Genomic DNA, 55860 nt, shown 5'->3' with positions numbered 1-55860 from the left:
CCTTGTACTGCACCAGTGCCTGCTGGATGGCCTCGACGGTGGCGGCATCCAGGTCACCGGATAGTTTGATGCCACGGATCTCGGCGCCGATACGACCGGCCACCGGGTGGATGTCGAGCGCGTGGGCGATGGGTTGAACAGCTAATGCGGCGTTGCTCATTGTGATGACCCTCATGTGCCTGCTGATGGTGGAGATGCTTTCCAGCAACGCTCTATCCATATGCATTTTAGATCTAGCAAATGAATCAATGCTTCGTTGACGGAATAAGAGCTTGCATTTAAAACCTCAGCTTGCTTAGTCGCAAATGCCTTCGACCTATTTTTAAAATGCCGGGAAAGCATATGGATCTTCGCCAACTGCGCTACTTCATCGCCCTCAACGAACACCGCAGTTTCGTGCGTGCCGCAGACGCCATGGGCATCACTCAGCCGGCGTTCAGCCGCAGCATCCAGGGGCTGGAACAGGAGTTTGGCTGCGTGCTGGTGGACCGTGGCCACAAGGACCTGCGCCCTACACCGGAAGGCCAGGTGGTGCTGCAACATGCCCTGAGCCTGGTGCATGGCGCAGCGCTGCTGAGCAGTGAAGTGACGCGCATGACCAAGCTCGACGCCGGCGACCTGCGCTTCGGCTGCGGCCCGGCGCCCGCCGCGAAACTGGTGCCGGATGCGGTGGCGCGATTTATCAACGCCCACCCGAAAATCCGCACGAGTTTCCAGGTGGACAACTGGGAAACCCTCAGCCGCAGCCTGAGCCGTGAAGAGATCGAATTCTTTATCGCCGACATCCGCCAGTTCGAAGCCGACCCGAATTTCCAGACCCGCGCACTGACACCCAAGCGCGGCGTCTTTTTCTGCCGCCCCGGGCACCCGTTGCTGGCCAAGGACAGCCTGTCGACCAACGATATGTTCGACTATCCACTGGCCGCGCCGCTGATCTCCCAGGGCATTCGCAAACTGCTGGCGAACCTGAGTGGGCGCATGGATTTTTCCCCGAGCATCCAGACCGAGCACTTCCCTGCGCTGGTGAAGATAGTGCTGCAATCCAACGCCATCGGCGTGGGCACCGAGGAAGCGTTCGCCGAGGATGTGGCCAGCGGTTCGCTGGTGCTGCTGCACTGGCGCAACCTGCCACAGAACATGGAGACCATGAGTGCGCGTTGCGGGATTGTCAGTCGCACTGGGTCGCGGTTGTCGCCGGCGGCGAAGGCGATGATTGAGGTGTTGGTGGAAGTGGATAGCCAGCAGGTAAGTGTGGCGGTTTGAAGGGCCTCATCGCAGGCAAGCCAGCTCCCACATTTGAGCGGTGAACACATTCAAGTGTGGGAGCTGGCTTGCCTGCGATAGCGATAGCCCAAGCACCGAAAAACTCAGAGCCCCGCCGCCACCAACCCCGGCGCCACCCAATCACTCACCTGAAACGACTTGCGAATCAACTTCTCCTTCGAGGCCAAATTCACCGCGTCCTGCAATTTGCCCAGGAACACCGGGTCCAGGGTCGAGGGGAAAATCTCACTGAGTTTCTGGTCTTTCAAATCATTGGTCAGGATCACCGGCGGGTAGCTGGCCAGCCCGGAAACCAACGCGATGTAGGCTTGCTTGTTGTTGTCATCGGTCAACCACTGCACCGCCTGCTGCTGGGCCTTGAGCAGCTTGGCCACAGCATCTGGGTGTTCGTCGACAAACTTGGCGCTGCCCACCAGCACGGCCTGGATGCTGCCGGCATCACCCAGGTCCTTGGTGGTCAGCGGTATTTCTGCCAAGCCTTTGGCCTGCAACGCCGTGAGAGTGGAACCGCCCCAGGTTGCGTCAATCTGCTTGGCGGCCAGCGCAGCGCTGGCGGCATTGAAGTCCAGGTTGATGACCTTCAAATCCTTTTCACTCAAGCCCTGGCTGGCCAATGCACTGTCGAACGACAACTGGCTGGCCGTGCCGCGGAACACTGCGACACGTTTGCCCTTGAGGTCTTGCAGCGTCTTGATGCCAGAGCCCGGCACCACGCCGAGGTAGTGCTTCACACCACGCGCGGTGGCGCTAAGCAGGCGAGTATCCAAGCCATTGGAGCGGCCGATGATAGCCGCCAGGTCACCCAGATAGGCAAGGTCCACCTGGCCATTGGCGAAGGCTTCATTGATCACAGGGCCCGCGCCCTTGAAGTAATTCCACTGGATCTTGATGCCTTGGTCGGCAAAGGCTTTTTCATAGATTTGCTGTTCACGCAAAACGTCGGTGATGCCGCCGCCACTGTGCTGGCTGCCGGCACTGAGGTCTGGCACAGCAATGCGAATTTCCTTGAGGTCAGCGGCATGCACCAGCCCGGCCAGGGCGGTACCGGCGAACAGGCTGATCAGACGTTTGAAGGGCAGTTTCATAAGCGCAGCTCCTGGTGGGCGACGGTCGCCTGGGGAGCAAAAAATAGGCACAGCATGAACAAAACTTTAAATACTATAAATGCACAATTTAATATCTTTTTGGACTATGCGAGCGAATACACAGGCTCCAGAGCGGTATGCATGAATAGCATCGAAAATATTCTTCGAATGCATTGGATGCGTGGAGAGCTGAGGCTTTAAATGATTTCTCTTATCTCGCAATCATCTTGATTACGTTTTTATAAGATCGAAATCACATAATGCATTTGGCGACACGGAGGTCTTCCATGGCCCGGATTTCACTTTTGAGCCTACCTCTGCCGGCCCCGTCCAACGGCAGAATGCCGCGTTGGCCGCAGTTGGGTCAGCGCCTGTTGCCGTGGCTGCTGCCGCTCACGTTGTTTGCCCTATGGTGGTTGGCCAGTCGCAATCACTGGATGAGCGAACAGATTCTGCCCGCCCCCGCCCTGGTGTGGAGCAGTGCAGTGGAGCTGGCCGGTGGCGAGTTATGGAGCCATCTTGCGATCAGCTTGCAGCGCCTGTTCTGGGGCCTGCTGGCCGGTATCGGCGTGGGCGCAATACTCGGCGCAATCCTGGGTTTCAGCGCCCGCGCCGAGCGTTTGGTATTCCCCACGTTCAGCGCGCTGTCGCAGGTCCCGACCCTGGCGTGGATTCCGCTGTTCATGGTGTTTTTCGGCATTGGCGAAACCTTGAAACTGGTGGTGCTGGTCAAGGCCATTGTGGTGCCCGTAACCCTGCACACCCTGGTGGGCGTGCGCGATGCCCAGCCCAACCTGCGCGAAGCCGCCCGCGTGTTACGCCTGCCCACCCACTTGCTGATCCGCCGCCTGATCCTGCCCGCCGCATTACCGGCGTTCATGGCCGGGGTACGCCTGGCCCTGGCGGCGGGCTGGACGTCGTTGCTGGCCGTGGAGTTGCTGGCCTCCAGCGAAGGCATCGGCTACCTGATGGTGTGGGCGCGCCAGTTGTTCATGCTCGATATTGTCTTTGTGTGCATCGTGGTCATCGGCGTGCTGGGGGTGGTGATGGACCGCGGCATTGGTTGGCTGGATCGCAAGTGGGTGCACTGGCCCCATCCGGCTACAGCGCAGATCCGCCGCGGGCCACGCTATGAAGGCTGGCAACGCTTGCAACCGTGGCTGTTGCCGCTGCTATTGCTGGCGTTGTGGCAAGTGGCGACGCAACAGGGTTGGGTCGACCCGAACATTCTGGTCAGCCCCCAAGCGGTGCTGCAAACCACCGTGGCGGGTGTGCTGGATGGCAGCCTGACCACGGCGTTGGGCAAAAGCCTTGGGCGGGCCGTGGGTGGCTCGCTGCTCGGCGGCAGCCTGGGTTTTGCCATGGGCTTGTGGCTGGGGCTGTCGCGGCGCAGTGAGCGGGTACTCGGCCCGACCCTGGCCGCGCTGCGCCAGATCGCGATTTTCGCCTGGGTGCCGCTGCTCACTGCCTGGTTCGGCCTGGGGGAACTGGCCAAGTGGGTGTTTATCGCCCTCGCGGCGTTCTTCCCGCTGTTTATCGCCACCCAGCGCAGCGTGCTCAACCTGTCGCCGCAACTGCGTGAGGCGGCGCAAGTGCTGCGCCTGAGCCTGTGGCAACGCCTGCGTCGTCTGGTACTGCCGGGGGCCGCGGCGGGGATTTTTGCCGGCCTGCGCCTGAGCCTGATCTACGCCTGGATGGGCACCATCGGCGCGGAATATTTCATGCCCTCGGACGGCGGCATCGGCAGCCTGATGATCGGCGCCCAACAGTTGCTGCGCATGGACCTGATCATGAGCGGTATGCTCCTGGTCGGCCTCACCGGCGCCGCCCTCAACCTGATCGGCCAACGCATCGAAACCCGTGCCACCCGCTGGAGACACGCATGAACGCACCGATTGTCAGCTTCAACCATGTGGGCAAAAGCTTCGATGTCGACGGCTTCGAACTGGAAGCCATCCGCGAATTCAACCTGCAGATTGCCGAAGGTGAATTCGTCGCGATTGTCGGCGCCAGCGGTTGCGGCAAGTCCACCCTGCTGCGTCTGCTGGTGGGGCTCGATACGCAGTTTCGCGGCCAGATCCAGGTCGATGGCAAGGCCGTCAGCGGTATCGGCGGCGAACGCGGCATCGTGTTCCAGGAGCACCGCCTGTTTCCCTGGCTGACCGTGGCGCAGAACATCGGCCTGGGCCTGGTCAACGAGCCGCTGAATGAGGCCGAGCGCAACCGACGCATCAGCGATTTTATCGAGCTGGTGGGCCTGACTGATTTCACCCGCGCCTACCCCCACCAACTCTCCGGCGGCATGGCCCAACGAGTGGCAATTGCCCGTGGCCTGGTGGCCAGCCCACGCATCCTGTTGCTGGACGAACCGTTCGGCGCCCTGGATGCACTGACTCGCCAGCAGATGCAGGACGAACTCCTGGCGATTCGTGCCCGCGCCAGGATCACTACGGTGCTGGTCACCCATGATGTGGAAGAGGCGATTTTCCTCGCCGACCGCGTGGTGGTGATGGAGCCCCGGCCGGGGCGCATCAAGCAGGTGGTGGACATCACCCTGCCCCACCCGCGCCAGCGCAGCAGCTTTGAATTCCACCAACTGCGCGAAGAACTGCTGCATGAATTGATCAGTGATGACCACTACCAGCCGCCGGTGCACGAACAGATCCGCGACCTGCCCCTGGCGTTCATTGCTTGCTGAAAGCGAGTTTGGCGTCCGGCTGCTCCTGGCGCTCAAACCGATTGGCCCGGGCGAAGGTGCCGACATCATTGAAGCGCACGCCCATCTCAGCCATGACCTTATGCGCCACCTTGACGGTCATCTGGCGAATGTAGAACGGCTCCTTCACCACAAAGTGATGGATGCCATGGGTGCTGCCGAAGTTGAAGCAGAACGCCTGCAACGGCCACAGCCACCAGGGGTTCAATACCTGGGTCTGCTGGATCACGTTGCCCGGTTCCACATCGCCGTAGTAGTGCATGTTGGAGCTGACAAAGTGCAGGCAGAACGTGCGCAACACGTTGGGGCCGATGATCACCACCGCAGCGATGTCGATCACCTGCATCATCTGCAAGGTGCCGGCCGACCACATGATCGGCGCGCCCAACAGACTGGCGATGCCGTTGGCGGCATGAAAGCCCAGGAAGACGTACCAGGCGCCCCAATGCAGCAGTGCCAGCGGGGCATACACCAGCACCACGCGCTTGAGGATGCTGAGCTTGTGCGCCCAGGTCTTGGCCCGCAGCATTCGGATCAAGGCCGACATCATGTTGTCGCCCACCATCAGCAAGCGCGCAAGCCCCCAGGGCTCGCCGTTGGTAATGGCGCGCTCTTCCATATCGGCCTCCGTGCCGGAGACCTTGTGATGGTTGAGGTGTAAATGCCGGCGAATCCACGGGTTGATCGTGCTTGGCCGTGCCAGCCACACCAGGCCCATCATCAGGTTGTGGGGCAGGCGCTGCTTGCGAAAGTACATGCTGTGGATCAGGTCGTGCTCCAACTCGTGGGTCAGTGAAGCAAAGAACGCATTGAGCAGCAGGCACGCCCACCAGGCCAGGTGACCGCTGATATAGAGCGCCGCCGAGCCGAGCATGCCCAACAAGGCAAACCCCAGGATGCTCGCGCCCAGAGCGTCCTGATGCAGCAGCCAGGGATGGCGCTGGCGCAATCGGTCGCCCTCGGCCAGCACCACCTCACGGATATGCGCTGAACGTTGTTGTGCGTTCATCTGTTGGGGACTTGCAGAAGTACCGTCCATGCTTCCATCCTCTTGTACATTGATGTGTCCATCCTGCCCTAAGCGATCGGGCAGGATGCTAGCCTCGGACGCCAACCTGTTGACCGCAAGCGCCAATCGCCATGACCGAACCCACTTCCCTCGCCAGTTGGACCCGCGCCCTGCGCAAGCAGCTCGACGCCCTGGGCCTGAACAGCGCCGCGCTGTGCGCCGAGGCCGGGCTCGACCCGCAGCAGATGGACGACCCCAACGCACGCTATCCGTTGTCGGCCACCACGCGCCTCTGGCAACTGGCGGTGCAGGCCAGCGGTGATCCGGCGATTGGCTTGCGGGTGTCGCGGTTCGTCAGCCCCACCACCTTTCACGCCCTCGGTTATGCCTTGGTGGCCAGCGGCAGCTTGCGCGAGGTGTTCGAGCGCATCGTGCGCTATCACCAGGTGGTCAGTGACGCCCTGAGCCTGGAGCTGACCCGCCATGGCGACGCGTACCACTTTCGCCTGCTCCAACCCCAAGGCAGCCCCGCGCCGGCGCCGGAGGCCATCGACGCCTTCGTGGCGATCTATGTGCGCACTTGCCGCAACCGCCTGGGGCGTGACTACGCGCCGTTGGCCGTTTATCTAAGGCGCCCGGAACCCGCCGACCCCACGCCGTGGCATACGGTCTTGCGCTCGCCGGTGTTTTTTGCCGCCGACGAAGACCGCCTGGAGTTCGCTGCTCACGACTTCGACAGCCATCTCGACGACGCCAATCCGGAATTGGCCGAACACAATGAAACCGTGCTCAAGCGCACCCTCGCCCACCTGCAACCACTGACCTGGGAGCGCAAGGTGCGCGCCGTCATCGAGGCGCAATTGCCCGATGGCGAGCCGAGTGCCGAACGCGTTGCCCAGGCCTTGCACCTGAGCTTGCGCAGCTTGCAGCGCCACCTGGCGGATGAAGGCTGTCGGTTTGATGCGCTGCTCAATGAGTGCAGGCAGAACCTGGCGTTGCTGCACCTGAGGGATCCGCAGTGTTCGTTGGCCGAGATCAGCCATTTGCTCGGGTTTGCCGATACCAGCAGTTTCAACCGGGCGTTCAAACGCTGGACAGGGATGACGCCCGGGCAATTTCGGGAGGGGTTGCGGTAGGAGGATTTTTCAGTGGCTGTGATGGCCTCATCGGGGGCAAGCCCCCTCCCACACTGAACTGTGAACGCGGTCAAATGTGGGAGGGGGCTTGCTCCCGATAGCGGTCGCCAGGCAATCAGCGCCCACGATCCCGGCGCAATACTTTCCTCACCCGTGCCACCAACACCTTGGCGTCAAACGGCTTGAGCAGGTAATCATCCTCGTGCAGCTCCAACCCCCGCAATCGGTCCTCAATGCCGCCCGGCGTGGTCAAAAACAAAATCGGCGTTTTGCCGCGTTGGCGAATCGCCTGCTGCAATTTCCAGGCGTTCAAGCCCGGCAGCATCACATCCAGAATCACCAGCTCGTACACAGAGCTTTCCACAAACCGCTGCGCCGCCATGCCGTTGGCCGCAACTTCCACAGAGAAGCCGGCCTCGCTCAGACCCTGGGCCATAAGCTGCGCCAGTTGCGGCTGGTCTTCCACTAACAACACCTGCATGTCTTTCCTCTGGGTTTGATTACAAACCTGTCATCCAATTGTGCGGCTTTTGTCCGCGTCCACTGGCTACCGTGAGCACCTGCCTCCTGGAGCCACAAACATGTATCGCACCGCTTTGTTCTTGAGCCTCGCTGTGACCACCACTGCACAGGCCACGCCACAACTGCCGCGCCACGCCGAGCTGGATTTGCGCACCGCACGCCAACTGGCCGACGCCAGCCTGGCCCATTGCACGGCTGCGCTGACGGTACTTGATCGCGGCGGCAACCTGCTGCTGGGCCTGCGGGCTGACGGTGTCGGCCCGCACAACAGCCTCGCCAGCCAGCGCAAGGCGTACACGGCGCTGTCGAGCAAAACCCCAACCCGGCTATTCGCCGAGCGAGCCCGCACCAACCCCGAGGCTGCCAACCTTAACAGCTTGCCCGAGTTGCTGTTGCTCGGCGGCGGCGTGCCGCTGTTCGCTGATGCTGAACTGGTCGGCGCGCTGGGCATCGCCGGTGCCGGCGGCGCTGCGCAGGACGAAGCCTGCGCCATACAGGCTGCCGAGCAACTGGGCTTGAAAATCACCCCCTGACTTGACCCCTTCCAAAAGGACTTCCCGATGAAAACCCTAAACATGACCCTTGCCGCCCTCAGCCTGAGTAGCCTGTGCAACCTGGCCCTGGCCGCCGGCAACCCGCTGAGCGTACACGTGCTCAACCTGGAAAACGGCCTGCCATCGGCCGGTGTCAGCGTCACCCTGGAACAGCATGTGGGCGATCAGTGGCAATCACTGTCCCAGGGCGTGACCAATCAACAGGGACGCATCGCCGAACTGTTCCCCGCCGACCAGAGCATGAAGCCGGGCGAGTACCGTGTGGTGTTCAAGACCGGCGATTACTACAAGAAGGCCAACCGCGAGACGTTCTTCCCCGAGGTGCCGGTGATTTTCCAGGTCAAGCAGGTCGACCAGCACTACCACATCCCGCTGTTGCTCAGCCCTTACGGCTTCTCCACCTATCGCGGTTCATAGGCCCGCGGCCAGGCGCAGCCCGGCGAGGTCCAGTATCTCGATGGCGCCGTAGCTCAAACCAATGGTGCCCTGTTGCTCCAGCGCCTTGAGCAGACTGTTGATGGTCTGGCGCGACAGGCCCAGCATCGCCGCCAGATCCTCCTGAGGCAGTTGCAACACGCGGCGCGCCTGCTCTATTTCGCCGTAACCCTGGGCGATCATCAGCAACCGATGGGCCAGACGCTTTGAGGCGGGCATCAGGCTTATCTGCTCAATGTTGATCAAAGACAGGCGCAGTTTATGGCTCATCAACAGCGCCATATCGCGCCAGAACACCGGTTGTTGTTCAAGAATCTTGAGTATCGCCGCCTGCGGTATCTGCAACAGCGTGCAGGCTCCCGTGGCGAGGGCATCGTGGGTGCGTGGCAGGTTGTCGAACAGGCAGATCTCGCCGAACCAGTGAGGGGTTTCCACCAGGCTCAACACCGCTTCCTTGCCTTGGGCGCTGACAGCACTGATGCGCACCGCCCCTTCCAGCACCGCATACAGGCCACACGGCGGGTCGCCGCGCTTGAACAGAAACTGCCCTGCTGTCAGCACGCGCAACCGCGCTGCGCCCAGCAGGCTACGCTGAAAGTCTGGCGGCAAGTGGCTGAACCACTGACCGCGAACCAACTGCGCGTGCCATTTGCCTGTGTCCATGGGAACTCCGAAGATTGTCGCCCAATTGACAGTTAGGCACCGACTGACAGGGCATGATCAAACATCCTACAGGAGGAACAACAATGAAAAGCCTCGTCGACCACCTCAGTCAATACGCCGCCTACCACCGCGACCCGCGCAATATTGTCAGTCACTTTGTCGGTATCCCCTTGATCGTGGTCGCCGTGGCCGTGCTGCTGTCACGCCCCGAATGGGCGGTGGGTGGCCTGTGGGTCTCGCCAGCGGTGATCCTGGCGTTGTTCTCGGCGTGGTTCTACCTGCGCCTGGAACTGGCCCTGGGCGCGCTGATGACGGTGTTGATGGGTCTGTCGGTATGGGCTGGGCATGTATTGGCGGCACAGAGCACGATGGTATGGCTGAGCAGTGGCGTGGGTATGTTTGTGGTGGGCTGGGTGATTCAGTTTGTCGGGCATTACTACGAAGGCAAGAAACCCGCGTTTGTGGACGATGTGTCGGGGCTGATCGTGGGGCCGTTGTTTGTGGTGGCGGAGTTGGCGTTTTTGCTGGGGTTGCGGCAGGACCTGCAAAAGCAGATTGAACAACGTTCAGGCCCGGTGGGACGCCGCGATCTCAAGCCAAGTGAAGTCTAAATGTGGGAGGGGCGGTGCGACGATTCGACTTGCCCCCTCCCACATTGGGTTCTGTATTGAGCTTAAGCTTTTTGCCAGACCTTGGGTTTGAAGAACAGGGTCTCGCCACGCGCCAGCCCGGTGAGGCTGTCGTGGTCTTTCACCACCTCGGCCTCGATCAACTCGCTTTGCCCTTCCACCTTCAAGGTCACGCGAGTCGTTGCACCCAACGGACGAATATCGCGTACCTCGGCCGCATGGTGATCTTCCAGTTCATGCCGCGACAACGACACTTCGTGGGGTCGGAACAGCAGGTGCTTGTCTTCGCCCAAATGCAGGCGGTTCGAATCACCCAGGAAGTGATAAACAAAATCGCTTGCCGGGTTTTCGTAAACATCCCCCGGTGAGCCGATCTGCTCGATCACGCCCTTGTTCATCACCACGATGCGGTCGGCGACTTCCATGGCCTCTTCCTGGTCGTGGGTCACGAAGACCGAGGTCAGGTTGATGTCTTCGTGCAGGCGCGCCAGCCAGCGGCGCAGCTCTTTACGCACCTTGGCATCAAGGGCGCCGAAGGGCTCGTCCAGCAGCAACACTTTCGGCTCTACTGCCAGGGCGCGGGCCAGGGCGATACGTTGGCGCTGACCACCGGAGAGTTGTTCCGGGTAGCGGTCGGACAACCAATCGAGTTGCACCATGTTCAGCAGCTCATGGACCTTGGCCGCGATCTGGCTTTCATTCGGGCGCTGGTTTTTTGGTTTCATGCGCAGGCCGAAGGCGACGTTGTCGAACACGGTCATGTGGCGGAACAAGGCGTAGTGCTGGAACACGAAGCCGACATTGCGATCCCGCACATCGTGGCCGGACACGTCTTCGCCGTGGAACACGATGCTGCCGGCATCCGGGGTTTCCAGGCCGGCGATGATGCGCAGCAAGGTGGTCTTGCCGCAGCCGGACGGGCCCAGCAAGGCCACCAGCTCGCCACTCTGGATATCCAGGTTGATGCTGTCCAGGGCCTTGAAGGCGTTGAAGTTTTTGCTGACATTACGGACTTCGATCGACATGACTTATTCCTCACCGGCGCTGTTGCGCAGGCGGTTGATTCGGTTCTCGCTCCACTGCTTGAGCAGCAGGATGAAGAGCGCCAGGATCAGCAACAGGCTGGCCACCGCAAACGCGGCAACATGGTTGTATTCGTTGTAGAGGATCTCGACGTGCAGCGGCAGGGTGTTGGTGACGCCGCGAATGTGCCCGGACACCACCGACACCGCGCCGAACTCGCCCATGGCCCGCGCCGTGCACAGCACCACGCCGTAGATCAGGCCCCATTTGATGTTCGGCACGGTGACATGCCAGAACATCTGCCAGCCATTGGCGCCCAGCAGGCGCGCGGCCTCTTCTTCCTGGGTGCCTTGCTCCTGCATCAGCGGGATCAATTCCCGGGCCACGAACGGCACAGTAACGAAGATGGTCGCCAGCACGATGCCGGGCAAGGCGAACACGATCTGGATGTCATGCTCTTGCAACCATGGGCCGAAGAAGCCCTGGGCGCCGAACATCAGCACGTAGACCAGGCCCGCAATCACCGGTGAAACCGAGAACGGCAGGTCGATCAACGTGACCAGGATGCTTTTGCCACGGAACGAATACTTGCTTACGCACCAGGCCGCGCTGACGCCGAACACCAGGTTGAGCGGCACCGAAATCAACACGGCGATCACCGTGAGTTTCAGCGCCGACAGCGCGTCCGGCTCAAGGATCGCAGTGAAGAACGAACCGAGGCCATTCTTCAGGCCCTGGGACACCACGATCACCAGCGGCAACAGCAGGAACAGGGCGAACACCAGCCAGCCAAGGCCGATCAGGATACGTCGCGACGTCGCGCTGCCACGGCGGGCAGCGTTGGCCGAGGACGCGGCGGAAATAGACGATTGGGACATGTTCCGCGCCTCCTTATGGACGTTCGATGCGCCGCTGCAACAAGTTGATCAGCAGCAGCAAGACAAAGGAAACCACCAGCATCAGCACGCCAATGGAGGTGGCGCCGCGGTAGTCGTATTGGTCCAGCTTGACCATGATCAGCAACGGCAGGATTTCGGTCTTCATCGGCATGTTACCGGCGATGAAGATCACCGAACCGTACTCACCCACGCCACGGGCGAAGGCCAACGCGAACCCGGTCAGCCAGGCAGGCAACAATGCCGGCACGAGGATATGGCGGAACACCTGCAGTGGCTTGGCGCCCAGGCAAGCGGCGGCCTCTTCGACTTCCCGGGGGATGTCGGCGAGTACCGGCTGCACCGTGCGCACCACGAAGGGCAAGGTCACGAAGGTCAGCGCCAGGGTGATGCCCAAGGGGGTATAGGCGATTTTGAAGCCCAGGTCGGTTGCGAACTGGCCGACCAGGCCGTTAGGCGCATACAGCGCGGTCAAGGCAATACCGGCGACGGCAGTGGGTAAGGCGAACGGCAGGTCGATCATCGCATCGATGATCTTGCGGCCAGGGAAGGTGTAGCGCACCAACACCCAGGCCAGCAGCGTGCCGATCACGCCGTTGATCAGCGCGGCGTACAGCGCGGTGCTGAAGCTCAGCTTCAACGCCGCCAGCACGCGAGGTGCGGAGATGATGTTCCAGAACTGATCCCAGGTGAGTTGAGCGGCGTGTACAAACATCGCCGCCAGCGGGATGAGCACGATCAGGCTGAGGTACACGACGGTGTAGCCCAGCGTCAGCCCGAAGCCGGGTATGACGGGGGAAATACGACGCGACATAAGAGTCCTTGGTTAAAGGGTAGAAACCACTGTAGGAGCGCACTTTTTGTGGCAGCTGGCTTTTCTGTGGGAGCCGGGCTTGCCCGCGATGCAGGCACCTCGGTGTATCAGCCACACCACGGTGATGCTATCGCAGGCAAGCCAGCTCCCACACAAGCCCAGTTCCTACAGAAAGTCAGGCCCCTACAGTTACTTTGGCTTACTGCGCCGTGTAGATCTGGTCGAACACGCCACCGTCGTTAAAGAATTTCGGTTGGGCAGTTTTCCAGCCGCCGAAATCTTTGTCGATAGTCACCAGGTCCAGTTTCGGGAACTGCTGGGCGTATTTGGCGGCTACTTTTGCATCGCGTGGGCGGTAGAAGTTTTTCGCCGCAATCTCCTGGCCGGCCGGGCTGTACAGGTGTTTGAGGTATTCGGTGGCGATCTCGGTATTGCCTTTTTTCTCGGCGTTCTTGTCGACCACAGCCACCGGCGGCTCCGCCAGGATCGACAGGGACGGCACGACAATGTCGAACTTGTCGGCGCCGCCGTCTTCTTTCAAGGCCAGGAACGCCTCGTTTTCCCAGGCCAGCAATACGTCACCCTGACCGTTGTTGACGAAGGTAATGGTAGAACCCCGGGCGCCGGTGTCCAGTACCGGGACGTGCTTGAACAGCTCTTTCACGTATTCCTGAGCCTTGGCTTCGCTGCCTCCGGCCTTGAGGCCATAGGCCCAGGCAGCAAGGAAGTTCCAGCGCGCCCCGCCGGAGGTTTTCGGGTTGGGCGTGATCACCGACACGTCTTTCTTGATCAGGTCGCCCCAATCCTTGATGCCTTTAGGGTTGCCCTTGCGCACCAGGAACACGATGGTCGAGGTGTACGGGGTGCTGGCGTCCGGCAGACGCGTCTGCCAGTTTTCCGGCAGGGTCTTGCCCAGCTTGGCGACTTCATCGATGTCACCGGCCAGGGCCAGGGTCACCACGTCGGCGCGCAGGCCGTCGATCACTGCTCGTGCCTGCTTGCCCGAGCCGCCGTGGGACTGCTGGATCTTGACGTTGTCGCCGGGGTGAGACTGCTTCCAGAAGTTGGTGAACTCTGCGTTGTAGTCCTGGTACAGCTCACGGGTCGGGTCGTACGAGACATTGAGCAACTCGTAGTCCTTGGCAACAGCGGAACCGGCAAACACGGCACTGGCCAGCGCGGCCAAGGCATAACGGCGAATCGACGACATAGAAGCTCCTGAAATTCTTGAGTGTTGGCTTTTCTTATAGTTGCGGGTCTATCGCCGTTCTTGCTCAGCTCGGTTTGTTACCCGGGTTCTGCAGACGGAATTTTTCCTTGCGCTCGATCTGTACCACTTGGGCGTTGTGCACAGTGATTTCCACCGCGCCAAAGCGCAGATCGCGCAAGGCGCTCTGGATCTCACGCAAAATGGCTGCTTCGTCCTGGCCGTCGACGCTACGTAGAGATGCGCTCATGGTCTCGCTCCTGAAATGAATAGTGCCTGGCAGTGACGACACTGCTTGCGGCGTGAGGGCGATAGTAGATAAGCGTGGATATTCTTAAAAATACTATTTAAGAATGTTTATATAACCAGAAAGAATTTTCTGATAGGGCGCAGGGTTGCGGGTGGATTTTCTGCTCAGATGCTGAAGTTAAGGCCTGATGTGATCCAAATGTGGGAGCAAGCCCCCTCCCACATTTTGAGCGCATTTCAAGTCTGGATTTGGGGTGCTCGGGTCCAGTCGATAGCGTCGGCCGGCATCGGCCGTCCAAACCAGTATCCCTGGCCCATATCGCACTCCTGATCCAACAGGAACCGCGCCTGTTCCACCTGCTCGATTCCTTCGGCATGTACCTGCATCCCCATGCTTTTGGCCAGGGCGATGACCACACGCACGATCGCGGCGTCGTCTTCGTCCCACGGCAGACCGGCGACGAAGCCTTGGTCGATCTTCAGCTTCTGCACCGGCAGGCGCTTGAGGCGCAACAGCGACGAGTAGCCGGTGCCGAAATCGTCGATGGCCAGGCGCAAGCCCAGTTCGCGCAGACGGTGCAGTTGCTCAAGGGCCACCTCCGGGTCGTCCATCACAGCGCTTTCGGTGACTTCCAGCTCAAGAAACGCCGGGTCCAGGCCCGTGTCGTGCAGCACCTGAGCCACTTGTTCATAGAGTTCACGCCGGGCAAACAGGCGGCTGGAGACGTTGACGGCGATAAAGCCCAACGGCGCGCCGTCCGCCAGCCATTGGCACATCTGCCGGCACGCCTGGTCCATCACCCACGCGTCGATATCGGCAATCAACCCGGTGCGTTCGGCGATGGGGATGAATTCGCCAGGGGGCACCAGGCCGCGCTCCGGATGCTGCCAGCGCACCAGCGCTTCAACGCCCACCAAACGGCTGTCGGGCAGGTTATGCACCGGCTGGTAGTAGACGCGCAGTTCCTGCTGGTCGAGGGCCCGGCGCAGTTCGCTGGCGATCTCCACGCGGTTTTGCGCGTGAGCTGTCAGCTCTTCGGTGTACAGGGCATAGCCCTCGCGGCCGGCGCTCTTGGCCTTGAACAACGCGGAGTCGGCGTTGCGCAGCAATTGCTCGGCGCTCAAGGCATCGCTGGGGAACAGGCTGATGCCGATACTGGCGCTGATAAACAATTGATTACCGTCAAAAACAAACGGGTCTTTCATGGCATTGAGCATGCGCTGCGCCAAGGCAGCGGCCTGGATCACCTGTGGACAACTTTCCGCCAGCACCGCGAACTCGTCGCCGCCCAGCCGCGCGAGTGTGACCCCAGGCCCGAACAGGCCCTTGAGACGGTCAGCCACCAGCTTGAGCAACTGGTCTCCAACATTGTGGCCAAGGCTGTCATTGATGATCTTGAAGTGGTCCAGGTCCATTAACAGCAGGGCACAGCCACGCTTGTGCACTTGCGCCGAGGCCAGGGCCTGCTCGGTACGATCGGTGAATAAAAGGCGGTTGGGCAGGTCGGTGAGCGGGTCGTGATGGGCCAGGTGCGCCAGTTCGTGTTCGGAGTCCTTGATGGCGCTGATGTCCGAGAACACCGCGACGTAATGGCTGATATGGCCCCGCTCATCGCGAATCACACGGATGGTTTGCCACTGTGGATACACCTCGCCGCTTTTGCGGCGGTTCCAGATTTCGCCGCTCCATTCGCCTTCGCGTTTCAGGGTCTGAAACATCTGTTGATAGAAAGCCGACGAATGGCGCCCGGACTTGAACAGGCTGGGTGGTCGGCCCATGACGTCTTCGCGGCGGTAGCCGGTAATCTCCATGAATGCCCGGTTGACGTGCACGATCAGGCCCTGGGCATCGGTGACCAATACACCTTCGCGGGTGCAATCGAACACGGCTGCCGCCTGTTGCAGGCGTACGCGGTTTTCTTGCAGGGGTAGCTGCAGTTGGTGGGCGCGGGCGAAACGTGCGCCCATCAGGTATATGGCCAGCGCACTCAGGGCTGCCCACACGTAGCCGCGAAGTTGCAGCCAATGCGCCAGCGCCCCCGGTTCATCAATAAAGTTGATCAATAATTGGTGGCTGAGTCTGAGCCATACAACGGAAATCAGCAGGTATACCAGCCCCGCACGTAGGGCTCCTCGGTATGAAAACAGCATATGGTCAGTAATCCTTACCAAAAAAACAGAATCGCCCTACGAAGGCTGGGGATTATAGAATAAGAAACATCCAGTCACTCCTATCTGAAAGAGCGGCTGGTTTTCTCTGTAGGCTTAGTGATAATGCGTGAGCTGTTCTTTTCTTTATCTGAGGGCCATACAGCCTATGTGGTACAACGGTTTTCTTGACCTGTCAGCCTGGCAACTGGTGGCAGTCACGCTGTTGATGACCCACGTGACCATTATTGGGGTCACTGTCTATCTGCACCGTTATTCGGCCCATCGCTCCCTTGAGCTCAATGCCGGCCTGAAACACTTCTTCCGCTTCTGGCTGTGGCTGACCACGGCGCAGAACACCCGCGAGTGGACCGCCATCCACCGCAAGCACCACGCCAAATGCGAAACCGTCGATGACCCGCACAGCCCGGTGATCAAGGGCCTGTCCACGGTGCTGCGCAAAGGCGCCGAGCTGTACCGTGCCGAGGCGGAAAACCCCGAGACCCTGCGCATCTACGGCAAGAACTGCCCGGACGACTGGATCGAACGCAAGCTCTACACGCGCTACCCGCTGTTGGGCGTGGCGCTCATGGGCGTGATCGACCTGCTGCTGTTCGGCACCATCGGTATCACCATCTGGGCGATCCAGATGATGTGGATTCCGTTCTGGGCCGCCGGCGTGATCAATGGCCTGGGCCATGCCGTGGGCTATCGCAACTTCGAATGCCGTGACGCCGCCACCAACCTGGTGCCGTGGGGCATCATCGTCGGCGGCGAAGAGCTGCATAACAACCACCACACCTACCCCAACTCGGCCAAGCTGTCGGTGAAGAAGTGGGAGTTCGACCTGGGCTGGGCCTGGATCAAGGTGTTCAGCTTCCTGCGCCTGGCCAAGGTGCAGCGTGTTGCCCCCATCGCCCACCGCGTCGAAGGCAAGGGCAGCCTGGATATGGACACCGCCATGGCGATCCTCAACAACCGCTTCCAGATCATGGCCCAATACCGCAAGTTGGTGATCGGCCCGCTGGTCAAGCAGGAGTTGGAGAAGGTCGATCATTCGGTACGTCACCAGTTCCACCGTGCCAAGCGCCTGTTGTCACGGGAAACCAGCTTGCTGGATGACCGTCACCACTTGCGCATCCAAAGCATGTTGGAGCACAGCCATGCGCTGACCGTGATCTATGAGAAGCGTCTGGCGCTCCAGCAGATCTGGCTCAAGACCAGCACCAATGGCCACGATATGCTGGCCGCGATCAAGGAATGGGTGCACGAAGCCGAGGCCAGTGGCATTCAATCCCTGCGCGACTTTGCCCACCAGTTGAAGACCTACTCGCTGCGCCCTGCGGCGGTCTGACGGTACTGTGGGAGGGCTTGCCCTCCCACACACTGGCTTTTTGGCGCCATTTTCCGGGCACCGTCAATCCATGCCGATCACGGAACTTCACTGCAAATCCCCTCTCTCAAAGAACACTTCGCCATCATGGTGACCCCTTGTAGTGACCGCTGCTCCATCCTGCGGCGCGCCCAGAGAGAGTTGTACCGATGGTTCACGAAAAGCCCTGCCTGCCCGATGTGCCCACTGCCGAGCCGCCGCGTCCGGCCGCGGCGGCGACCCTGTTGGCGCTGATGCATGCCCAGGGCGAAGTGGAGCGGCTGAGTGAGCGCGAGCAATTGCTCAGTTCGCTGTTGGTGAGCGTGAACGCCGTGCTCTGGGCCATCGATTGGGCTACCCGTCGCGTGCTGTATGTGAGCCCAGCCTACGAGCGCATATTCGGCCGTTCGGCCGGCTTGCTGTTGGCCGACCACCGCGAATGGCGCAACAGCGTTCACCCCGAAGACCTCGATTACGCCGAACACAGCCTGGCCCGCGTGCTGGAACAAGGCGCCGTGGAAGACCGCGAGTACCGCATCATCACCGCCGACGGGCAAATCCGCTGGCTGAGTGACAAGTGCTACATCAACCAGCAGGTGGTGCCCGGTGAACCGCTGATTGTGGTTGGCATGGCCGAAGACATCACCGAAAAGAAGCTGCTGGAGCTGGAACTGCAACGTCTGGCCACCACCGACGTGCTGACCCAAAGCAGCAACCGCCGGTATTTTTTCGAATGCGCCAACCAGGCGTTCGACAACGCCTGCGTTCAGGGCACGCCGCTGGCGTTCCTGTTGCTGGACATCGATGACTTCAAGGACGTCAACGACACCTACGGCCACCTGGAGGGCGACCAGGTGCTGCGGCGCATCGCTGAGAGTGGTCGAGGGGTATTGCGCCGTGGCGACCTGTTCGGGCGCATTGGCGGCGAAGAGTTTGCCGCCGTCCTGCCGGGTTGCCCACCGGAGATGGCCCTGCAGGTTGCCGAGCGGTTGGGCAAGGAAATCCAGGCGTTGGTGTTCAGCTACGAAGGGCATGAATTCAATGTGACTGTCAGCCAGGGCCTGGCCGGCCTGCGCGAAGACGACTCCACCCTCGACAGCCTGTTTGCGCGAGCGGATGCGGCGATGTACGAGGCAAAACGCCAAGGCAAGAACCGCGTTATAGCCGGTTAATACCGATCAACTGTGGGAGCTGGCTTGCCTGCGATGGCGTCTTGGCTGACCCACCGCTATCGCAGGCAAGCCAGCTCCCACAATTGATCGGTGTGTGTTTCAGGTTTTGCGCACTCGGGTCAGTTCCGGCAAGCCGACCTTGAGCAGCCGCGCGGTCTTGCTGCCCGCCAGTTCTTCCAGCCCTTCGTGCTCAGTCAGCCGCGCCATTTGCACTGCGAGGTTCACCACCAGGGCTTCGCGCGAATACACCCCGCCTTCAAGTGAATAGATCCCTGCGATCAACTGCCGCAACTCCAGCGGCAAGCGCCAACGCGTGCGCAACGCCGAACCGTAGGCGGCGCCGAAGTTGTCGAGGGATTCGCCGATCGCTTCGTCATCCAGGGCGCCGCCACCCTGACGCCAGTCTTCCAGGCAGCGCAACAAGGCCAGGTCGCCCAACCGATGCAGGATGCAGGCGCTGTAGCAGCGCTGGTGATCCAGTTCCAACATGCGTGCCAGGCGCCGGGCGTACTCGGCGCTGTCCTCGGACAACTGCCAGTGCCGCTCGGCGTAGGCCACCAGGCCGGGGTCACCCAGCACCACGTTGTGCTTGAGCGCAAGGCCCAGGATGAGGTTCATGCTTTGCCCGGGGACCAGCTTGTTCAGGGCCGCGTGCAGCGTCTGCACCGGCGTGCCGTGATACCCGGCACTGTTGGCGGCAGCGATCAGCACAGCGGTGATTTGCGGGTCCATGCGCACCTGATCTTCAAGCTGCTGCAGGTCCACGCCCTCGGGGCCCAGGCTGCGATGCACCGCCGCTTTCACGTCCACGCGCAACGGTGCGCCATCGCAGACCTCTCGGCGCTGCTCCAGGAATGCTGGCAAGGTCATTCCCGGTGCCAGCGCCGGGATCTCGCAATACACGCTTTCGCCTTCGTTAAGCAGCAGGTCTTGCAGGCGCTGGGTCAGGCTCTCCATGTTCAGCGGGCGGGTCAGGTAGGCCGTGGGCGCCAGGGGCAAGGCTTCGCGTACGCTGGCGCTGTCGTTGCGACTGCTCAGCAGAATAAATGGCAATGCGGGGGAGCGGCGCTGCTGGCGCACACTGCGCAGCAGGCTCAGGCCATCGACGCCTGCAAGCTCCCAATCCGCCAGGATCAGGTCATAGCTTTTCTCACGCAACAGCGCAGCAGCGTGGTCACCATCTGCGCACACATCCAGCCGCGCATCACAACGCACATTCAACAACACTTGCTTGAGCAGGTCCCGCGACCAGGGGTCCGCCTCGGCAATCAACACTCGGGGTACAGCAGGTAAATCAACAGCAGTCATCCAGCACGCTCCATCGGCAATGCTTGCACCTTAGACAATGCCGCCGCGTGCGTACAATGAAGCAGGCACAAAAAAACCGCCGAAGCGGTTTTTTTGCTTTTCGTAGGAGCGGGGCGTCTCAGAGTTCAGAGAAACACTCTTCGATAATCGCCAGGCCCTTGTCCAACTGCTCGTCCGGCGAGGTCAGCGGCACCAGTACGCGCAACACGTTGCCGTAAGTACCACAAGACAGCAGGATCAAGCCCTTGTCACGCGCCTTGGCCACCACGGAGGCAACGGCGGCAGCGTTTGGCTTGTGGGTGTCGCCGTCTTCGAACAGCTCGACCGCGATCATCGCGCCCAGGGCACGCACTTCGCCGATCACCGGGTACTTGGCCTGGATGGCCTTGAGGCCCGTCACCAGGCGCTCGCCGACAGCCTTGCAGCGGTCCAGCAGGTGCTCTTCTTCGAACACTTCCATCACCGCAAGGGCTGCCGCACAGGCAATCGGGCTACCGGCATAGGTGCCGCCCAGGCCGCCTGGGGCGATGGCATCCATGTATTCGGCCTTGCCACACACACCGGCCAGCGGGAAGCCGCCAGCGATGGATTTGGCGAAGGTGGTCAGGTCGGCGGCAACGCCCATCTGTTCCATGGCGAAGAAGGTACCGGTACGCCCGGCACCGGTTTGCACTTCGTCGGCAATCAGCAGGATACCGTGCTTGTCGCACAGTTCGCGCAGGCGCTGCATGAAGGCTTTCGGCGCGACGTAGAAACCGCCCTCGCCCTGCACCGGTTCGATGATGATGGCGGCGATATCACGCGGCTCGGCATCGTTCTTGAAGATGCGCTCGATGCTGGCGATCGAGTCATCGACGCTCACGCCGTGCAGTTCGTTCGGGTACAGCGCACGGAACACGCCACCTGGCATCAGGCCCATGCCGGCCGAGTAAGGCACGACCTTACCGGTCAGGCCGAGGGTCATCATGGTGCGGCCGTGGTAAGCGCCAGTGAAGGCGATCACGCCGGCGCGGCCCGTGGCGGCGCGGGCGATCTTCACGGCGTTTTCGACCGCTTCGGAACCGGTGGTGACCAGCAGGGTTTTCTTGGCGAAATCACCCGGCACCTTGGCGGCGACTTTTTCGCACACTTCTACGTAGGGCTCGTAGGCCAATACCTGGAAGCAGGTGTGGGTCAGCTTGTTCAACTGCTCGGTCACGGCCGCGATGATTTTCGGGTGCACGTGGCCGGTGTTCAGCACGGCGATACCGCCGGCGAAGTCGATGAACTCGCGACCTTCAACGTCGGTCACGGTGGCGTTCTTCGCAGAGTCGGCGAAGATCGGGTGAATCTGGCCAACACCGCGCGGTACAGCGGCTTCGCGGCGTTTCATCAGGGAAGCGTTGGTCTTGCTCATAAAGTCCTCATTCGCCACTCATCGGGTGGCGTGGTCCAAGGCATACGTGGCGGGGAGGCAACTACGGCAGCATTCGATGATCGACTGCCCCAGCTTTCCCGGCCACTACGAATAACGATGTGAAGCACGCAAAGGGACAGCGCTCTCGTGCCCTCTGCGTTTGCTGCAATCTCTTACCGGTCAGATGCCCAGGCAGAGGTATTTGATTTCCAGGTAATCCTCGATCCCGTACTTGGAACCTTCACGGCCCAGGCCCGAAGCCTTGATGCCGCCGAACGGCGCCACTTCGTTGGAGATCAACCCGGTGTTGACGCCGACCATACCGTATTCCAGGGCCTCGGCCACACGGAACACACGGCCCAGGTCACGGGCGTAGAAGTAGGAGGCCAGGCCGAACTCGGTATCGTTGGCCATCGCGATCACGTCGGCTTCATCTTTGAAGCGGAACAGCGGCGCCAGAGGGCCGAAGGTTTCTTCCTTGGCCACGGCGGAGTCTTTGGAGACGTTGGTGAGGATGGTCGGCTCAAAGAAATTGCCTTCCATCGCCTTGCCACCGGCCAGCAGCGTGGCGCCTTTGCTCAGGGCATCCGCGATATGTTCCTGAACCTTGGCCACGGCTTTTTCGTCGATCAGCGGGCCCGTGGTGGTGCCTTCTTCCAGACCGTTACCGATCTTCAATTTGGTCACCGCGACCTTGAGCTTTTCAGCGAAGGCGTCGTACACCGAATCCTGAATGTACAGGCGGTTGGCGCACACGCAGGTCTGGCCGTTGTTGCGGTACTTGGAGATGATCGCGCCTTCGACGGCCTTATCCAGGTCGGCGTCGTCGAACACGATGAACGGTGCGTTACCGCCCAGCTCCAGGGAGACTTTCTTGATGTCTTTGGCGCATTCGGCCATCAACTGGCGACCGATTTCGGTCGAACCGGTGAAGGACAATTTACGCACGATCGGGTTGCTGGTCAGTTCGCCGCCGATGTCGCCGGCGCTGCCGGTGACCACGCTGAGCACGCCTTTGGGGATACCGGCGCGGTGCGCCAGCTCAACCAGGGCCAGGGCCGAGAACGGCGTTTGCGAGGCCGGTTTGATCACCATGGTGCAACCGGCGGCCAGGGCCGGGCCGGCTTTGCGGGTGATCATCGCCGCAGGGAAGTTCCACGGGGTGATGGCTGCGGTCACGCCGATCGGCTGCTTGATCACGATCAGGCGCTTGTCGGGCTGGTGGCCGGGGATCACGTCACCGTAGATGCGCTTGGCTTCTTCGGCGAACCACTCGATAAAGGAGGCGGCGTAGACGATTTCGCCCTTGGCTTCGGCCAGCGGCTTGCCTTGTTCGAGGGTCATCAGGCGGCCGAGGTCGTCCTGGTTTTCGATCAACAGTTCAAACCAGCGGCGCAGCTTGTTGGCGCGCTCCTTGGCGGTGAGTGCACGCCAGGCCGGCAGGGCCTTGTCGGCGGCTTCGATGGCACGGCGGGTTTCCGCGGCGCCCATCTTCGGCACGCTGCCGAGAATCTCGCCCGTGGCCGGGTTGTTGACCTTGATGGTCTGACCGTTGTCCGCATCGACCCAAGCGCCATCGATAAAGGCTTGCTGGCGGAACAATTGGGTATCTTTGAGCTGCATGTCGGCTTTCCTTAACAGCACCGCGCGCACGCGGAGCGAATTAGAGTTGTTGAAAGGCGCCTTGTGGGCTGCCGTCAGGGAAATCAGCCCCAGCGCGCGGAAGAAATAAAAGTGCGCACGGGAGACAGAGCGTTTGAAATCTCAAACGAATCCTAGGATCAATGGGGGTACAGGGCAATAGGATGTTCGAAAAAAAGAACGAATATGGCGCATCCGGCTCATCTTTCAGATCAAGCGCACACGACAACAGCCCCGGAGCCTTGTGGGCGCCGGGGCCGTTGGGGACCTCGCAGCTTAAGGTTGGAACGACTTGAGCACGGCCAGCAGGCTGGTCAAGTTGTCGGCCACGCCGCCCTGGGCGACTTTTTCGGTGGCCGCGGCGCCAGCGGTGGTGTCGACACTGTAGATCTGCATCACGCCCTGGTTGGTGGCGGCCTGCGCCAGGGTGTTTTGTTGCTGTTGGGCCGAGACCGAGTTCTGGAACAGGATCGCCGTGGCCTGGCCCATGGATTGGTAGATGGTGCTCATGGCCATCGCGGGTGATTCGGCAACCACCTTGACGTTGGTCTGGGTGACGGCATCGGTGATTTGCGGGCTGACTGTACTCATGGTTGAAACTCCTGGGTTGAGAAAGAACAACATCCGTTATCGCTCAGTGCTTAAGGCTGGAAAGACTTGAGCACGGTCAACAGGCTGGTGAGGTTATCCGACACGCCGCCCTGGGCGACTTTCTCGGTGGCCGCCGCACCTGCGGTGGTATCGACGCTGTAGATCTGCATCACGCCCTGGTTGGTGGCCGCCTGGGCCAGGGTGTTTTGCTGCTGTTGGGCCGACACGGCGTTCTGGAACAGAATCGCCGTGGCCTGCGCCATGGATTGATAGATGGTGCTCATCGCCATCGCTGGTGATTCGGCCACCACTTTGACGTTGGTCTGGGTGACCGCGTCGGTAATTTGCTCGTTAACAAATGCCATGATCAATTTCCTTATTTAGTACACGGTGCATTCCGTGTTCATCAATGAACGTTGCCAAACAGGCACTGTGAAACCTGGGGTTCAAGGTTTCGCAGACGGGCCCAGCGCCGCTTCAATCTGCGCAATCAACCCCTGGACCAGTGCCTGCACTTCCTTGTGTTGCTCGCCCTTGTCCGGGGCCGCGCCGTCCAGTACTTGGCGCAGCGCCACCTCACGCTGCTCGGCGGCAGCCTTGAGCGCTTGTTCATTAGCCTTGGACTGCTCAAGCACCTGGGTGGCGCGCTTGAGCGTTTCGTCGACGATGGCCTGGGGCGTGCCGGCGAAGACCTGTGGGTTGCGCAGCATCGCTTCCAACCGTCGGCGATCATCGCTGGACAGCACTGAGGGTGTGGATGGGTGAGCCATGGCGGCCTCCTCGAGCACGGGGTTACCGGTAAAAGGGCCGCTAAAGACGCACCTCCTTACCGTCTTCCCAGAAGCCCGCGAAATAGAAGTCCGCGTCGTTGTCGCAACTGGAAGCCAACTCCCAGGGGGTCATCACAGTGGGACGTGTATCGAAGATCGGTGCCGGCACAGGCAGCAAGTTGGCGTTGCTATACAGGTTGCCGACCTCATAAGCGTTGGCGACAAACTGCGAACAGAACGCGGCATTGCTGATGGACACCGACTCATTGATGCGGCTCATGATGCCGGGCTCATAAGCTGAAACTTTGAAGATCGACAACATGGCGTTCCATTTGCTGTAGCGACCGCTGATGTCCTTGGTGGCTACATCCCCCAGGAACTGGCCGGCGGCATAGGCTGCCGCATTCGCCAAATCCGCTTCAGTGCAACTGAACACCATGGCGCCGCGAGGCGGTACTTCGGTGGTCAGGTCCGTCAGTTGAATACCCTCACCGACACTTTCGATGACTCGCGTGGCATCCACCGCAATGGCCGCGTGCACCACCGGCACGTTGGGATCGCCGGTTCCGAATATCTTGGCTTTAAGCCATTGCCCCGCCCGAATGAAGGCACGGGGAATGCTGGTGGACACTTTGTCGTCCACTTGCGCCACTGAAAAAACAATATCTCCAGGCTGCATGATGTCGCTCCTCACTCAAGAAAAGTTGCTTTCAAGTTGCTGTTGCACCGCTCCAGCTGAACGCTGGAGCGCTGTGCTGGGTTCAGGCCGCTGGCGCGGCCCGGTTGGCCAGGGTGCTCGCGTACTTGGCGATGCTCTGGTCGATCTTGTCGATGGCCACGCTGGCGGCTTCGGCCTCCATGGCTCCGGCGGCGGCAGCCACGGCGGCAGCGGCGCCCACCAGCAGGTCGGTGGCCAAGGCGCCCAAGGCGTCTTCGGCAGCGCCTGGCAGGTTGTCGTTGACGATGTTCTCGGTCATTTGCTGAAGCAGCACGGCCTGGGCCGCCAGGGCGATCTTGCTGACCCCGTCGAAGTACCCCGCCGCCGCCTGCGCTACCAACCCGGCCGCCTGACTGATCATCATGTCGGCCGGCACCGCGATCTGCGCCGGGGCATAGGCAAAGTTCTGCGAGTTGGTGAACTGCACCGCCTGCACGATCTGGCTATTGAGCGCCGCCGTGCTGTCGGGCGACGGCGTGCTCACCTGGTTGAGCAGGTGCTCGTTCATGCGTGCCATGATCGAGCGCGAAGCCGGTGCAGGGGGCGCTGGCGCCGGAGGGTCGGCAGCGGGCGTTGCTTGGGAGGCGGCGGGTTTTTTGCGACTGAACCACGACATAATCGATCTCCCGAGGCCTCAGCCCTTCTCGCCAATCTGCATGATCAGCGCCACGGCTTTGGAAATCACCGCGTTGGAAATCTGGTTCATCGCCTGCTGGCTGTTGACCGCGTTCTGCAACGACAGGCCCGCCGCGCTGCTGGCCACCTGGTACAGCGACGCGATGGCCTGGGCCGGCGCCTCGGCCACCACCTTGACGTTGGTTTGGGTGACCGCGTCGGTGATCTGGCTGTTGACCTCTGTCATACATCTCTCCTTGATGGCATTCACCCAGGTTTGGGTGTGGATAGCGGCGGCGTGCTGCGCTCATACCTCTAGAACGCCCCACGCCAACCTGTGTGAATCACATTCAGCGCAAGGCACTACGCAGCAGTTGCACGCGCTTGCGCACCAGCGGCAGCTTGACGTGCAGCTCGGCGGCGATTTGCGGGTAAGGCAGGTCGTCGACAAAACGCATCTCGAACAAGCGCTGCTGCAACAGCGGTAACCGTGCGACGTGCGCCTCGATCTGCTCCAGGCGCTCATAACACTCCACCCGCTCCAGCACCGAGGCGCAGGGCGCGGCGAGCGCGGCCAGGTGATCGTGTTCAAGATCCACCGAATCATCGAACAACCGCCCCTCGCGCTTGCTGCGCCGCAAGCTGTCGAGAAACACATGGTCGAGCACCAGAAACAGAAACCCCTCAGGGTCACGAATGCGCTCCGGCGAACGCCGAAAAAACAGCAGGGCCTTGATCGCCGTGGCCGACAGCCACTCCTGGCCCTGATCCAGATTGCCCTTGGCCCGTCGCAGCGCACGGCGCTTCAGCTCGCCCTGCACAGCGCGCCAACTCGCTTCGAACAAACGGTCATCGGCAGCCCATTGATCCTTGAACTCAACAGTCATCCCCATCGCCAGCACTCCTGTGCATCCTTGATGAAGGGCCAGTCTGCGAGGGCTCGACAGGGGTACGCTGTTACCTGGGGAACACTGCGGCAACTAATTCAAGGCAAACGCCTTGCGCCGCAAATGCTCAAGATCGTTGATCACCATGCGCTCCAGATTGCCGCTGATCACGCCATTGCGGCGCCACACTTGCAGCTGCACATTAAGCTTGGGGCGGCTGGTATTCAGCATCGACGCCAACACCCCCTGGCTGGCGGGCAGCGACACACTGGGCAAAGCCAGCGCCAGGTCGATCTCGCCCAGGTTGGCCAACAGAAACCGCGCCAACCGCGACTCCAGCCGATGCAGGCACACCAACTCCAGCAACTCGATGGCGTGCAGCAAACGCAGCATCATCAACATCAACAAACGCCGCAGAAATACCGGCTCCTCAAACAACACAGCAAAATGCCGGCTACCCAACTGCAACAACCGCGTAGGGCCACTAGCGAAGGTGGAAGACTCGCGCCCATGATCCTTGATCAACGCCGTCTCCCCCACCACCTGCCCGGCCCCGGTACTGCCAATGATCTGCTCCCGACCATCGGGCCCATGCACCACCGAATAAATCCGGCCCTCCACCACCAGCGCAATGAATTCGAGGGTGTCGTCCTTGAAATACAACAGCTCACGATCATCCAGCGTGCGCTCCACCATATGGGTGGCGACGTAGCGCAAGAGGTGCTCCGGCATACCTCGAAACAAATCGGAGCGAGCCAGCAGGGTTTGTCTGAGCGGGAGATCGAGCATCACGGTTCCTTTGGAATGCATGCGTTCACCTGGGGAATTGCGGCGTGGAAGCGGGTTAAAGCCACAAGAGCAAAGCAAACAAAGGGACGTGCGGCGCGGGGAGTTGTGAATGAGGGTGGCGATTAGCCATTTTTTGTCGGAAATGGACGACAGGCAGCGGGGGAAATGCCGGAATGGACGCATCAGGTCGACATGGGTATGATGTCGCCCGCACAAGCATCCGTAGCTCAGCTGGATAGAGTACTGCCCTCCGAAGGCAGGGGTCGTGGGTTCGAATCCCGCCGGGTGCACCATATAGCGGTCTCGGGCTGTCTCAGACAGTCTACGAAACACCCCAAGAAGCCCGCCCCGTGCGGGCTTTCTTGTTTCTGGCTATCCATCCCTGTCCACCCCTATAACTTCCCGCCGTGTATGCCCACGTGTATGCTTTGAGATTCCTATAACTGGAGGCATACAGGAAGTGAAGCGCTCTGAAATCAAACGCCGCCCCTTAGCAGATACCACGCTTGCAGGCCTGGAGCCTGAGCACGCTACATATCGGGAGCAGGACGGGAATGGCCTGTACTTCCGGGTCAAACCTAACGGTCAAAAATCGTGGGAGCTGCGCTACAAAAAGCCAGACGGGAAATGGTCTTGGCTGGGTCTCGGAGGCTACCCGGAAATCAGTGGCTCTTTGGCGAGACAGAAAGCAGCTCAACTGCGGGATGACGCATCGACCGGCAAAAATCCATTGGTGAGCAAGCAAGCTCGCAAGGTTGCAGACCAGGTGGCTGCCAACAACACCTTTGAAGCATTAGGCCGCGAGTGGTTTGAGGCCAGACGCACAAGCTGGGAGTCAGGTACGTCTCGACGAGTGCTTGGCGCACTGGAGCTTCACGTGTTCCCCGTGTTCGGCAAACGCGTATACACGGAAATACTGCCCCTGGAATGGATGGAGTTTCTACGCGGCATGGAGCAGAAGGGGATCATTGAACAAATGGGCCGAGTTCGTGCCTTTTGCAAAGAGATCTATGACCTGGCCCGCGTAACTGGACGAGCCGTCCACAACCCCCTTGAAGGTCTCAGCAAATTCCTGCAATCACGTAGCGCTGAAAACTATGCACACGTTTCGATTGAAGAACTGCCTGCGCTACTTCGAGCGATCAACTCCTACCCTCACGCAAAGGACGTTCGTATAGGGCTTCGCTTGCTGTCCTTATTAGCATCGCGTCCGAGCGAGATCCGAGAAGCACGCTGGTCAGAAATCGATCTCTCCAAAAAGCTATGGACGATCCCGGCCGAGCGAATGAAACGTCGTCGCGAACATGTGGTGCCTCTCTCTCGACAGGCAATTGAAGCGCTCACTGAGTTACGAACACTGACAGGTGCGTACCCTCTCCTATTTCCAGGCAGGAAAGATAGGACAGTCCCCCGTAGCAATACAGTCTTTCTAATGGCGCTTCGTAGACTGGGATATGCCGGTCGGCAAACAGGCCACGGCTTTCGTCACATCGCTAGCACAATACTCAATGAGCAGGGTTTCGATGAAAATCACATTGAGGCCCAACTCTCTCATGCAAAGGAGGGTATTGCCGGGGTCTATAACAAAGCGGTGTACCTGCCTCAGCGTAGAGTGATGATGCAGTGGTACGCCGATCACCTTGATGCTGTAGTGAATGGAAATGTCGTGCAGGGGCAATTTGGGAAGGCAGTATGAGAGCACATACCCAACCCCCCTCTAAAACCGGTGTAACGGGTGTTACTCGTGTAACGCCCATCGCCAAACGCCCGGTTTCATTGGCTTTCAGGTGTGTTACACAGTTCAGCAGCTTAGCGTACATCCGATGTAACGCTGCCCATGCGTGTAACGCCAAAGCCAGCGCACGAATGCTGAGGGCAAGCGTTCTACACCTATGCCTACAAAGCCGATTTCGCTGGTTACCCGCTTTGAATCCAGGGCGTGGGACTCTCCGTTACACGGTACCGATGACACTTCGCGATGACTGATCAACATCCCATTTTGCATTTGGCGCTAAGCCGGGGCCTCTTCAGTTATCTCTACGCGCAACCGCTCTATGGCCTCTGCCGTGAGCAAATCGCTGACGCCTGCCGCTTGATCGATCAATGCTGTCTGCGCATTCATGGTGACGATATAAAAATAGATTTAGCCAGCATGTGCATTCAGACGACGATCCATGAGGAGACGATTTTTCAATATGCCTCCACCGATACCAAGGCACGCCTCGCGCATTGGGTCCGCATGTACAGCAATTGCTACTCAGCGTCAGAGCGCGATGCTCATTCTGCATACATCATGGCTTGTGCCGTAAAAGCGATGGAGACGTTAGCCAACTGGATGCAGACAGTCGATCAAGAGGCTTGGTCTCACGCCTCTGAACGTCCCACCGACTGGCCCAGGGATCTCTACTGTCAGTTCGTCGAGATGCAGGTCGATCCGGATGAACGCATTCAGGCACTTGATGATTACGCCCTCTATCTGAAACCAATTATATCCCTACCCTGCCTGACCGACGATGAACTAAGACACATCGCCGACCGAGCGATCAAAAATGCCATCCGCAAAAAAGGCGGCCTAGTCAGCGGTATGGAGCGTAATAAGGAAATTAGCGTTCGAGATGCCGCGATAGTTAAACAGGGGCTTCACTACCGCGCAGCTGGGATGTCCAAACGCAACGTTGCAACGAAGGTGCATGCCTGGCTACAAGGCGAGGTAGCAAAACCTCCAAAACAACGACCTGAGTGGATTGCGCTTGAGACCGAAAAAGCCCTCACCCGCAAAAGAGTTGAAGCCATTCTCAAACGCTATTTCGTGCTGTAAGCCAGAAATTTCAATCGAATTTCAATTGGAAGTGAACTGCTCACCTCCGGCCTGCACCTAGATCATTGCTCTCAGTCCTAACCAGTCGAGAGCAAGACCTATGAAAGCGTCTATCACCAAACTTCCCCGCTTTAACCCAATCATTCCAAATCCCATCTTTGACGCGTCGTCGACATTGATCCGTATGCCTGAGGTCGAGCGGATCGTGGGCATGAAGCGTTCCACCATCTACAAACTCATGCAGCGCACAGATAGCGGGTTTCCCCTGCCCGTCAAATTGAGCAACAGCAACGCCCGCGGTGCGCCCGTAGCTTGGGTTCTATCTGAAATCCAAACATGGGCACGAAGCCGCATAGAGGCTCGCGACCAGGTGGCCGCATGAAAAATCGTGTTGCTAACAGGGCCATCTTGCAGCCCTTTTCTGTACTCAGAAAAGTGGGTTTCTCATCACGCGGTATGCAGCGTTTTGAACGTTACCGCACGGAGCAAAAACGCCTTAACCGGGACGTCATGGTGATGCGATGGAGAGATGGCATCTGGTGCGCATTGTCAGTTCCCTGCCAAGCCCCTCAAGCAATCATCGTCGACGAAGGCCAACAAATCGACGCCTACGAGGATGCGCGCGCCTGCCTCGAAGGTGACCTGTTGCCCTTTGTCTCCCTTCGCTGGGACATCCATGCCTGAAACGAAAACGCCCCCGGCGGCAACCGGAGGCGTTGAGGTAAATCTACATGCTTGATCAATTTATGCCGCATCGAAAAAATCTGCAAGTGATCTGCACAGTTGCACTTTCAAAAAACGGGCGTTACTCTCTGGCTGTCGCTGCAAATTCAGCGACCGGGTTTGGCGACCCGAGATACTTGGCGCACAGGCGCCCCATCCGACAGCAGGCGCTTTTTTTGTGCCCGCCGTTTCGTGTTATGGCAGCTGTGCGTGGGAGACCTTCGGGTCTGCCGGGTTCCAAGTTCCCGGTTCGCCAACCTGCGCACAGCTGCCACCCTAAATCGTTTGGCGACGATCAGTGGCAGCTCCATCTTCAAACTTGGAGTGTCACCTATGCCCGCCCTCAATCCGTCCAAAATTCGCGCCGCCGCTCATCGAGCAATGGCTCTCGCCGCTTTACACGCCAACTCCAGCCTCGCTACACGCCTTTCCCGTTACAACGCCCATATGTCAAAGGCTCGAGCCCTGGAAGCCGCAGGGGGTGCCCAATGAGCATGCTCCCAGGCTTTTCACTACCTGAGGATCTCCTCTGTGTCAGCCAGGACGCCGAAGCCGGTATTCCCATTGATGCCATCACCTGCGCCCTCGACCGTGCCGACTCAGTTCTCATGCTGCTGGAAGATCATCTAGACGGCGATAAACCCGTACTCTCCAACCGCGTGCTGTCATCCGTCATTTGGGACGTACGCGGCACCTTGGGCTTGATCAAAACACTCGCCTTGTACGGTGACGCCTCCTCTGTGCCAATGGGCCAGAAAGGCGGTGCACTGTGAATACTGCCACGACTCTCGGGCGTGCCGAATTCTCATGTGCCAACGACCCCCATCAGAAACTATTCCGGGTGAATGCAGGCGTGCCGCTTGAGGATGCGCTTGAAGCAATTTCACTGTTCCAGCACTACGCCAATCAACTGACCCTCGATGCTGCCATGAGTAACGAGGGCGAGCGTTTCAGTTGGCCGGCGTTCTACCTGGGCGAGATGGCAAAAGCACTGATCGATGACGTCAACGATGCGCTGTATGCAGCGAGGACAACGCCATGACTCAACGCACCGGCAACACCTCAAAACGTCCCAGCTTTGCCGACGTAAAAATCGCTGCCCTGAAGAACATCGACCGCGTGCTTGCTCAATGGCTGCCGAACGGCAAACGCGTCGACGGCGGCAAGGAATACACAGCACCGAACCCCACGCGCACGGACAAACGTGCAGGCTCACTCAAGGTCAATTTGAGCAAAGGCACCTGGGCGGATTTTGCCACCGGCGATAAGGGCGGAGACCTGATCGACCTGGTGCGTTACATCGACTGCGGTACGGACGTTGAGGCCTGCAAAAAACTGGCAGATCTGCTCAGCGTTTCCGCAGGATCTGCAACCACCAAAAGCACACCAGCCAAGAGCGCAACCCCGGATTGGATCGCGATTCAACCGATCCCGGCCGAGGCCATGAATAAGTGCCCTACCAAGCACCGGCAACACGGTGCTCCCTCCAAGGTGTGGATCTATCGCGATGCACAGGGCCAGCCGGTCATGGCGCTGTATCGCTTCGACCTAGGCCCAGATGAAGACGGCAAACCGCGAAAGGTCTTTGCGCCGCTGACCTGGTGCAAGCGCTCCGATGGGCAAACCACACAATGGCGCTGGCAAGGGTTGCCGGAGCCTCGGCCATTGATGCGCCTGGATGAGCTGGCAAAGCGCGCCAATGCGCCTGTGGTGTTGTGTGAAGGCGAAAAGGCCGCTGACGCAGCTGCTGAACTCATGCCGGACTACGTCGCCAGCTGCTGGCCGAACGGTTCCAACTCTTGGCATAAAGCCGACCTGACACCACTCAAAGGGCGCACAGTGGTGCTGTGGCCGGATAACGATGCCAGCGGCAAGGCCTGCATGGACGCCATCGAACTCAAGGTGATTGAGCTGGGCGCCACATCAGTGCAAAGAATCTCGCTCGACGCGCTCAAGCTCAAGCCCAGCAGCAAAGGCGGCAAACCGACGCTCATCAAGGGTGGAAAATGGGCGGACGGTGACGATGCAGCGGATGCGTTAGCCAAAGGTTGGACCGCTGACCACGTGGCCGAGCTGGTGCGCAACGGCGAGTTTTTCGGCAGTGTCGGTGAGACCACCGAGCCTCAACAACCGAAGGCCAAGACGCCCGCCAAACGCCCTGCGAAATCTAAAAATGATCTGTTGCCGGGCGGCTTTCGCTTGACGCCCGAAGGGGTATTTTATTCCGGCGACGATGGCGAGGCGCGCCCCGTATGTTCGCCTCTTGAAATCATCGCGCGCACTCGCGACGACAAGGGCCACAACTGGGGCTTGTTGGTTGAGTTCGATGACCCGGACGGCGCTAAAAAACGTTGGAACATTCCGGCCCGAACCATGACCGGTGACTTCGGCAAAGACGTACTCGGTCCACTGGTAGACATGGGTTTGCGCCTTGCAGGAAGTCGATCTGGGCGTAACGCACGCAACGACCTTCAGAGCTATCTCGGTGGCTTCGACAGCGCCCAGCGCGCACGTTTGGTAACGCGTCTGGGCTGGCACGACAATGCGTTTCTATTGCCCGAACAACAGATCGGCTCGCACGCCGAACACCTGCATTTTTACGAAGCCGGTGCCCAGCTACCACCGATCAGCGAGGCGGGCTCTCTGGAGCAGTGGCAGCAGCAAATCGGCGCGCTGTGCGTTGGTAACCATCGCTTGGCGTTTGTCGTCTCTGTCGCCTTTGCAGGGCCTCTGCTTAACCTGCTGGGGTATGAGTCGGGCGGCTTCCACCTGTACGGCGACAGCTCCGGGGGCAAGACCACCCACCTGCAAGTCGCCGCCTCGGTCTATGGCGGACCGCGTCTAGTGCGTTCGTGGCGCTCGACAGATAACGCCCTGGAGTCCATCGCTGCTGCACACTCAGACGGTCTGCTGGTACTGGATGAAATCGGCATGTGCGACCCGCGCATTATTGGCGAGACGGTCTACATGCTCGGCAATGGCACCGGTAAGGCCCGGGCCAATGATCGAGGACAAGCGGGCCGACAGGTGCAGGAGTGGCGCTTGCTGTTTCTTTCGACCGGCGAGAAGACGTTGGCGCAGCACATGGCAGACGCCAACAAGGAGCTGAAAGCCGGTATGGAGGTGCGCATGCTCGCCGTGCCAGCGGATGCGAGCAAAGGCCTCGGCATGTTCGATGTGCTGAACGGTTTTGAGGATGCTGCTGCCCTCTCCGATGCGCTCAAGGCCCGCGTTGCCAAATACTACGGCACGCCCCTCACCGCCTTCCTGCACGCTCTGTGTGCGCCTGGAGAAATGCTCAGGTGGTCGGTGATCGTTCGCCGCACGGTAGAACTGTTCATCACCCAAAACCTGCCCGCTTCGGCCAGTGGACAAGCCCAGCGCGCCGCCCAGCGCTTCGGCCTCGCCGCCGCCGCGGGAGAGTTGGCTACCGCCTTTGGTATTACCGGCTGGCCAGATGGTACGGCCACGACTGCAGCACGGGTTTGCCTGCATGCATGGCTGGCTGAGCGCGGCGGCGCCGGAAACTTTGAGGGAGATGCGATCTTGGCGCGGTTACACCAAGTCATCGAACGGTTCGGAGAAAGCCGCTTCACCCGGTGGGAATCTGCCGCCGCCAAGATCGATGAGCATGGTCCACGCACAATTGATCGATTGGGCTTTCGCAAGACGATGGAACATGGCATGGGCGATGCCCTGCACACCACCAACACCTACTACGTGCTGCCTGAAGCTTGGAGGGCCGAGATCTTCAAGGGCATGAATATCAGTGCGGTGAACAAGGAGCTGCTGCAACGGGATGTGCTGGAACCGTCCAGCGACGGCAAGGCGTCGAGTCTGGTTCGGTTACCCGGTCTGGGTCAGCAACGCTGCTACATCGTGAAGACGATTCCAGGCACGGAAGAGAGCGAGGCCGGGGCTGCCTGACGGCAGCCCTGCTGATCGAGGTAGTGCCGGCTCATTCCGGGCCTCGCCAGCCGTTCGACAACCATCCCTATCAACCGCAGTACCCAGAGACAATACAGATGAACACTATCCAAGAACTGAAAGACCGCCGCGACACACTGACCCTCGAAATGGAGAGCATTCAGCGCGACCTGGCGCCGTTCGAAGAAGCGCTGGAAAACCCGGAGGTTATCCAGCAGGGCCGTCAACGGGCAGTGCAAGATGAAATCAACGATCACAAAAGACGCATCGACTCACGAAATCATGAGATCTATCGCCTGAATCAAAAAATCGATCGCCTTGAGGCTTTCGCGAACCGTGAAAGCTTAGCTGCGGGTTACCTCAGTGGCATTGCGAACTGGAAAGCCGACGAGATGGAGCTTAACGAAAAGCGCAACAGCATCGAGACGAGATTGCAGCAAGTTCGCCAGAGCGATCAGGAAGACATGGCAAAGGCTCGACAAGCTGAAACGGACGCAGCAACTGCCTACGCACAGGCTGTTGCCTGGGGCGATGTGGAGGGCGAGAAAGCCGCTAACGCGGAAGCTCAAAAGGCAGCAAAAAACCTCACGGCTGCGGCTGAGCATCACCGTCGCCAACAACTGATCATCACCGCGCTGGAACAAGAACTGGTGACGATTGATCTGCACATCACGGAGGCACAAAAAGAACGCGCCAAGATCGAGAACAAAGCGGCTCAACTGGCGAACACTGTGCTGGAAGAACAATGGAATGAGGCGGCGAAAGCACTGCTGGAGACCGGCAGCAAGCTGTGGGCTGCGCGAAGACTGATTAGTCAAGAACCGGTTTCGCTGCTGAAGCTGCAAATCCCTGAGCAAGGTGAAAACTTCGGAAGCTGGACCTACCGCGAGCTTGCAGAACGCTCACACCAACACAGCCTGCTTGACCTGTTGGCGGCCTAACCTAAACCTTCCCCGACGCAACTGGCGAGGGCCGGTTGCTTCGGGCCTACCATCGGTCTAACCATGAATAAACCACCACAGAACAGTGCTCATATGCCTGATTATCTAAAAACCCGGAAGCTTCATTTGAACGGGATAATTACCGTCCTGACTGGCGTGAAAAAGCTCAACACAAGAACAAACAAAGACACCCAGGTTGAGAAGCTCACGATTGGTGCAATCAAGGCAGAGCTTGATTTCATTGACCTACAGCTCAAAAGAAAGAGTGGCTGATAAAAAACGCGGAAGCTTAAGCAGCTTCCGCTTCCCTAGATCATTTCATTACAAACATAGCTACCGACTTTCCTGTTTCTGATCTGCGGCCGCTCTGGGCTGATGACCGCTTCGGCCAAAAGCAGCCTGTCAGGACGGTCAACTCTCACCTCATCGCAGTCGGTGATAACACCTCTGTCGATTGATATGGGCGAGCACTTAAACATTAAAAGCAAGCGCCAGGAGTGGTGTGCCGCCAGCAACGACCACTCGCCAGTTCACGAAAGCTGCGCATTCCACAAGCGCTTCAAATTGTTCAGGACAGCGACGCTTGAAATCTTGGGCATTGTCGATGACCAGTGAAAGCGGTTGTCCGCGCTGTATATGGATAGACGACATTTCTGCACTGGGGTCATCGAGGTATGAAAGGCAATCAACCCAGGCATCCATATTGCGGCCGTAGAAGCTCGGGAAGCCGAACTTCTCTGCGAAACACTGTGGAATGTTTGCCAGTCAGTTATCAGGTTTGCATCCACTCGCACCATTGTCAGATTACCCTCCGCTACATTGAAAAAACAGGTATGGCGGTCTCGCAAGATGAAGTCAATTGTTGACTGCATATTTGCGCAATCCAGGGATTAGTCCGCTACACATGACGTTCCAGTGCCCATTTATGGCCGATTGCTGCCCGCCCCTGAGAAGGGCAGCTATTAGGCCCACAGACGTCGTTCGTGAGCGGAAGCTATCGACCCAAATCAGTCAATCGAAACAGACAGAAATCGACCGGAAGCGAACATTGGCAGAAGATTGCTTAAGGTCAGAGTCTCGTTCACTATCCGAGCCAGTGCGTTACGCACTGATGGACTAGTGGTTCGTTAACTGCTCGCTTACGGAGAGGTGTCGCCAGTTCACGTATTCGTGACATGGTGTTGACCGATGACTCAGCGATGATAAATGCTATCGTCCAAAGGTGGGCCATCAGCAGTGACACTGCTGATGGAGGCTATTGGTTCAAAGATGGATCCTCCAAATATCTGATCAAAGTCAGCTTCCACATCTCGTAGATATTCCAAGATTATCTGCAATAATTCTCGAAACGTTTGGCAGCGCCATTCGATATGTGGAGTTATTTTTGCCAGAACCCTAGCTTTGAACTCATCCAAATCCGTTGGAACGTCCAGCAGCGAGCCGGGGCTGGAAAATGGCATCATGACCATATAATTGAACATAGATAACGCCATTAGGGACCCACTACTCTCCGCTCTGAGGCGATCAAACTTTTCTTGGTTTTCAGGGCTAAGCTGTTCATAAGCACGATCCCGCTGGCTGTTGCATGGCTCGGTGTACTGAAGCGGTTTGTCCGCTGCATCACCGACAAGTGGGCAAAAATACCTCTTCCACCAGGCCTCAAAATATCGCTGCTGGAACTCTAAATACGTCATTCCAGTTATGTTTGTGTGCTCCGTGTACCGCTTGGCACCCTGCTGCAGTCGATGCTTCGAAATGATAAACCCTATGTTTGCACCGGTTTCTTGCATGACCGTTGTGAAGGAATGCACCACGGACTGGGGGATGGTGCTTCCCCAATTTTTGCATTCCACAATGTATCTGATCTTATCTACGCTCCGGACGTCTACTGCCATGACGTCCACATTCACCGAGCCCCTTGGGGTTTCGAGATCAACCTCTACTTCAGCAGACAGGCCAACATTACGGAATATTCGTTGCACACCACTTTGAAGGTCTCGCCAGTCTTCTGGTAACGGATCGTCGATCACACTGCTCTCCTGTTGGAGTTTCGCTGACGGGGAAGGCTACTGGGTCGCACGAACGACCACCATTGACTGATCTCATCACACGAACGGGATACAGTCGATAGTCTGTAGTCCGAACAGTACCTTTAGATACCTTTTTGACGGTGATCTCCATCCTACCAACCCTTGCATCAAGATGGAGATCGCAACTTTATAGGGCGCCGCTTCAGGTCAAAAGCGTTCAGTCGCGGATAACAGCAGTCAACTAGCGTGCCAGGATCGCAGAGCGAAGGCTACAAGAGTGAAGATGAAGTGAACCGGCGTGCCGGGGGAACCGTGTGCGCTAAAATCGCGCACTTGGTAATCCCAATTGAGGCAGCTATTAATTGCCGCCTCTTACCCTGCCAGACAAAAAATTAAAAGCTTTTGAGCATTTAGCCTATCAAGGCCTGAGGATATATCATCCGGTTGATTTTTTCGTAGCTTCAAGTTTCATTGCTAATTCAATAAGTTTTTCGATGTGCTGGTCAGTAACGCTGAGCGGGCCTTTCGAAAGATCTTGAGCTGAAAGCAAGTCCACTTTATCAAACAATTCCTGAAGCTGATTCGCCATTTCCGCCGGTTCAGGCTGGGGTTGCGGCTCGGGCCCTTTGACGGTCTGCGGAAAAAGTTTTCTCGGGAACCCGTCTTCACTAAACCCCATCGACTTAAAAGTAAGTCCATTGACGTCAGTTTTTTTATCGATAAGATCCGCAACTCTGCAAATCCAGTTAGAGCTTTGGCCAATCTTGGAAACAAGGAACCACAACACACAGATGAAGCCGTATAGCTTGTTAAGTTCAGCCGGCCCTAATTTTAAGGTATTAAAAAAACCTAGTTTGGGAAGCATAAGAGTACGAATATTGGGGCGATTGCAGACACGACTATGATGGGCGCATCTATTTCGGATACCATTGATGTTTATTAGCCAGTTATCTAAAACCTGCCTATTATCAATACCTAGCCTATCGCAGATTAGCTTCTGATTCGCACCATTGAGCATACTATATAACTTCGAAATTGTGCCAAAATTCCATGCCTCACACGCCACCCAGACAGGGATAGGCTTTTTAGCCTCAATATGAGATTTTATACTTTCTTCACGGCTATCCCTTAGAAGAGCATCATGCTTATTCTGCCACTGCTCAAAATCAGAAAATTTTTGGCCGTCATCGGGAATTAAAGCAAACTTTGAGAAATTCTTTTTGTCGAGATAAGCTAAAGGGTTATTGCGCCCAAGCTCATGAGCCATGATTGTTCTCAGGTAGACCTCAATGCGCTCGATCGCACACATTAGCTCCAACCTAAGTTTTTTATCGAACAGATACAGGTCAAAAATAGACTCAAAGCTTGTATTCGCCTTGAACTCATTAAGCTTTTCGTACTGGCCTTGAGCGATGTATCGGTATTTCAGAGCGGGCGACCAATAGCCAGAAAGTCTATAATATCCCACTTGGGTCAACTTTCTCTGTGCTCTGAGAGGGTTGCGAAGGAGCATTCCCCGCTCAGCAAGCTTCTTAACCAGCTGATCATACTCAAGAAACGGCTTAACAACTTTTGTTTGCTGATCCATAGCGACATTTTTTTAGTCAAAAAAAAGGCCAAAACTTCACCGACTCGAGGTCGGGAGAGGTCTTAGCGCTGTTGGAACCAAATTTATCACAGATTTTGTCAATGTCAACCGTAAAATCCATTGTAAAATTCTATCAATTACAATTTGCATTCACACGATTTTGAACTGGCCAACTGTACGGGACACATGTTTGGCGTCTGTTTATGGCCGTTTTCTGCCCGTCGTGAGAGTCAGAAAACGACCAATAGCGGTCTTTCTTGGTGGACCGCAGGTAGCCTAAGAGTCTAGGGAGTGAGGAGCGGCAACCACAGGTGAGGCGGCAGTGGTAACCGGTAGTGCCTACAGGCCATAACCAGAATTGGCCAGTGCCCATGTTTCACAGCTGACAGCGTCATTAGATGCCCATCTCTCGAAACCTCGGAGTTGAGCATTTTGATCGCTGCCGCGCCGTCCGCAGTTACGGGAATGTCGGTTAGCGCTAGGCCATGCCCCGATATACCTCTATACAACATCTCCTCACTATTCCCCCCTGGCAACCAGGCCTGCATGGTGCAATGCTTGAGAGACTCCTTAGCGAAGGCTGCGAATTCTCTGGTTCTCTTTGTTTCGCCTCGCGATGTTGCCCAGGCCATCAAGAGCGGGATCAAAGTACTACCTTTGGTTTGACCTTCACGATAGGTCTCAGTGGATTCTCTGGGGTGGCTGATCAGGTTTCGATAGCTCGCATCGATTGTTGGGTAACCACCATGTGTCCAGTAGGTGAATCGGTAGTTTTCGAGTAGGTGGTCACAGTAGTCGACTGCAAACGGCTGCCATTTTTCCATCATGGAGAGGAAGGTCAGCGCGACGCCTATGTCGATCGACTGCTCATCTGCGATCGGGCTTAGTAAGCTCGGATTGTTGCTGATCAGATGACTGATCTGTGAGGCCAGCTTGGAGGCCTCGTCGAATTTGGATGGGTCGCCTGCCTCAGTTTTCAGGCATCGCTGAGGGACTGTGTCATCACCGCTTATCTGCCAAAGCAACCAGAGGCCGCGCTGGGCGATCCGTCCCAATGTCTCGAATAGTTTGAGACTGATGTCGACTGATGTCGAAGTGTTCACCGCCGCAGAGATGCCATGTCGCACATGAACGTAGGGCAAAACCTTTTTGCCTAAGAACTCGTCCCAGATTTGGAAGTGAAGATCCACGAGCGCTGCGAACGTGCCACCCATGTCGTCCGCAATTTTCTTTTGCTGCTTCGCATCAATGTGCACCTTGATGTGTTCCCAGGCTAACAGGATGACGCGTTCGCTGGCCCGATATGGGGCCTCCAGATTGCCCGCTGCACGTGCCCAGACGAACAGTACCCACAAGCAAATGTAGACCTGCCTCACGCTGGTTAGCCGTGACTGTGGTTTCAGGTCTTCACCGCCCAACAACCCCTTCGCCAGGTTGCAAAAATGCTGGTAGGCAATATCCGGCTCGTCGATCATCGCGACCGATTTCTGAAAACTACTGCGCAGGCGCTCGTCAACCAACTGCTGCTGTAGCACACCCTGGGTTAGCTTTCCGGCCAGTAAATCCCCGTTCCAGATCTGAAAGGAAACGCGTTCATTCGTCTTTATTTTGATGTACTGCGTTACAATATCCTGGATAGCCTCATGTATTTCCCCCCCGAAACACAGGCAGATAACCACTTTCATGTGCTTGTATTGCTCGGCAATCCGAACGGGAATATAGAAATCCGTGATTTCGTTGATTGAACCCCTTAGCGCCTGCGTTGTACCGTCCCAATCGTTGCGAGTTAGATCACCCTGCTTGATGGAGAACAAAAATAGCTTCTCCTCCGAGATACCGGTTTGCGGGTCGAGTTCACTCCCCACAGCAGCGACGTCCACGCCGTATTGACGCGTTCCAACCGAGGGGCGCGAAATCACGTTAAAATCTAACTCGCTGAGTAAGTCAGGTAGCACCACGTCAAGCTCGCGGCGCTCTCGGAGAGAGGCGAGATATTCCCTGAATACGAGCTTCATTCTGGTTTACCTACGTTTTGAAGGCTCAGCAACTTCATCTGCAAACCGACGGGTTCGAGAATCACTTCGCGCGGCAACTCAACGCTGTGGCTTATGCTTGCGAGTGGATGCTCCAAGCGCCTAGGTTGGCTCTCGCTCTGCTCGTCGCCATCGTTGGAGCTCAGGCTGTCCTCGATCCATGTCACCATCCCGTTTCCATAAAGGAGAATGCTCTCGGCAAAAATGCCGGCAAAGGGTGAGTCTTTCCGACTCGCCCGCATCGCATCATTCATGACGTCAGAACGACGCTGACCCTCTAACTGTTTTTCACGCTCAGAGGGCCGGAGTTCGACGATAAACCCAACCTTCTCAATTTCATCGCAGTACTGCTTAAGACTGTTGAGCGCGCGCTTTACCATCGGAGCGGCTTTGTCATTGGTGTCGTCGGCAATAGGCTGAAGATGCTTTTGGGCACTGGTGTAATTGATTAGCAGCGGGTCGAACAGTAGATCGCTCACTTCGGTATCCCAATCTTCAGATCCTTGCGATTCGCTTGGCGGCTCTTGAGTTTGCTCAGAAGAGGGCTGATCAACGTGTGCGAGCGTAGAGTCGATGCTCGCACGCTGAGCGCATCGCCCTAAATTAACCAGAAAGCTGGCAGCGATTGCAGGGTTCATGAAGAAGACCGCCGTCGCTCTGCGAGCTATGAACGCATATTCGCTTTCAGTAAAATTGAACAGGGTGAATTCCAGCCGGAACGTGTACTCCTCCTTGTTACGGAAGAAGCCTTCATTCATTTCTCTGCACAGCGAGTTAGGTGCTGTCCTCAGCCAGTCGACAATCCAGGTCTCGAAGTCCTGGGCAGGGCCGTCAATGAGGTTTCGGATAGTTGAATCGAAAAGCTCAAACCGAAGATTGGAGCCTGGTTGCAGAAGCAGGTTAGTGATGAAAGCGCGAGCTTCATCGGCGCCGCCTGCTTTTACGAGGTTTGCCAAGCCAAGGTCGACAAGCTTTTGAGTTTGGACTTCCAGCTGGATGGCTCCGAGCTGCGCCAGCAGCATTGCCCTTAACGAAGGTGCAATGTCCTTGAAACTGAAAGCGAGTGCGTAGGCAAGATGGTGAGCAACCTTTGATGTGGTCGGATGAGAGGCCTGGCCAGTCAGATCTTCAAGCTCCATTGCGAAATGCTGTGGAATCGACTCTGTGAAACTCAATAGTGTTCTTACCAGTGCACTACGAACCTCATCGTCAGACTCCGTTACAGCTGATTTCCCAATCACATCTAATGCTCGGCGCCATTGGGCGTTATCGTTAAATGGCGGGGAGGATAAAGCCTGGATAACCTGAGCCTTCTCAACAGCCGTGCCATTCTCAATCAACGCGTACGCCCGTTCAGTAAAGTAGGGCAGATCCGCTTTTAGGCCGTTGCGAATGGCAATGTGCAAGCTGTAGAAGTCGCAGACATCCAGCTCTCCGGAGTCGACGAGAGCAATTAGCTCCCTCGGTCTGTTCGGCGAGGCACTGCACCAGTTTCGAAAGGTCTCAGTTGCCTCGTGAGGTTCACCGTCCGCTTGGGCGGCGAGGATCCTGAGTGATGGTAGTAAAGCTGTTGCAGAGGTGTCTAGGCGCTCTATGGCTAAGCTGTAGATCCTTCGCCCTTGATAACCCTTAAAGCCACTAAAAGAGGCAAGCCCGCTGGCTGAGAGAGTGTCAAGTAGATCGAAATCCCCCTCGTTGTGGGCGTCGGCAAGTAGTTGAGCAATCGCATCGAAGTGCTGATACCGACATTGCCAACGATCGCTGAAAACGGCCTCTAGCAGCGTTCCATTTTTAGCTAGCTCGACGACATCTGCGAGGGTGGGAAGGATCATCCGTGGCTCCTCAGTGGGGCGCAATTTGTTGGCAAATTCTATCGGTGGCGAGGGTAGGCTGGTAATGGCATTGCGTCGTCTGAGGTAACGCGTATGCGCCGCGACCACTCCATGTATGCCAGCGATGTGAAACGAGGACTTCAAAACGGAGTCTACGTTTTTTTACACGGCTTGGGTTAATAGCTGGCGGTGGCGGATGACCACTTTTGGCCGCAAGCAGCCTTTTGCGACTGCTTGCAAATTGATGACGTAACTGACGGCCTGATGCCAGATGAATACCGACAGCTAACCATTACTAACGGGCGGTCAACCAGATGGCGTGCCCTGCCTTCATCTGAAACAGTTACACGGCTTGGTTGAGTAACACGCTTTAGAATTTGTATCTCAGATTGGTGTAACGCCAATAAATCTCAATAAAAACAATATTATAGATGCGCTTTCCACATCAGTTACACCGCATTTTAATTAGAGACGAACCCCGCTCCCCTGTAGCACTCATCCCTCCAGCGAACTTCAGGTGCATCTCCCGCAGTTTGCCGGGGCCCCTGAGGTTTTCATTGGGACACGGGGTAGGAAACCCGCGCGTTCGTGTTAGCGGATGGATTTTTTAAGTTAGTTGACAGGTTGACGTGGTTGACACCCATCACCATGGTTGACGCCATGCAGGTGTTCACTATCAGCAACAGATACAGCCACCTTTACCAAAACTGTAACGATGGCCTTTTTCTTCAAGATCCTTTCAATTTCAACGACTGAAATTTCAGTAACTTTCAAAGCCTCCCACTAACTGGATCCCGCGGGTTTCTTGCCCCGTGTGAAGCGAAACCTCTCAGGGTCCCCAGCGTGATTTCGTCTCATCGAAAGGCGAAACCGAGAAAGCTTGCTTCGTAGTCCGGAGCGCAAAGCACCTGCCCACAACCCAGGATGCTGACTTTAGCGTTACACGCATGGGTAGCGTTACATCGGGTGTACGCTATGTTGCTCAATTGTGTAACAGGCTTACAAGCCAATGAAACCGGGCGTTTGGCGATGGGCGTTACACGAGTTACACCCGTTACACCGGTTTTGGAGGGGGTCTGGGTGTGTGGTCTCATACTGCCTTTCAAAATTACTCCTACATCACACTATTGGCCTCTAGTGAATCAAGATGGTCGGAGTGATTTCTGATCTCCAGGTGGTAAGGACAGCTGATATGCAATACCACTGGCGCGAGGTAGATTGACTACCTGACAACAGGACGAGAGAACATCATGGAAGACACCCCTTTGCTTGCGTCATTACTCAAGCGCATGAATGAAAACCAACTGGCCTTGGGGGCAGCTATCGAGGAGCTGTCAAACTGGGTTGAGCAAAGAGGATCCACAGAAGTGGCACAGAACATCCGAGGGGCACTAGAAACCGTGGATGCGAATGCAGGATTCATCACCCTTGCCCTCGCCTCACTGTCGGCAGAGGGTCGAACGAAGAAGTAACTACTCAGCCGGATGGCTACACATCAGCAACTATTTGGTGTTGCTTTACCCTACGGAGACACTTCGAAAGGTGGCCAGAAGCAAGCACCGTGTATGCCCACGTGTATGCCTAACCGAAGCACCACCAAACCTACCCAATGAATACGGGCCTCTTACTGTCCAGTTCAAACGACGCCGGGGCACCAGATATGAAATGGAAAAGTCCCAGGTCGTGAGACCCAGGGCTTTTTTGTGCGTGCTGGTTCAGCGCTTCTGCAACACCTCCAACCGCGCCGGCAGATCCTCCTTCGGAAAGCGCTTATGCAGCGCCAACAGCTTTTCATCAGCCGCCTTGCTCTCCCCGGCCTCACGCAGCTTCACGATGGCCTGCAACTCCTGCTCCAAAGATGGCAATGCATTCGGCGCCGCCTTGCTGAGTCTTTCCGCTGGCGGGGCCGCCACTACGTCAGCGATTTCAGCCTGGGCTGGAGCACTTTCAACCCGTGGCGCCATCGCCATGCGGGCCATTGGCGCGGGGGCGGAAAGCGCTTGCGGCGCTGGGTGGGCGGCTTCTTCGTGGCGCAGCGCGGAGAATGTCGCGGTGGAGATCTCGGGTTGCGGCACGGGGGAGCGCATGACCACGCCGATCATCAGCGCCAACCCGGCGACGGTGGCGAATGCCATTTGCCAGCGCGGGCGTTGGCAGGCTTGCAGCCAGCGTTGCCACAAGCTGGGTTGCGGCTGCGGGGCTTCGCGGCGGGCGGCGTTGAGGATGAAGGCGTCGAGGGACGCGGGCGGTTCGCCCTTGCTGTGTTGACGGTAGTGCTGGAGCAGCGCGTCGTCAGGGGTGTGTCGGGGGTCAGTCATACAGGTACCTCCTCGGCCAGCAGGCGCCGCAATTTTTGTAGGGCGTAGCGCAAGCGGCTTTTTACGGTTTCCAGCGGGGCGCCGGTGAGGGTGGCGATTTGCGGCACTTCGAGGTCGCCATGCAGGCGTAACAAAAACACCTCGCGCTGGTCTTCGGGCAGTTCTTGCAGGGCGGCGTCGAGGCGCGCCTGGTCGCGGCTCAGGCTCAGTTGTTGCTCGGGGCCGGCGCTGTCGTCGGGTTGGGCGTGCAGCTGTTCATCGTAGCTGTCGTGCAAGGGGTTGTGGATGCCGTGCTTGCGCCAGTGGTCGATCAGGCGGTTGCGGGCGATCTGGAACAGCCAGGTACGAAAACTCGCCCGGCCTTGTGGCTGGGTGGTGCTGCGGATCAAGCTGAGCCAGGTGTCCTGGTAGATTTCTTCAGCCAGGTCGGCTTTGTTGCACAGGGACACGAGGAAGCGGTAAAGGCCCTGACGGTGGCGCGCGTAGAGGGCTTCAAATGCGCCAGCATCACCGGTTCGGTAGCGGGCCAGCAGCGATTCGTCGCTGGGTGGATCGTCTGGGACGGCCATGTAATGGGCGAACTCCTTTTTGTCAGCCGAAGCAGGATTACTGTAGGAGCGAGCTTGCTCGCGAAGAACGTCAACGATAACGCGTGCTTCCTGGATAAACGCGGTGTCTGTGAGTTTTTCGCGAGCAAGCTCGCTCCTACAAAAAGCTTTAGCAGCAAGCCCCCTCCCACATTTGATCTCGGTTGTGAGCGAGATCAGGGTTTGAGGCTTTGGGCCAGTTCCACCAGTTGCACGAATTCGTGGCGCAGCCCGAACGGGTCATCGCCGCGGGCCGAGCGGGCAAGTTTGGCGGTGTCTTGCAAACTCATGTTGCCAGTGTAGCGGCCATCACCCTTGAGCTGTTGGGCGAACGCGGCAACGGCAGAGGAGAAGCGCAGGTCGTCGCTGGCCGGGGTGGCCTGGTTGGCGATAGGGCGCTCGATCAATTCGCTCTTGCCGCCCGCAGCGGGCTTGTAGCGCACCCGTAGCATCGCCAGCTCGGCGGATTTGCCTTCGGTCGTAGGCGCGGCGGCATAGCGTAAAGGCTCCAACCAGCCCTTCTCACCCTTGGGCACAATTTCATACAGCGCCGTCACTGTGTGCCCTGCGCCAATTTCGCCGGCATCGACCTTGTCGTTGTTGAAATCCTCACGCTTCAAGGCGCGGTTTTCATAGCCCAGCAGGCGGTATTCGCTGACCTGGGCGGGGTTGAATTCCACCTGCAATTTCACATCCCGTGCGACCACGGCCAGGGTCGAGCTGAGTTGCTCCACCAGCACCTTGCGCGCTTCACGCAGGTTGTCGATGTAGGCGTAGTTGCCATCGCCCGCGTCGGCCAGTTGTTCCATCAGGTGTTCGTTGTAGTTATCCACACCGAGGCCAAGGGTGGTCAGGGACACGCCGCTTTTGCGCTGGGTCACCGCCATTTGCTTGAGGCTGTCGAAGTCGCTGATGCCCACGTTGAAGTCGCCATCGGTGGCCAGCAGGATGCGGTTGATACCCTTGTCGATAAAACCTTCGCGGGCCATCTGGTAGGCCAGTTCGATGCCGGACGCGCCTGCGGTGGAGCCGCCGGCGGTAAGTTGGTCGATGGCGTTGCGGATCTTGGCTTTTTCAGCGCCCGAGGTGGGCTTGAGCACCACGCGGGATTCACCGGCGTACACCACCAGTGACACACGGTCCTGATCACGCAGTTGATCGACCAGTAATTTCAGCGTGCTTTTGACCAGCGGCAAGCCTTCGCGACGGTCCATGGAGCCGGACACATCCACCAGGAAGACCAGGTTGGCGGGCGCCAGTTCTGCCACGGCTTGATCGGAGGCCTTGATACCGATGCGCAGCAGTTTTGTACGCGGGTTCCACGGCGTGGCGGCCAGCTCGGTGGTTATGCCAAATGGGGAGCCATCGGTGGGCAGTGCGTAGTTGTAGGGGAAGTAGTTGACCATTTCCTCCAGTCGTACCGCACCTTCGGGTGGCAGGCGGCCTTGGTTGAGGAAACGTCTGACGTTGGCGTAGCTGCCGGTATCGACGTCGATACTGAAGGTGGAAACCGGGGTTTCGGCGACGCTATGCACCGGGTTATCCGGCAGGTTGGCGTATTGCTCGCGGGGTTCGCTGCGGTAGTCCATCGTCGCCATTTCTCGCACCGCCATCGGTGCCGGCATCGCCATACGCTTGACCACTGCATTCTGGATCGGCGCGCTGTGAAGTTCGGCGAGAGGCGCCGGTTCAATCGGTTTGGCGACTTCGGGAGACGATGACAGCCCACACCCGACCAGCACCACCAGCAGGGTAACGGCAAAGCCTTGGGCAGCAGGACGCAGCAGTAGCAGAGAGCGGGACATGGGCTGAACCTCGTGAATGAATGATCCGTTCAACAGATCAGACGTGAGGCGGCACTCATACGGGTTAAACACTTTATCCGCTCCGATCGCTGCCTCACACTTGGAGACACAACCGACTGAACCGGCCGTCACCAGCAACCACATATCGAGAGCTCGCCTCCCAGTCAGAACCGTCTGTTTCTTGAGCTTCCTGGAGGCTTTTCACATCAGAGAAACCACGATGACCTTCGTAAGCAACAACCTCACACACCGCTATGAGCATCCAGCAGTCGGCCAACGAGCCAGTTATGCCAGCGCACTGGCACACGCAAGCAATGCGCCAACCTGGCCCGCCCAGGTCAGGCCTCAACCGCCGACGCCAGGGCAAGTAGCACCGTACACGCCCCGCCCCGAACAAATGGCCGTGCCACAACAAGCGCCGTTCTCCTTGCAGAACTACGCCAACGCATCCCTTAAGGGCACGCCGATGCATACCGCGGCCAGGGCCGTGGGCACGATTCGCGAAGTGAGCGTCACGCGGGACTCATGGGGCTACGAACGTGTGCATACGCGTTCGTTGGGTACCGGCTCGCTGATCAACGATGGCAACAGCGTACTGACCAACCAACATGTGCGCGACGCGTTGGCCAAAGGCAGCAAGCTCGAACTTTGGCTGGGGTATGAACAAGACAGCACCGGCCGAATGAAGGTAGAGCGCAAAGTGCCGCTGGACCCCAACCCGCTCAGTGGCGATGCACGGTTGGACTACGCCGAGCTGCGTGTCGACTTGCCCGTCGGCGAGAAAAAAGCCTTGGCCGAGCAGTTCCGGCCGCTCAAGTTGGCCTCCGGCCCCCAAGCATCGCCTGGGCAGAGAGTCTTTATGCCCAACCATGGGCAAGAGGCCCTCGGCATTTCATTTCTAAATACCAAGGGCCAACCCACCACACTCAAGGGATACGACCAGCACAGCCGTAATCAGGGCACGGTCTACCATGATGCCTTCAAGAAGCCCGGCACTTCCGGCTCACCGCTGATCAGCGTCGATACGGGCGAAATCGTTGCCTTGCACAACGGTTCCATCGGCGCCCACGTGAGCGGGCAGCGCGACTCCATGGGCACAGCCACCCGCATCGACTTGATCCAACGGCACCGTCGTCAGAGGTGACGCGGTTCAGTCCGTGCCGTACTTCGGATTACGCGGGCCATACAGAATCCCGGTACGTTGCCCTGCCGACAGCAACCGCGCACTGGTGATACCGGCAATCGGGTGCGCCGCATCGGTAGAGCTGTTGATCACCTGCTTGACCGCCGCCGTGATCAACATGCCCACCAGGCCGCCACCGTTGTTATTGCCCTCCTCGCTCGACGCCCGCGCCGAACCGGTCCACAAGGTGGTGCCGGTGCGCAGGTCCACCAGTTTGGCCGAGGCCGTCACCGAGGTGTCGCTGGAGATCAGCATGTACTGGGTGCCGTACTCGCTGATGGTGATGTACAGCGCCGCGTCCGCACCAAAGATGTCATGCAGCTTGGCCGGCTGTACGGCCTGGATATCGTTGGCGGTGGTCAGGCCGTTCTGGCGGAAGGTCTCGTCCACCAGGGCAATCGGCAACACGTAGTAGCCGGCTTCGGCCAGCGGGTAGGTGACTTGCGACACCAGGCTGTAGGACGCCTGCACTTCCGGCGATTCATTGATCGGCGGCAATACCAGGATCGACTTGGGCCGCGCCTGTTTGTACGCCGAATAATCAACCGTCTTGGGCGCGGCGCAACCGCCGAGCAACGCCAGGGCCAGCAAGGCGCCGGTGAGTTTTAACAGGCTCATTTGGTGGCGACTCCGGCTTTGGCGTTTTTCAACAGAAAGTCCATGTATGCAGCGGACTCAGGGAACAGCGCCTTCTCGGTGCGAAACTCCTGCACCATCTGGTCATCCTTGCCCATGTTCATGTACAGCATGCCCAGGTGCGCGTGGTAACCCGGCGGTGCCTTGCGGCCACTGGCGTTGATCTTCTGCAGATCGCGCTCCAGTGCTTCCACCTGCGCTTCCTTGGGCTCGCCCTTGAAGTACTCGTAAACCTGCGGCTGGTAGCTCTCCCATTGATACAGGGGCTGGGGCGCCGTCTGGCACCCGGCTACCGTTGCGATTGCTGCCAGCGTCAGCGCCAACTTCACTGCCTTGCTCATCCGTGTACTGCTCCTTGTGGTGTGGCTGATCAGTTACGCGGGTTCCAGGCGCCGGCGTTGATGCCGTCGACCAGGCGGTTGATCGCTTCGCGCATGGCCAGGTCCAGCACCTTGCCATTGAGGGTGGAGTCATAGCTGGCGGTGCCGCCGAAGCCGATCACTTCACGGTTGGACAGCGCGTACTCACCGGCGCCCTGGGTGGAATACACCACTTCGGAGGTGTTGATGTTGACGATATTCAACGCGACTTTGGCGTAGGCCACTTGGGTCTTGCCACGGCCGAGGATGCCGAACAGCTGGCGGTCGCCGGTTTCTTTGCGGCCGAACTCGGTCACATCGCCGGTCACCACGTAGTCAGCGCCCTTGAGCTTCTGCACGGTGCCTTTGATCTTGGCTTCCTGGGAGATCTCGCCCATGTTGTCGCGGTCCAGCACGCTGAAGCGGTTGGTCTGCTGCAAGTGGGTGATGAGGATGGTCTTGGCCTGGCCGCCGAGACGGTCGACGCCATCGGAGAAGATGCCGCGCATGTAGCTGGAGCGGTTGTCGAACTTGCCCACGGCAATCGGCACACGCACGCCGGAATAGGCCACGTGGGCGCTGGCGACTTGCTCCACCGGCATCGCGCGGTTGCTCTCGGTGGCGCAACCGGCCACGGTCAACAGCGCCGCGGCGGTGAGGCCCGACAGCAGGATTTTGGACAGTGTCTTCACAGGGTGCTCCTTGGGTGAGGAAAACAGCGTTGCCGGGTTTTCCAAGGAGATAGGCAGCCTGAAAGCGCGCTGGCCTGGATTCTTCCCTGAAAGACGGTGATGCAACGGCTGCGGCATTTTACGGGGTTGAGAGCGGTTCTCAAGTTGTTTCGGCCATAGGTGGGGGGCTTACCCTACTGCCGACCGCAATACTCAAAGCAACGAAGATCAAATGTGGGAGCTGGCTTGCCTGCGAAAGCGGTAGTGCAGCAACAGATGCAGCGACTGACACACCGCCTTCGCGGGCAAGCCCGCTCCCACAGGGGAACTGCGCTTAACCCTGACTGGCATTAGTCCAAGCCCGCCCACCAACAGCCGCCAGCCTTCGCACAGACCTACTTGAGCTCCTTCACCAGATACTGCGCAGAAATCTGCGTAATCCCGGTCAACGCCCGGCGCAAGGCTTCAGGGTCAGTGCGGTAAGTGAGCGGCGTGTAGCCATAGACGTTCTGGCCATTAAACGGCGTGACCGCTTCAAAGGTGCGCCAGATCATCTCATCGCCGCGATCCATCTGCGCCATCACGTTAAGGGTCGGATAAATCACACTGCTGAAACCCTGGGTCAGGCGAAAGCCCCACTCGGACACGGTCAGCTGAATCTGCGCATCGGCGGGCTCATCGTCGCCGACCACCTTGAGCGTCGAAGTCTTGCCCAACTCATCGACAAAGCCCTGCTTGAGCAACACGCCTACATCGAGTTTTTCCGCCTCCATCACCGTCAGGATGGCCACCGGCGTCGGCATCTCGGCCAACTGCCCGAGCCTCATGCCCGCGGCAAACCCGGCGCCACTCAACGCCGCCGTACCCAGCTTGGACGCCCCGCTGGCCATGCCAACACCGGCGCCAACCCCGGCACCCAGGGCCGCGCCCCAGGCCTGTTCGCGGCCGAAGTACACCATGTTCTTTTCCCACTTCACGGGCAGGACTTTGACGGTCTTGATCTGAGCGCGGTTTTCGGGGGTGATGGGGTGGCTGACGCAACCGCCGAGAATGAGGGTGGCGAAGAGAATGAGGAGGAGGTTTTTCACATTGGTCCTTTAATGTTTGGGGTGAGGCTTTCAGATTTGCATAGTCGTAGTGCGTTTGTTCGTGAGCAGTATGTCGGCAATGGGTGGCAAGACGTTAGTAGCTGCGTACACGCTCCGAAGCGGCGGCATTTTGATGCCTTGCGCGGGCTTGGTGGTGCGGCTTATAGTCCGGCCGTCACCCAAAAGGTGACCGGGTTTGGCGACCCGAAGAACGAGCCCTCAATAATCCAGAGAGCTTAATGATGAATCGATACATGCCCCTAACCGGCCACGACTGCACCGTCCCAGCGCTGATCATCGACACCCAGGCACCTCTCGACGTCCTTCACGACGCGGCTGTGCATCGCATTCGGGCCGTCACCCAACTGCTGGAAAACCTGGCCTTCCGCGAACAACTCAGCAGCGATGCCGTAGTGCTTTCAGACTTCGCCCACTTGCTGGCCATTCCGCTGCGCGATGGGTGTGATTTGCTGGATGTCATCAGTCGCAGGCTGAATGCCGATCCGTCCTGAGTGAAAATCGGGCGGCCTTTGTGTCGCCCGCTTTGCGCTCAATTCCCTTGGCCACTCTCTTTACGATTTTTCAACCAGGACTGTATCCAAACGCCTACCCCAGTAGGTATTGCATAGGCAAAAACACCGGGTAACATATCTACGATTTCAGCCCAACTAAAGTCCCATACACCAATCTTTGAATAATTAACCAGCGCCCCCATGAGCTTTGCGATAACCCCCACCAACAAAAACAATAAAAACAGATAAATCAACAATAACAAAAACGCCTGCCACCTTGATCTAGGCTTAATCACTTTCCCTTCCCATTTCCTTCCCTTTTCTCCCAGAGTCACCTCAACAAACTATAAACAAACAAAGAAAATGTTTCACATAACTTCTTAACACTCATATCTGCAGAGTCTATTTTCACTACAGCCCATTTATCATTTTTATCAAAACCGACGCATCGCCCCTGCATATCATCACCAAAAATCATAACACTTTCGAATTGCGCCGCAGTCTCATCATCAAAAATATCACTTGCCTCTAGGAGGCCGTTATAAAGCATAAATCCGGCTGTTTCAATTTCCCCACTTCCGAACTCCTGCAAAAACTCCAAGTAATCATCAGGAGCATTTTTCTGCCCTACCTTTATTGCATTAAGACTGACATCATCTACAGCAGCCAAGCCATCAAGCAAATGCTCTTCTTTCTTACTCTTCAAAAAAGTTTTAATATCCACCTTCACCCCCTACTTTTTATCTGAAAAAATCTCTCTGGGCACACCTCCAGCACGATGTATTCCACCCTGATGCTGATCCGGAAATCAGAAAAGGGGGACAGATTTTTTTAATAGATTTTTCAACCCTAATTCAAATAAATCTGCTCCCTTTTTTTCCGCCCCCTTTTTTCACTTCTCTAGCAAGATCAAACAAACCGCCTCCTTTTGTTCTCAATTATCTTTTGGAAAATTTATCGAAAAAGCCGAAAGTAAAGTCTCAATAATTTTTCGATCTGCATCATTCTTCGCAAAACGCTTAAGCACTGGGACAAGATGATAAAACAATAACTCGAGCCTGCTAGGATCTTTGGGCAATGCATCGTTAATGCATGCAACCATTAACTTAACTGGCATAATTGACGCGAAGGTTTCATATCCTCTAGCGCTAGAGAACGGAATTTTCTTAAAATAATAATCCGCTAAACGTTTCTGCTCTGGTTTTTTCCAAGATCTATGAGGAAGGAGTAATAAAGCTTCACCCCAATTATCTGAAGTAAGCGGGTACCGGCTCAATATCCAAGCTGCCGCCTGATCAGAAGTCATTTTCGCCAACTCTTTACAGAGTGATATCAATCTTGAATCCATACCAAACTATTTCCTTGGATTAAATGAGTTTTCCGGTAACCCAGAGTTAGCCTTTAGGGTAGCAGGTGGCTGATAATGACCGGAACTATTATCCCATCTTGTTATTTTTCCTCGCTCTGGACCGTCATTATTACCAAAGCGTATAGAGCCGGCATATTTAACTTCCCCCCCACGCTACCCCAGATGGGTTGAAAATTGCTCATTCACATTTGGGCGGCTTACCTTGATAGTCCCATCCGGCAATGTGACAAAATCGTAAGAACCTGAAGGGGTAATTTTCCCCCACCTTGCCCTTGCAACCAATACCGGCCTGATTCGTCCTGGACAAGAGTTCTCACGGGCCGTTGCGAACAAAAGGAACAAAAGGAACAAAAGGGGACAGATTTATTTAATATGCTCTTCAACTCTAATTTAAATAAATCTGCCCCCTTTTCTGCTCTAAAAACAAAAATATATCCTATATTCGACTCTTCACCGAAACGGCTCCATGCAAATAGATCTGTCCCCTTCGATCGCAGCTCCATTCGAAACAGACTTATTTTTTACTTAGCCATTTAAATAAATCCGCCCCCTTTTCTCTTCCTTTTCTCTCGCCCCCTTTTCTCTCTTTTCTTTTCCCTTAAACAACAGTTAAAAGACATAACATCCTTTTACGTTAGAAGTTTCGTATCTCCATGACTTTATTAGCCGATCCGCAGCGACAAAAACCGAATATCGGCAATCTCTAATCCAAGTTATGTAATACCGCCTGCCTCCGTTTTCATCAACAACCTTATCAAAGGTCTTATTTTTATTTACAGGCGACCAATATGAGTCGCCACATCCTCGAGTGCAGTCTTTGTAAAGGTGGGAATCGAAATGAGTACCTACCCATAGATTCATTCCATTTTCCCAATTGGAATGGGAAGGTGCGCAGCCAGCCAAGGCCGACAATAATACTACCAAAAGCCATTTATTAATTTTCACGCTTTTTCTGCGACTCAATTGTTGGGCGGTACTTATCGTACAGTGCTCCATAATTTACAAGCAGAGCAGGCGGCATGCTGCCCAAATTTTCAAAAAACGACATATCAGCTTGTTTGTGAGCTTCCAAGTTAATCATCCAACCATCGTGCAATGTAGCAAACCCATTAAACCCTGTAATTTGGTTTAATATATTGCTGACTGGAGTACCGTGACAAACAGCAGAACAAAGGGGACAGATTTATTTAATAGGCTTTATTACCGCTATCTCGAATTAAAATAAATCCGCCCCCATTTCTCCGAAATTTTATCCCGCAGGAACCGCATCGATATCAAACTCATCTTGCTCGTCAATTTCGGCGTCTGCTCTCAACACCTCAAAATCGCAGTCCCCTAAATTCAAATGGACATTTATTTCATACACTCCACTTGAGGAGGGTCTTATAAATTCGACCTGAAGAGAATAATCTCCTTCAGGCAGTTCTAGAGGAACCGTACTCGAAATACTACCAACCTCAATATTTCTATCTATTACCGAGAAGGGAACTTTAAAGGCCCAAACCACGTCTGCGCTTATAGCGGGCACTTGTTCGTTAATGAAAAAGCTAATTATATGATCCCCTTCGTCAATCAAAGCTCTAAAAGAGACACTCCCTAACCTCCACGCAAATCCTTGCGCATAACTACGATCACTCCAATCATTATACGGCTGATCAAGCGAACTCAAAAACACGCAAAATTGCGAATAAGACAAATATATACTTTCTCTAAACCTAGCCATTAGTCCACCACCTTAATTCTGACTTTCTCGCCATCGGGCAGTCCGCGACATGCATTACCTATACATGCGCCAGCCCCCATATTATCTT

General features: G+C 57.6%; 59 protein-coding genes and 1 tRNA gene (1 of these 60 cut by a window edge). 22 read left to right on the top strand and 38 right to left on the bottom strand.

Annotated features, from left to right (window positions below; translation table 11 throughout):
• Positions 1–160, bottom strand: partial view of a TauD/TfdA dioxygenase family protein gene (locus PSEBG33_RS25610; protein ID WP_005783732.1) — the 5' portion only. The gene continues 746 nt to the left of window position 1, outside the view; 160 of the gene's 906 nt are visible here — the first part of the coding sequence; its start codon is at positions 158–160; its stop codon lies off the left edge, out of view.
• A 182-nt stretch (positions 161–342) separates the two neighbouring features.
• Between PSEBG33_RS25610 and PSEBG33_RS25615 the strand changes: the two genes are divergently transcribed.
• The gene (locus PSEBG33_RS25615; protein ID WP_005783730.1) at positions 343–1263 is read left to right on the top strand and encodes a LysR family transcriptional regulator; all 921 of its coding nucleotides are present in this window, start codon (positions 343–345) and stop codon (positions 1261–1263) included.
• 104 nt (positions 1264–1367) lie between these two features.
• Here the strand turns inward: PSEBG33_RS25615 and PSEBG33_RS25620 are convergent, their stop codons facing one another.
• Positions 1368–2369, bottom strand: a complete 1002-nt coding sequence (locus PSEBG33_RS25620) for an ABC transporter substrate-binding protein (RefSeq protein WP_005783727.1) — start codon at positions 2367–2369, stop codon at positions 1368–1370.
• 287 nt (positions 2370–2656) lie between these two features.
• On the opposite strand from PSEBG33_RS25620, the gene PSEBG33_RS25625 reads away from it, so the two are divergent.
• Together PSEBG33_RS25625 and PSEBG33_RS25630 are read left to right on the top strand one after the other, a co-directional pair.
• Positions 2657–4255, top strand: coding sequence for an ABC transporter permease (locus tag PSEBG33_RS25625; protein ID WP_032803213.1), 1599 nt, complete (start codon positions 2657–2659; stop codon positions 4253–4255).
• A complete protein-coding gene (locus PSEBG33_RS25630) occupies positions 4252–5067 on the top strand; it encodes an ABC transporter ATP-binding protein (RefSeq protein WP_005783725.1) in 816 nt (271 codons plus the stop codon). The genes PSEBG33_RS25625 and PSEBG33_RS25630 overlap by 4 nt, the downstream gene beginning before the upstream one ends.
• On the opposite strand, the gene PSEBG33_RS25635 is transcribed toward PSEBG33_RS25630, so the two are convergent.
• The gene (locus PSEBG33_RS25635; RefSeq protein ID WP_005783723.1) at positions 5054–6124 is read right to left on the bottom strand and encodes a fatty acid desaturase; all 1071 of its coding nucleotides are present in this window, start codon (positions 6122–6124) and stop codon (positions 5054–5056) included. The two genes, PSEBG33_RS25630 and PSEBG33_RS25635, sit on opposite strands and share 14 nt — an antisense overlap.
• Positions 6125–6225: 101 nt before the next feature.
• On the opposite strand from PSEBG33_RS25635, the gene PSEBG33_RS25640 reads away from it, so the two are divergent.
• A complete protein-coding gene (locus tag PSEBG33_RS25640; RefSeq protein WP_005783721.1) occupies positions 6226–7230 on the top strand; it encodes an AraC family transcriptional regulator in 1005 nt (334 codons plus the stop codon).
• Positions 7231–7345: 115 nt separating this feature from the next.
• Here PSEBG33_RS25640 and PSEBG33_RS25645 read toward each other — a convergent pair whose 3' ends face one another.
• Positions 7346–7711, bottom strand: coding sequence for a response regulator transcription factor (locus PSEBG33_RS25645; protein WP_005783719.1), 366 nt, complete (start codon positions 7709–7711; stop codon positions 7346–7348).
• 100 nt (positions 7712–7811) lie between these two features.
• Here PSEBG33_RS25645 and PSEBG33_RS25650 point away from each other — a divergent pair, with 100 nt between their 5' ends.
• Complete coding sequence (locus tag PSEBG33_RS25650; RefSeq protein ID WP_005783717.1) at positions 7812–8285, top strand: GlcG/HbpS family heme-binding protein; 474 nt, start codon at positions 7812–7814, stop codon at positions 8283–8285.
• A 27-nt stretch (positions 8286–8312) separates the two neighbouring features.
• On the top strand, positions 8313–8723 hold the full coding sequence (gene uraH, locus PSEBG33_RS25655) for a hydroxyisourate hydrolase (protein ID WP_005783714.1): 411 nt from the start codon (positions 8313–8315) through the stop codon (positions 8721–8723).
• On the opposite strand, the gene PSEBG33_RS25660 is transcribed toward uraH, so the two are convergent.
• Positions 8718–9404: a Crp/Fnr family transcriptional regulator gene (locus PSEBG33_RS25660; protein ID WP_005783713.1), complete on the bottom strand. Its 687-nt coding sequence runs from the start codon at positions 9402–9404 to the stop codon at positions 8718–8720. The genes uraH and PSEBG33_RS25660 overlap by 6 nt on opposite strands.
• An 83-nt stretch (positions 9405–9487) precedes the next feature.
• Between PSEBG33_RS25660 and PSEBG33_RS25665 the strand changes: the two genes are divergently transcribed.
• On the top strand, positions 9488–10015 hold the full coding sequence (locus tag PSEBG33_RS25665) for a DUF962 domain-containing protein (protein ID WP_005783711.1): 528 nt from the start codon (positions 9488–9490) through the stop codon (positions 10013–10015).
• A gap of 62 nt (positions 10016–10077) precedes the next feature.
• On the opposite strand, the gene PSEBG33_RS25670 is transcribed toward PSEBG33_RS25665, so the two are convergent.
• The 6 genes from PSEBG33_RS25670 to dibA form a co-directional block, all read right to left on the bottom strand.
• Positions 10078–11058 carry a sulfate/molybdate ABC transporter ATP-binding protein gene (locus PSEBG33_RS25670; RefSeq protein WP_005783710.1) on the bottom strand — a complete coding sequence of 327 codons (981 nt, stop codon included), beginning with the start codon at positions 11056–11058 and terminating at the stop codon, positions 10078–10080.
• A 3-nt stretch (positions 11059–11061) separates the two neighbouring features.
• Positions 11062–11934: a sulfate ABC transporter permease subunit CysW gene (gene cysW / locus PSEBG33_RS25675; protein WP_005783709.1), complete on the bottom strand. Its 873-nt coding sequence runs from the start codon at positions 11932–11934 to the stop codon at positions 11062–11064.
• A gap of 13 nt (positions 11935–11947) precedes the next feature.
• Positions 11948–12766 carry a sulfate ABC transporter permease subunit CysT gene (cysT, locus tag PSEBG33_RS25680; RefSeq protein ID WP_005783708.1) on the bottom strand — a complete coding sequence of 273 codons (819 nt, stop codon included), beginning with the start codon at positions 12764–12766 and terminating at the stop codon, positions 11948–11950.
• 199 nt (positions 12767–12965) lie between these two features.
• Positions 12966–13976 carry a sulfate ABC transporter substrate-binding protein gene (locus tag PSEBG33_RS25685; RefSeq protein WP_005783707.1) on the bottom strand — a complete coding sequence of 337 codons (1011 nt, stop codon included), beginning with the start codon at positions 13974–13976 and terminating at the stop codon, positions 12966–12968.
• 64 nt (positions 13977–14040) lie between these two features.
• Positions 14041–14223 (bottom strand): sulfur starvation response protein OscA, encoded by a 183-nt coding sequence (gene oscA / locus PSEBG33_RS25690; RefSeq protein ID WP_003170956.1) that lies wholly within the window; start codon positions 14221–14223, stop codon positions 14041–14043.
• A gap of 236 nt (positions 14224–14459) precedes the next feature.
• Entirely contained in the window at positions 14460–16373 is a 1914-nt protein-coding gene (gene dibA / locus PSEBG33_RS25695; RefSeq protein WP_005783698.1) for a phosphodiesterase DibA, read from the bottom strand.
• A gap of 166 nt (positions 16374–16539) precedes the next feature.
• On the opposite strand from dibA, the gene desA reads away from it, so the two are divergent.
• Together desA and PSEBG33_RS25705 are read left to right on the top strand one after the other, a co-directional pair.
• Positions 16540–17724: a delta-9 fatty acid desaturase DesA gene (gene desA / locus PSEBG33_RS25700; RefSeq protein WP_005783697.1), complete on the top strand. Its 1185-nt coding sequence runs from the start codon at positions 16540–16542 to the stop codon at positions 17722–17724.
• 188 nt (positions 17725–17912) lie between these two features.
• On the top strand, positions 17913–18914 hold the full coding sequence (locus tag PSEBG33_RS25705) for a GGDEF domain-containing protein (protein ID WP_005783693.1): 1002 nt from the start codon (positions 17913–17915) through the stop codon (positions 18912–18914).
• Positions 18915–19013: 99 nt separating this feature from the next.
• On the opposite strand, the gene PSEBG33_RS25710 is transcribed toward PSEBG33_RS25705, so the two are convergent.
• The 11 genes from PSEBG33_RS25710 to PSEBG33_RS25760 all read right to left on the bottom strand — a co-directional run bounded on the left by PSEBG33_RS25710 (position 19014) and on the right by PSEBG33_RS25760 (position 27629).
• Positions 19014–20222: an HDOD domain-containing protein gene (locus PSEBG33_RS25710; protein WP_005783684.1), complete on the bottom strand. Its 1209-nt coding sequence runs from the start codon at positions 20220–20222 to the stop codon at positions 19014–19016.
• A 118-nt stretch (positions 20223–20340) separates the two neighbouring features.
• Positions 20341–21618 carry a 4-aminobutyrate--2-oxoglutarate transaminase gene (gene gabT, locus PSEBG33_RS25715; protein WP_005783681.1) on the bottom strand — a complete coding sequence of 426 codons (1278 nt, stop codon included), beginning with the start codon at positions 21616–21618 and terminating at the stop codon, positions 20341–20343.
• A gap of 180 nt (positions 21619–21798) precedes the next feature.
• Positions 21799–23241 carry an NADP-dependent succinate-semialdehyde dehydrogenase gene (gene gabD / locus PSEBG33_RS25720; RefSeq protein ID WP_005783679.1) on the bottom strand — a complete coding sequence of 481 codons (1443 nt, stop codon included), beginning with the start codon at positions 23239–23241 and terminating at the stop codon, positions 21799–21801.
• Between the two features lie 294 nt (positions 23242–23535).
• Positions 23536–23850, bottom strand: a complete 315-nt coding sequence (locus tag PSEBG33_RS25725) for a RebB family R body protein (protein WP_003187551.1) — start codon at positions 23848–23850, stop codon at positions 23536–23538.
• 50 nt (positions 23851–23900) lie between these two features.
• Complete coding sequence (locus tag PSEBG33_RS25730; RefSeq protein ID WP_005783676.1) at positions 23901–24215, bottom strand: RebB family R body protein; 315 nt, start codon at positions 24213–24215, stop codon at positions 23901–23903.
• A gap of 81 nt (positions 24216–24296) precedes the next feature.
• Positions 24297–24620, bottom strand: a complete 324-nt coding sequence (locus PSEBG33_RS25735; protein WP_005783674.1) for a hypothetical protein — start codon at positions 24618–24620, stop codon at positions 24297–24299.
• Positions 24621–24660: 40 nt separating this feature from the next.
• Positions 24661–25299 carry a hypothetical protein gene (locus tag PSEBG33_RS25740; protein ID WP_005783672.1) on the bottom strand — a complete coding sequence of 213 codons (639 nt, stop codon included), beginning with the start codon at positions 25297–25299 and terminating at the stop codon, positions 24661–24663.
• Positions 25300–25381: 82 nt separating this feature from the next.
• Positions 25382–25954 carry a hypothetical protein gene (locus tag PSEBG33_RS25745; protein ID WP_005783670.1) on the bottom strand — a complete coding sequence of 191 codons (573 nt, stop codon included), beginning with the start codon at positions 25952–25954 and terminating at the stop codon, positions 25382–25384.
• A gap of 18 nt (positions 25955–25972) precedes the next feature.
• Positions 25973–26200, bottom strand: a complete 228-nt coding sequence (locus tag PSEBG33_RS25750; protein ID WP_003187543.1) for a RebB family R body protein — start codon at positions 26198–26200, stop codon at positions 25973–25975.
• Positions 26201–26303: 103 nt separating this feature from the next.
• Positions 26304–26846, bottom strand: a complete 543-nt coding sequence (locus PSEBG33_RS25755; protein ID WP_050989018.1) for an RNA polymerase sigma factor — start codon at positions 26844–26846, stop codon at positions 26304–26306.
• Positions 26847–26933: 87 nt separating this feature from the next.
• Positions 26934–27629, bottom strand: coding sequence for a Crp/Fnr family transcriptional regulator (locus tag PSEBG33_RS25760; protein WP_198287275.1), 696 nt, complete (start codon positions 27627–27629; stop codon positions 26934–26936).
• A 216-nt stretch (positions 27630–27845) separates the two neighbouring features.
• Here PSEBG33_RS25760 and PSEBG33_RS25765 point away from each other — a divergent pair.
• From PSEBG33_RS25765 to PSEBG33_RS26795, 10 genes are all read left to right on the top strand, one after another.
• Positions 27846–27922, top strand: a tRNA-Arg gene (locus PSEBG33_RS25765).
• Between the two features lie 167 nt (positions 27923–28089).
• Positions 28090–29325, top strand: a complete 1236-nt coding sequence (locus PSEBG33_RS25770; protein ID WP_005783661.1) for a tyrosine-type recombinase/integrase — start codon at positions 28090–28092, stop codon at positions 29323–29325.
• 282 nt (positions 29326–29607) lie between these two features.
• On the top strand, positions 29608–30447 hold the full coding sequence (locus PSEBG33_RS29645; RefSeq protein WP_005783660.1) for a hypothetical protein: 840 nt from the start codon (positions 29608–29610) through the stop codon (positions 30445–30447).
• A gap of 100 nt (positions 30448–30547) precedes the next feature.
• Positions 30548–30829, top strand: coding sequence for a helix-turn-helix transcriptional regulator (locus PSEBG33_RS28315; protein WP_005783658.1), 282 nt, complete (start codon positions 30548–30550; stop codon positions 30827–30829).
• The gene (locus PSEBG33_RS25775; RefSeq protein ID WP_005783656.1) at positions 30826–31131 is read left to right on the top strand and encodes a hypothetical protein; all 306 of its coding nucleotides are present in this window, start codon (positions 30826–30828) and stop codon (positions 31129–31131) included. Before PSEBG33_RS28315 ends, PSEBG33_RS25775 begins: the two co-directional genes overlap by 4 nt.
• 527 nt (positions 31132–31658) lie before the next feature.
• A complete protein-coding gene (locus tag PSEBG33_RS26800; protein ID WP_003175982.1) occupies positions 31659–31943 on the top strand; it encodes a hypothetical protein in 285 nt (94 codons plus the stop codon).
• Positions 31940–32212: a DUF3077 domain-containing protein gene (locus PSEBG33_RS25780; protein WP_005783652.1), complete on the top strand. Its 273-nt coding sequence runs from the start codon at positions 31940–31942 to the stop codon at positions 32210–32212. The genes PSEBG33_RS26800 and PSEBG33_RS25780 overlap by 4 nt, the downstream gene beginning before the upstream one ends.
• Positions 32209–35097, top strand: a complete 2889-nt coding sequence (locus tag PSEBG33_RS25785) for a DUF927 domain-containing protein (protein ID WP_005783650.1) — start codon at positions 32209–32211, stop codon at positions 35095–35097. Before PSEBG33_RS25780 ends, PSEBG33_RS25785 begins: the two co-directional genes overlap by 4 nt.
• Before the next feature lie 98 nt (positions 35098–35195).
• On the top strand, positions 35196–36038 hold the full coding sequence (locus PSEBG33_RS25790; protein WP_005783648.1) for a hypothetical protein: 843 nt from the start codon (positions 35196–35198) through the stop codon (positions 36036–36038).
• Positions 36039–36101: 63 nt separating this feature from the next.
• Complete coding sequence (locus tag PSEBG33_RS26795) at positions 36102–36311, top strand: hypothetical protein (RefSeq protein WP_032803212.1); 210 nt, start codon at positions 36102–36104, stop codon at positions 36309–36311.
• A gap of 198 nt (positions 36312–36509) precedes the next feature.
• Here PSEBG33_RS26795 and PSEBG33_RS28310 read toward each other — a convergent pair whose 3' ends face one another.
• The 5 genes from PSEBG33_RS28310 to PSEBG33_RS25810 all read right to left on the bottom strand — a co-directional run bounded on the left by PSEBG33_RS28310 (position 36510) and on the right by PSEBG33_RS25810 (position 43521).
• The gene (locus PSEBG33_RS28310; RefSeq protein WP_005783644.1) at positions 36510–36740 is read right to left on the bottom strand and encodes a barstar family protein; all 231 of its coding nucleotides are present in this window, start codon (positions 36738–36740) and stop codon (positions 36510–36512) included.
• Between the two features lie 491 nt (positions 36741–37231).
• Positions 37232–38068, bottom strand: a complete 837-nt coding sequence (locus PSEBG33_RS25795) for a restriction endonuclease (RefSeq protein WP_005783642.1) — start codon at positions 38066–38068, stop codon at positions 37232–37234.
• Positions 38069–38504: 436 nt separating this feature from the next.
• Positions 38505–39656 carry an Abi family protein gene (locus tag PSEBG33_RS25800; RefSeq protein ID WP_005783640.1) on the bottom strand — a complete coding sequence of 384 codons (1152 nt, stop codon included), beginning with the start codon at positions 39654–39656 and terminating at the stop codon, positions 38505–38507.
• A 284-nt stretch (positions 39657–39940) separates the two neighbouring features.
• A complete protein-coding gene (locus tag PSEBG33_RS25805) occupies positions 39941–41671 on the bottom strand; it encodes a hypothetical protein (RefSeq protein ID WP_005783638.1) in 1731 nt (576 codons plus the stop codon).
• Entirely contained in the window at positions 41668–43521 is a 1854-nt protein-coding gene (locus PSEBG33_RS25810; RefSeq protein ID WP_005783636.1) for a hypothetical protein, read from the bottom strand. The genes PSEBG33_RS25805 and PSEBG33_RS25810 overlap by 4 nt, the downstream gene beginning before the upstream one ends.
• 1250 nt (positions 43522–44771) lie before the next feature.
• On the opposite strand from PSEBG33_RS25810, the gene PSEBG33_RS25815 reads away from it, so the two are divergent.
• Positions 44772–44993, top strand: a complete 222-nt coding sequence (locus PSEBG33_RS25815; RefSeq protein WP_005783634.1) for a hypothetical protein — start codon at positions 44772–44774, stop codon at positions 44991–44993.
• Positions 44994–45236: 243 nt separating this feature from the next.
• Here PSEBG33_RS25815 and PSEBG33_RS25820 read toward each other — a convergent pair whose 3' ends face one another.
• The 3 genes from PSEBG33_RS25820 to PSEBG33_RS25830 form a co-directional block, all read right to left on the bottom strand.
• Positions 45237–45839: a hypothetical protein gene (locus tag PSEBG33_RS25820; RefSeq protein WP_005783632.1), complete on the bottom strand. Its 603-nt coding sequence runs from the start codon at positions 45837–45839 to the stop codon at positions 45237–45239.
• On the bottom strand, positions 45836–46408 hold the full coding sequence (locus PSEBG33_RS25825) for an RNA polymerase sigma factor (protein WP_005783631.1): 573 nt from the start codon (positions 46406–46408) through the stop codon (positions 45836–45838). Before PSEBG33_RS25825 ends, PSEBG33_RS25820 begins: the two co-directional genes overlap by 4 nt.
• Before the next feature lie 194 nt (positions 46409–46602).
• Entirely contained in the window at positions 46603–48231 is a 1629-nt protein-coding gene (locus PSEBG33_RS25830) for a vWA domain-containing protein (protein WP_005783629.1), read from the bottom strand.
• Between the two features lie 220 nt (positions 48232–48451).
• Here PSEBG33_RS25830 and PSEBG33_RS25835 point away from each other — a divergent pair, with 220 nt between their 5' ends.
• A complete protein-coding gene (locus tag PSEBG33_RS25835; protein WP_032803211.1) occupies positions 48452–49375 on the top strand; it encodes a S1 family peptidase in 924 nt (307 codons plus the stop codon).
• 6 nt (positions 49376–49381) lie between these two features.
• On the opposite strand, the gene PSEBG33_RS25840 is transcribed toward PSEBG33_RS25835, so the two are convergent.
• The 4 genes from PSEBG33_RS25840 to PSEBG33_RS25855 all read right to left on the bottom strand — a co-directional run bounded on the left by PSEBG33_RS25840 (position 49382) and on the right by PSEBG33_RS25855 (position 52168).
• Entirely contained in the window at positions 49382–50032 is a 651-nt protein-coding gene (locus tag PSEBG33_RS25840) for a DUF799 domain-containing protein (RefSeq protein ID WP_005783625.1), read from the bottom strand.
• Positions 50029–50391, bottom strand: coding sequence for a DUF4810 domain-containing protein (locus PSEBG33_RS25845; protein ID WP_005783622.1), 363 nt, complete (start codon positions 50389–50391; stop codon positions 50029–50031). Before PSEBG33_RS25845 ends, PSEBG33_RS25840 begins: the two co-directional genes overlap by 4 nt.
• 29 nt (positions 50392–50420) lie before the next feature.
• Complete coding sequence (locus tag PSEBG33_RS25850; protein WP_005783620.1) at positions 50421–51101, bottom strand: CsgG/HfaB family protein; 681 nt, start codon at positions 51099–51101, stop codon at positions 50421–50423.
• Between the two features lie 374 nt (positions 51102–51475).
• Positions 51476–52168 carry a hypothetical protein gene (locus tag PSEBG33_RS25855; RefSeq protein WP_005783618.1) on the bottom strand — a complete coding sequence of 231 codons (693 nt, stop codon included), beginning with the start codon at positions 52166–52168 and terminating at the stop codon, positions 51476–51478.
• 254 nt (positions 52169–52422) lie between these two features.
• On the opposite strand from PSEBG33_RS25855, the gene PSEBG33_RS25860 reads away from it, so the two are divergent.
• Entirely contained in the window at positions 52423–52680 is a 258-nt protein-coding gene (locus tag PSEBG33_RS25860; RefSeq protein WP_005783616.1) for a hypothetical protein, read from the top strand.
• A gap of 38 nt (positions 52681–52718) precedes the next feature.
• Here the strand turns inward: PSEBG33_RS25860 and PSEBG33_RS29230 are convergent, their stop codons facing one another.
• From PSEBG33_RS29230 to comJ, 4 genes are all read right to left on the bottom strand, one after another.
• Positions 52719–52943 (bottom strand): hypothetical protein, encoded by a 225-nt coding sequence (locus PSEBG33_RS29230; protein ID WP_133634227.1) that lies wholly within the window; start codon positions 52941–52943, stop codon positions 52719–52721.
• A gap of 68 nt (positions 52944–53011) precedes the next feature.
• Positions 53012–53404, bottom strand: a complete 393-nt coding sequence (locus tag PSEBG33_RS25865; protein ID WP_106117644.1) for an SMI1/KNR4 family protein — start codon at positions 53402–53404, stop codon at positions 53012–53014.
• Positions 53405–53614: 210 nt separating this feature from the next.
• Positions 53615–53986, bottom strand: a complete 372-nt coding sequence (locus tag PSEBG33_RS28305; RefSeq protein WP_232289401.1) for a hypothetical protein — start codon at positions 53984–53986, stop codon at positions 53615–53617.
• Positions 53987–55298: 1312 nt separating this feature from the next.
• On the bottom strand, positions 55299–55772 hold the full coding sequence (comJ, locus tag PSEBG33_RS25870; protein ID WP_005783607.1) for a competence protein ComJ: 474 nt from the start codon (positions 55770–55772) through the stop codon (positions 55299–55301).
• Positions 55773–55860: the final 88 nt, after the last annotated feature.

This window comes from Pseudomonas synxantha BG33R (genome assembly GCF_000263715.2).
Taxonomy (GTDB): Bacteria; Pseudomonadota; Gammaproteobacteria; order Pseudomonadales; family Pseudomonadaceae; genus Aquipseudomonas; species Aquipseudomonas synxantha_A.
The sequence above is the reverse complement of the archived record's forward strand: the minus strand, read 5'-3'. Positions and strand labels throughout refer to the sequence as shown.

Bases quoted from the DNA above. Each gene is read 5' to 3' on its own strand.
- PSEBG33_RS25615 (WP_005783730.1), top strand. From the start codon at position 343: ATGGATCTTCGCCAACTGCGCTACTTCATCGCCCTCAACGAACACCGC.
- PSEBG33_RS25620 (WP_005783727.1), bottom strand. From the start codon at position 2,369: ATGAAACTGCCCTTCAAACGTCTGATCAGCCTGTTCGCCGGTACCGCC.
- PSEBG33_RS25625 (WP_032803213.1), top strand. From the start codon at position 2,657: ATGGCCCGGATTTCACTTTTGAGCCTACCTCTGCCGGCCCCGTCCAAC.
- PSEBG33_RS25630 (WP_005783725.1), top strand. From the start codon at position 4,252: ATGAACGCACCGATTGTCAGCTTCAACCATGTGGGCAAAAGCTTCGAT.
- PSEBG33_RS25635 (WP_005783723.1), bottom strand. From the start codon at position 6,124: ATGGACGGTACTTCTGCAAGTCCCCAACAGATGAACGCACAACAACGT.
- PSEBG33_RS25640 (WP_005783721.1), top strand. From the start codon at position 6,226: ATGACCGAACCCACTTCCCTCGCCAGTTGGACCCGCGCCCTGCGCAAG.
- PSEBG33_RS25645 (WP_005783719.1), bottom strand. From the start codon at position 7,711: ATGCAGGTGTTGTTAGTGGAAGACCAGCCGCAACTGGCGCAGCTTATG.
- PSEBG33_RS25650 (WP_005783717.1), top strand. From the start codon at position 7,812: ATGTATCGCACCGCTTTGTTCTTGAGCCTCGCTGTGACCACCACTGCA.
- uraH (WP_005783714.1), top strand. From the start codon at position 8,313: ATGAAAACCCTAAACATGACCCTTGCCGCCCTCAGCCTGAGTAGCCTG.
- PSEBG33_RS25660 (WP_005783713.1), bottom strand. From the start codon at position 9,404: ATGGACACAGGCAAATGGCACGCGCAGTTGGTTCGCGGTCAGTGGTTC.
- PSEBG33_RS25665 (WP_005783711.1), top strand. From the start codon at position 9,488: ATGAAAAGCCTCGTCGACCACCTCAGTCAATACGCCGCCTACCACCGC.
- PSEBG33_RS25670 (WP_005783710.1), bottom strand. From the start codon at position 11,058: ATGTCGATCGAAGTCCGTAATGTCAGCAAAAACTTCAACGCCTTCAAG.
- cysW (WP_005783709.1), bottom strand. From the start codon at position 11,934: ATGTCCCAATCGTCTATTTCCGCCGCGTCCTCGGCCAACGCTGCCCGC.
- cysT (WP_005783708.1), bottom strand. From the start codon at position 12,766: ATGTCGCGTCGTATTTCCCCCGTCATACCCGGCTTCGGGCTGACGCTG.
- PSEBG33_RS25685 (WP_005783707.1), bottom strand. From the start codon at position 13,976: ATGTCGTCGATTCGCCGTTATGCCTTGGCCGCGCTGGCCAGTGCCGTG.
- oscA (WP_003170956.1), bottom strand. From the start codon at position 14,223: ATGAGCGCATCTCTACGTAGCGTCGACGGCCAGGACGAAGCAGCCATT.
- dibA (WP_005783698.1), bottom strand. From the start codon at position 16,373: ATGCTGTTTTCATACCGAGGAGCCCTACGTGCGGGGCTGGTATACCTG.
- desA (WP_005783697.1), top strand. From the start codon at position 16,540: ATGTGGTACAACGGTTTTCTTGACCTGTCAGCCTGGCAACTGGTGGCA.
- PSEBG33_RS25705 (WP_005783693.1), top strand. From the start codon at position 17,913: ATGGTTCACGAAAAGCCCTGCCTGCCCGATGTGCCCACTGCCGAGCCG.
- PSEBG33_RS25710 (WP_005783684.1), bottom strand. From the start codon at position 20,222: ATGACTGCTGTTGATTTACCTGCTGTACCCCGAGTGTTGATTGCCGAG.
- gabT (WP_005783681.1), bottom strand. From the start codon at position 21,618: ATGAGCAAGACCAACGCTTCCCTGATGAAACGCCGCGAAGCCGCTGTA.
- gabD (WP_005783679.1), bottom strand. From the start codon at position 23,241: ATGCAGCTCAAAGATACCCAATTGTTCCGCCAGCAAGCCTTTATCGAT.
- PSEBG33_RS25725 (WP_003187551.1), bottom strand. From the start codon at position 23,850: ATGAGTACAGTCAGCCCGCAAATCACCGATGCCGTCACCCAGACCAAC.
- PSEBG33_RS25730 (WP_005783676.1), bottom strand. From the start codon at position 24,215: ATGGCATTTGTTAACGAGCAAATTACCGACGCGGTCACCCAGACCAAC.
- PSEBG33_RS25735 (WP_005783674.1), bottom strand. From the start codon at position 24,620: ATGGCTCACCCATCCACACCCTCAGTGCTGTCCAGCGATGATCGCCGA.
- PSEBG33_RS25740 (WP_005783672.1), bottom strand. From the start codon at position 25,299: ATGCAGCCTGGAGATATTGTTTTTTCAGTGGCGCAAGTGGACGACAAA.
- PSEBG33_RS25745 (WP_005783670.1), bottom strand. From the start codon at position 25,954: ATGTCGTGGTTCAGTCGCAAAAAACCCGCCGCCTCCCAAGCAACGCCC.
- PSEBG33_RS25750 (WP_003187543.1), bottom strand. From the start codon at position 26,200: ATGACAGAGGTCAACAGCCAGATCACCGACGCGGTCACCCAAACCAAC.
- PSEBG33_RS25755 (WP_050989018.1), bottom strand. From the start codon at position 26,846: ATGGGGATGACTGTTGAGTTCAAGGATCAATGGGCTGCCGATGACCGT.
- PSEBG33_RS25760 (WP_198287275.1), bottom strand. From the start codon at position 27,629: ATGCTCGATCTCCCGCTCAGACAAACCCTGCTGGCTCGCTCCGATTTG.
- PSEBG33_RS29645 (WP_005783660.1), top strand. From the start codon at position 29,608: ATGACTGATCAACATCCCATTTTGCATTTGGCGCTAAGCCGGGGCCTC.
- PSEBG33_RS28315 (WP_005783658.1), top strand. From the start codon at position 30,548: ATGAAAGCGTCTATCACCAAACTTCCCCGCTTTAACCCAATCATTCCA.
- PSEBG33_RS25775 (WP_005783656.1), top strand. From the start codon at position 30,826: ATGAAAAATCGTGTTGCTAACAGGGCCATCTTGCAGCCCTTTTCTGTA.
- PSEBG33_RS26800 (WP_003175982.1), top strand. From the start codon at position 31,659: ATGAGCATGCTCCCAGGCTTTTCACTACCTGAGGATCTCCTCTGTGTC.
- PSEBG33_RS25785 (WP_005783650.1), top strand. From the start codon at position 32,209: ATGACTCAACGCACCGGCAACACCTCAAAACGTCCCAGCTTTGCCGAC.
- PSEBG33_RS25790 (WP_005783648.1), top strand. From the start codon at position 35,196: ATGAACACTATCCAAGAACTGAAAGACCGCCGCGACACACTGACCCTC.
- PSEBG33_RS26795 (WP_032803212.1), top strand. From the start codon at position 36,102: ATGAATAAACCACCACAGAACAGTGCTCATATGCCTGATTATCTAAAA.
- PSEBG33_RS28310 (WP_005783644.1), bottom strand. From the start codon at position 36,740: ATGGATGCCTGGGTTGATTGCCTTTCATACCTCGATGACCCCAGTGCA.
- PSEBG33_RS25800 (WP_005783640.1), bottom strand. From the start codon at position 39,656: ATGGATCAGCAAACAAAAGTTGTTAAGCCGTTTCTTGAGTATGATCAG.
- PSEBG33_RS25805 (WP_005783638.1), bottom strand. From the start codon at position 41,671: ATGAAGCTCGTATTCAGGGAATATCTCGCCTCTCTCCGAGAGCGCCGC.
- PSEBG33_RS25810 (WP_005783636.1), bottom strand. From the start codon at position 43,521: ATGATCCTTCCCACCCTCGCAGATGTCGTCGAGCTAGCTAAAAATGGA.
- PSEBG33_RS25815 (WP_005783634.1), top strand. From the start codon at position 44,772: ATGGAAGACACCCCTTTGCTTGCGTCATTACTCAAGCGCATGAATGAA.
- PSEBG33_RS25820 (WP_005783632.1), bottom strand. From the start codon at position 45,839: ATGACTGACCCCCGACACACCCCTGACGACGCGCTGCTCCAGCACTAC.
- PSEBG33_RS25825 (WP_005783631.1), bottom strand. From the start codon at position 46,408: ATGGCCGTCCCAGACGATCCACCCAGCGACGAATCGCTGCTGGCCCGC.
- PSEBG33_RS25830 (WP_005783629.1), bottom strand. From the start codon at position 48,231: ATGTCCCGCTCTCTGCTACTGCTGCGTCCTGCTGCCCAAGGCTTTGCC.
- PSEBG33_RS25835 (WP_032803211.1), top strand. From the start codon at position 48,452: ATGACCTTCGTAAGCAACAACCTCACACACCGCTATGAGCATCCAGCA.
- PSEBG33_RS25840 (WP_005783625.1), bottom strand. From the start codon at position 50,032: ATGAGCCTGTTAAAACTCACCGGCGCCTTGCTGGCCCTGGCGTTGCTC.
- PSEBG33_RS25845 (WP_005783622.1), bottom strand. From the start codon at position 50,391: ATGAGCAAGGCAGTGAAGTTGGCGCTGACGCTGGCAGCAATCGCAACG.
- PSEBG33_RS25860 (WP_005783616.1), top strand. From the start codon at position 52,423: ATGCCCCTAACCGGCCACGACTGCACCGTCCCAGCGCTGATCATCGAC.
- PSEBG33_RS28305 (WP_232289401.1), bottom strand. From the start codon at position 53,986: ATGACTTCTGATCAGGCGGCAGCTTGGATATTGAGCCGGTACCCGCTT.
- comJ (WP_005783607.1), bottom strand. From the start codon at position 55,772: ATGGCTAGGTTTAGAGAAAGTATATATTTGTCTTATTCGCAATTTTGC.